Source organism: Roseospira marina (assembly GCF_014197855.1).
GTDB classification, from domain to species: domain Bacteria; phylum Pseudomonadota; class Alphaproteobacteria; order Rhodospirillales; family Rhodospirillaceae; genus Rhodospira; species Rhodospira marina.
Genome location: NZ_JACIGJ010000011.1, coordinates 56382 through 114052, shown reverse-complemented (window position 1 = coordinate 114052; position 57671 = coordinate 56382). Strand labels below are relative to the sequence as shown.

General features: G+C 67.7%; 48 protein-coding genes, 2 tRNA genes and 1 riboswitch (1 of these 51 only partly in view). Of the genes, 26 read left to right on the top strand and 24 right to left on the bottom strand.

From position 1 onward, the window contains the following. Nucleotides 1-21: 21 nt before the first annotated feature. Entirely contained in the window at nucleotides 22-486 is a 465-nt protein-coding gene (ptsN, locus tag GGD82_RS14475; RefSeq protein ID WP_150062875.1) for a PTS IIA-like nitrogen regulatory protein PtsN, read from the bottom strand. A 593-nt stretch (nucleotides 487-1079) separates the two neighbouring features. On the opposite strand from ptsN, the gene GGD82_RS14470 reads away from it, so the two are divergent. Next, complete coding sequence (locus GGD82_RS14470; RefSeq protein ID WP_150062876.1) at nucleotides 1080-1445, top strand: hypothetical protein; 366 nt, start codon at nucleotides 1080-1082, stop codon at nucleotides 1443-1445. A 30-nt stretch (nucleotides 1446-1475) separates the two neighbouring features. Here the strand turns inward: GGD82_RS14470 and GGD82_RS14465 are convergent, their stop codons facing one another. From GGD82_RS14465 to GGD82_RS14440, 6 genes are all read right to left on the bottom strand, one after another. Then, the gene (locus tag GGD82_RS14465) at nucleotides 1476-2012 is read right to left on the bottom strand and encodes a TspO/MBR family protein (RefSeq protein ID WP_150062877.1); all 537 of its coding nucleotides are present in this window, start codon (nucleotides 2010-2012) and stop codon (nucleotides 1476-1478) included. Beyond that, nucleotides 2009-3202 carry a geranylgeranyl diphosphate reductase gene (locus GGD82_RS14460; RefSeq protein WP_311731960.1) on the bottom strand — a complete coding sequence of 398 codons (1194 nt, stop codon included), beginning with the start codon at nucleotides 3200-3202 and terminating at the stop codon, nucleotides 2009-2011. The genes GGD82_RS14465 and GGD82_RS14460 overlap by 4 nt, the downstream gene beginning before the upstream one ends. A gap of 90 nt (nucleotides 3203-3292) precedes the next feature. Beyond that, complete coding sequence (locus tag GGD82_RS14455; RefSeq protein WP_150062879.1) at nucleotides 3293-4741, bottom strand: BCD family MFS transporter; 1449 nt, start codon at nucleotides 4739-4741, stop codon at nucleotides 3293-3295. Continuing rightward, nucleotides 4738-5655, bottom strand: coding sequence for a chlorophyll synthase ChlG (chlG, locus tag GGD82_RS14450; protein WP_246163929.1), 918 nt, complete (start codon nucleotides 5653-5655; stop codon nucleotides 4738-4740). The genes GGD82_RS14455 and chlG overlap by 4 nt, the downstream gene beginning before the upstream one ends. Before the next feature lie 116 nt (nucleotides 5656-5771). Further along, the gene (ppsR, locus tag GGD82_RS14445; protein ID WP_221240799.1) at nucleotides 5772-7211 is read right to left on the bottom strand and encodes a transcriptional regulator PpsR; all 1440 of its coding nucleotides are present in this window, start codon (nucleotides 7209-7211) and stop codon (nucleotides 5772-5774) included. 73 nt (nucleotides 7212-7284) lie between these two features. Continuing rightward, nucleotides 7285-8079, bottom strand: coding sequence for a cobalamin B12-binding domain-containing protein (locus GGD82_RS14440; RefSeq protein ID WP_170284330.1), 795 nt, complete (start codon nucleotides 8077-8079; stop codon nucleotides 7285-7287). Nucleotides 8080-8858: 779 nt separating this feature from the next. Here GGD82_RS14440 and bchF point away from each other — a divergent pair. The 13 genes from bchF to GGD82_RS14375 all read left to right on the top strand — a co-directional run bounded on the left by bchF (nucleotide 8859) and on the right by GGD82_RS14375 (nucleotide 26350). Then, entirely contained in the window at nucleotides 8859-9476 is a 618-nt protein-coding gene (bchF, locus tag GGD82_RS14435; protein ID WP_150062882.1) for a 2-vinyl bacteriochlorophyllide hydratase, read from the top strand. Between the two features lie 74 nt (nucleotides 9477-9550). After that, entirely contained in the window at nucleotides 9551-10810 is a 1260-nt protein-coding gene (locus GGD82_RS14430) for a ferredoxin:protochlorophyllide reductase (ATP-dependent) subunit N (protein ID WP_446430593.1), read from the top strand. A gap of 4 nt (nucleotides 10811-10814) precedes the next feature. Next, the gene (bchB, locus tag GGD82_RS14425) at nucleotides 10815-12458 is read left to right on the top strand and encodes a ferredoxin:protochlorophyllide reductase (ATP-dependent) subunit B (RefSeq protein ID WP_150062884.1); all 1644 of its coding nucleotides are present in this window, start codon (nucleotides 10815-10817) and stop codon (nucleotides 12456-12458) included. Further along, nucleotides 12433-16212 (top strand): magnesium chelatase subunit H, encoded by a 3780-nt coding sequence (locus GGD82_RS14420; RefSeq protein WP_150062885.1) that lies wholly within the window; start codon nucleotides 12433-12435, stop codon nucleotides 16210-16212. The genes bchB and GGD82_RS14420 overlap by 26 nt, the downstream gene beginning before the upstream one ends. A gap of 151 nt (nucleotides 16213-16363) precedes the next feature. Beyond that, nucleotides 16364-17194, top strand: coding sequence for a ferredoxin:protochlorophyllide reductase (ATP-dependent) iron-sulfur ATP-binding protein (gene bchL, locus GGD82_RS14415; RefSeq protein WP_150062967.1), 831 nt, complete (start codon nucleotides 16364-16366; stop codon nucleotides 17192-17194). A gap of 5 nt (nucleotides 17195-17199) precedes the next feature. Further along, the gene (gene bchM, locus GGD82_RS14410) at nucleotides 17200-17895 is read left to right on the top strand and encodes a magnesium protoporphyrin IX methyltransferase (protein ID WP_446430592.1); all 696 of its coding nucleotides are present in this window, start codon (nucleotides 17200-17202) and stop codon (nucleotides 17893-17895) included. Next, complete coding sequence (locus tag GGD82_RS14405; protein ID WP_311731959.1) at nucleotides 17892-19388, top strand: BCD family MFS transporter; 1497 nt, start codon at nucleotides 17892-17894, stop codon at nucleotides 19386-19388. The genes bchM and GGD82_RS14405 overlap by 4 nt, the downstream gene beginning before the upstream one ends. Nucleotides 19389-19413: 25 nt before the next feature. Continuing rightward, nucleotides 19414-20202, top strand: a complete 789-nt coding sequence (puhA, locus tag GGD82_RS14400; RefSeq protein ID WP_150062887.1) for a photosynthetic reaction center subunit H — start codon at nucleotides 19414-19416, stop codon at nucleotides 20200-20202. Between the two features lie 221 nt (nucleotides 20203-20423). Then, complete coding sequence (gene puhB, locus GGD82_RS14395) at nucleotides 20424-21098, top strand: photosynthetic complex putative assembly protein PuhB (protein ID WP_170284331.1); 675 nt, start codon at nucleotides 20424-20426, stop codon at nucleotides 21096-21098. Between the two features lie 191 nt (nucleotides 21099-21289). Continuing rightward, nucleotides 21290-21928, top strand: a complete 639-nt coding sequence (puhC, locus tag GGD82_RS14390) for a photosynthetic complex assembly protein PuhC (protein WP_150062889.1) — start codon at nucleotides 21290-21292, stop codon at nucleotides 21926-21928. A gap of 63 nt (nucleotides 21929-21991) precedes the next feature. Continuing rightward, nucleotides 21992-23929 carry a putative photosynthetic complex assembly protein PuhE gene (gene puhE / locus GGD82_RS14385; protein WP_150062890.1) on the top strand — a complete coding sequence of 646 codons (1938 nt, stop codon included), beginning with the start codon at nucleotides 21992-21994 and terminating at the stop codon, nucleotides 23927-23929. A 170-nt stretch (nucleotides 23930-24099) separates the two neighbouring features. After that, the gene (gene bchJ / locus GGD82_RS14380) at nucleotides 24100-24777 is read left to right on the top strand and encodes a bacteriochlorophyll 4-vinyl reductase (protein ID WP_150062891.1); all 678 of its coding nucleotides are present in this window, start codon (nucleotides 24100-24102) and stop codon (nucleotides 24775-24777) included. 55 nt (nucleotides 24778-24832) lie between these two features. Continuing rightward, entirely contained in the window at nucleotides 24833-26350 is a 1518-nt protein-coding gene (locus GGD82_RS14375; RefSeq protein WP_150062892.1) for a carboxypeptidase M32, read from the top strand. Between the two features lie 594 nt (nucleotides 26351-26944). Here the strand turns inward: GGD82_RS14375 and GGD82_RS14370 are convergent. The 4 genes from GGD82_RS14370 to GGD82_RS14355 form a co-directional block, all read right to left on the bottom strand. Then, nucleotides 26945-27397, bottom strand: a complete 453-nt coding sequence (locus GGD82_RS14370; RefSeq protein WP_150062893.1) for a c-type cytochrome — start codon at nucleotides 27395-27397, stop codon at nucleotides 26945-26947. Between the two features lie 305 nt (nucleotides 27398-27702). Next, nucleotides 27703-28761 (bottom strand): TRAP transporter substrate-binding protein, encoded by a 1059-nt coding sequence (locus GGD82_RS14365; RefSeq protein ID WP_150062894.1) that lies wholly within the window; start codon nucleotides 28759-28761, stop codon nucleotides 27703-27705. 97 nt (nucleotides 28762-28858) lie between these two features. Continuing rightward, entirely contained in the window at nucleotides 28859-30187 is a 1329-nt protein-coding gene (locus GGD82_RS14360; protein WP_246163930.1) for a TRAP transporter large permease, read from the bottom strand. Further along, nucleotides 30184-30720, bottom strand: coding sequence for a TRAP transporter small permease subunit (locus GGD82_RS14355; protein ID WP_150062895.1), 537 nt, complete (start codon nucleotides 30718-30720; stop codon nucleotides 30184-30186). The genes GGD82_RS14360 and GGD82_RS14355 overlap by 4 nt, the downstream gene beginning before the upstream one ends. Before the next feature lie 664 nt (nucleotides 30721-31384). Here GGD82_RS14355 and lpxC point away from each other — a divergent pair. From lpxC to GGD82_RS14335, 4 genes are all read left to right on the top strand, one after another. Next, complete coding sequence (gene lpxC / locus GGD82_RS14350; RefSeq protein WP_150062896.1) at nucleotides 31385-32404, top strand: UDP-3-O-acyl-N-acetylglucosamine deacetylase; 1020 nt, start codon at nucleotides 31385-31387, stop codon at nucleotides 32402-32404. A 222-nt stretch (nucleotides 32405-32626) separates the two neighbouring features. Continuing rightward, nucleotides 32627-33112: a YchJ family protein gene (locus GGD82_RS14345; RefSeq protein ID WP_150062897.1), complete on the top strand. Its 486-nt coding sequence runs from the start codon at nucleotides 32627-32629 to the stop codon at nucleotides 33110-33112. Nucleotides 33113-33118: 6 nt separating this feature from the next. Further along, entirely contained in the window at nucleotides 33119-33892 is a 774-nt protein-coding gene (locus GGD82_RS14340) for a YkgJ family cysteine cluster protein (RefSeq protein WP_150062898.1), read from the top strand. 184 nt (nucleotides 33893-34076) lie between these two features. Further along, nucleotides 34077-35504 (top strand): alanine/glycine:cation symporter family protein, encoded by a 1428-nt coding sequence (locus tag GGD82_RS14335; protein WP_150062899.1) that lies wholly within the window; start codon nucleotides 34077-34079, stop codon nucleotides 35502-35504. Nucleotides 35505-35529: 25 nt separating this feature from the next. Here GGD82_RS14335 and GGD82_RS14330 read toward each other — a convergent pair whose 3' ends face one another. From GGD82_RS14330 to GGD82_RS14305, 6 genes are all read right to left on the bottom strand, one after another. Further along, on the bottom strand, nucleotides 35530-36564 hold the full coding sequence (locus tag GGD82_RS14330; protein WP_150062900.1) for an oligopeptide/dipeptide ABC transporter ATP-binding protein: 1035 nt from the start codon (nucleotides 36562-36564) through the stop codon (nucleotides 35530-35532). After that, nucleotides 36561-37541, bottom strand: a complete 981-nt coding sequence (locus GGD82_RS14325) for an ABC transporter ATP-binding protein (protein ID WP_150062901.1) — start codon at nucleotides 37539-37541, stop codon at nucleotides 36561-36563. Before GGD82_RS14325 ends, GGD82_RS14330 begins: the two co-directional genes overlap by 4 nt. Nucleotides 37542-37544: 3 nt before the next feature. Continuing rightward, nucleotides 37545-38420 (bottom strand): ABC transporter permease, encoded by an 876-nt coding sequence (locus tag GGD82_RS14320; RefSeq protein ID WP_150062902.1) that lies wholly within the window; start codon nucleotides 38418-38420, stop codon nucleotides 37545-37547. Next, a complete protein-coding gene (locus tag GGD82_RS14315; RefSeq protein ID WP_150062903.1) occupies nucleotides 38413-39381 on the bottom strand; it encodes an ABC transporter permease in 969 nt (322 codons plus the stop codon). The genes GGD82_RS14320 and GGD82_RS14315 overlap by 8 nt, the downstream gene beginning before the upstream one ends. A gap of 64 nt (nucleotides 39382-39445) precedes the next feature. Continuing rightward, complete coding sequence (locus GGD82_RS14310; RefSeq protein WP_150062904.1) at nucleotides 39446-40972, bottom strand: ABC transporter substrate-binding protein; 1527 nt, start codon at nucleotides 40970-40972, stop codon at nucleotides 39446-39448. A gap of 88 nt (nucleotides 40973-41060) precedes the next feature. Next, complete coding sequence (locus tag GGD82_RS14305) at nucleotides 41061-42128, bottom strand: P1 family peptidase (RefSeq protein ID WP_150062905.1); 1068 nt, start codon at nucleotides 42126-42128, stop codon at nucleotides 41061-41063. A 374-nt stretch (nucleotides 42129-42502) separates the two neighbouring features. On the opposite strand from GGD82_RS14305, the gene GGD82_RS14300 reads away from it, so the two are divergent. Both GGD82_RS14300 and GGD82_RS14295 read left to right on the top strand, forming a co-directional pair. After that, on the top strand, nucleotides 42503-42706 hold the full coding sequence (locus GGD82_RS14300) for a hypothetical protein (protein ID WP_184013290.1): 204 nt from the start codon (nucleotides 42503-42505) through the stop codon (nucleotides 42704-42706). A 547-nt stretch (nucleotides 42707-43253) separates the two neighbouring features. Beyond that, on the top strand, nucleotides 43254-43730 hold the full coding sequence (locus GGD82_RS14295; RefSeq protein ID WP_150062906.1) for a helix-turn-helix domain-containing protein: 477 nt from the start codon (nucleotides 43254-43256) through the stop codon (nucleotides 43728-43730). A gap of 508 nt (nucleotides 43731-44238) precedes the next feature. On the opposite strand, the gene GGD82_RS14290 is transcribed toward GGD82_RS14295, so the two are convergent. From GGD82_RS14290 to GGD82_RS14280, 3 genes are all read right to left on the bottom strand, one after another. Then, nucleotides 44239-46395: a methyl-accepting chemotaxis protein gene (locus tag GGD82_RS14290; RefSeq protein ID WP_150062907.1), complete on the bottom strand. Its 2157-nt coding sequence runs from the start codon at nucleotides 46393-46395 to the stop codon at nucleotides 44239-44241. Nucleotides 46396-47085: 690 nt separating this feature from the next. Beyond that, a tRNA-Thr gene (locus GGD82_RS14285) sits at nucleotides 47086-47160 on the bottom strand. A 213-nt stretch (nucleotides 47161-47373) separates the two neighbouring features. After that, nucleotides 47374-47450: transfer RNA gene (locus GGD82_RS14280), tRNA-Asp, on the bottom strand. 504 nt (nucleotides 47451-47954) lie between these two features. Here GGD82_RS14280 and GGD82_RS14275 point away from each other — a divergent pair. The 5 genes from GGD82_RS14275 to GGD82_RS14255 all read left to right on the top strand — a co-directional run bounded on the left by GGD82_RS14275 (nucleotide 47955) and on the right by GGD82_RS14255 (nucleotide 53636). Then, a complete protein-coding gene (locus GGD82_RS14275) occupies nucleotides 47955-48977 on the top strand; it encodes an amino acid ABC transporter substrate-binding protein (RefSeq protein ID WP_150062908.1) in 1023 nt (340 codons plus the stop codon). A 292-nt stretch (nucleotides 48978-49269) separates the two neighbouring features. Then, a complete protein-coding gene (locus tag GGD82_RS14270; RefSeq protein WP_150062909.1) occupies nucleotides 49270-50292 on the top strand; it encodes an amino acid ABC transporter substrate-binding protein in 1023 nt (340 codons plus the stop codon). Between the two features lie 154 nt (nucleotides 50293-50446). Beyond that, nucleotides 50447-51625, top strand: a complete 1179-nt coding sequence (locus tag GGD82_RS14265; protein WP_150062910.1) for an amino acid ABC transporter permease — start codon at nucleotides 50447-50449, stop codon at nucleotides 51623-51625. A gap of 3 nt (nucleotides 51626-51628) precedes the next feature. Beyond that, entirely contained in the window at nucleotides 51629-52753 is a 1125-nt protein-coding gene (locus GGD82_RS14260) for an amino acid ABC transporter permease (RefSeq protein WP_150062911.1), read from the top strand. A 154-nt stretch (nucleotides 52754-52907) separates the two neighbouring features. Further along, nucleotides 52908-53636, top strand: coding sequence for an amino acid ABC transporter ATP-binding protein (locus GGD82_RS14255; RefSeq protein WP_150062970.1), 729 nt, complete (start codon nucleotides 52908-52910; stop codon nucleotides 53634-53636). Nucleotides 53637-53661: 25 nt separating this feature from the next. Here the strand turns inward: GGD82_RS14255 and GGD82_RS14250 are convergent, their stop codons facing one another. Both GGD82_RS14250 and GGD82_RS14245 read right to left on the bottom strand, forming a co-directional pair. Further along, nucleotides 53662-54225, bottom strand: a complete 564-nt coding sequence (locus GGD82_RS14250) for an AAA family ATPase (protein ID WP_150062912.1) — start codon at nucleotides 54223-54225, stop codon at nucleotides 53662-53664. 85 nt (nucleotides 54226-54310) lie between these two features. After that, nucleotides 54311-54895, bottom strand: a complete 585-nt coding sequence (locus tag GGD82_RS14245) for a manganese efflux pump MntP (RefSeq protein ID WP_150062913.1) — start codon at nucleotides 54893-54895, stop codon at nucleotides 54311-54313. Nucleotides 54896-54901: 6 nt separating this feature from the next. Continuing rightward, nucleotides 54902-55097: riboswitch (yybP-ykoY riboswitch) on the bottom strand. Between the two features lie 247 nt (nucleotides 55098-55344). Here GGD82_RS14245 and GGD82_RS14240 point away from each other — a divergent pair. Continuing rightward, entirely contained in the window at nucleotides 55345-55893 is a 549-nt protein-coding gene (locus GGD82_RS14240) for a cytochrome b (RefSeq protein ID WP_170284332.1), read from the top strand. A gap of 42 nt (nucleotides 55894-55935) precedes the next feature. Here GGD82_RS14240 and GGD82_RS14235 read toward each other — a convergent pair whose 3' ends face one another. Next, nucleotides 55936-57225, bottom strand: a complete 1290-nt coding sequence (locus tag GGD82_RS14235) for an HlyC/CorC family transporter (protein ID WP_150062915.1) — start codon at nucleotides 57223-57225, stop codon at nucleotides 55936-55938. A 135-nt stretch (nucleotides 57226-57360) separates the two neighbouring features. Then, nucleotides 57361-57671: the final stretch of a 3-dehydroquinate synthase gene (aroB, locus tag GGD82_RS14230; protein WP_170284333.1), read on the bottom strand. 811 nt of this gene lie beyond the right edge of the window; the window shows 311 of its 1122 coding nt (coding positions 812-1122); the start codon falls outside the window, past its right edge — the gene reads right to left on this strand; its stop codon occupies nucleotides 57361-57363.

Here is a 57671-nt window from a genome sequence, read left to right as displayed (position 1 = left end):
TTTCGTCGGTCCCTGGGGCGCTCAAGCCGCCTGACTGGCCCGGCCGGAGATCAGCAGGCCGTACAGGGCCTCGGGCGTCTCGGCCCCGCGCAGTTTCTCGCACATGCCCCGGTCGCGCAGCAGGCGCGACACACGGGCCAGGGCTTTCAGATGGTCCGCCCCCGCGCTTTCCGGCGCCAGCAGCAGGAAAATGAGGTCCACCGGCTGGTCATCGATGGCATCGAAGTTGATCGGCCGGGCTAGGCGCGCAAACACGCCATGCATCGAGGAAACAGAGGCCAGGCGCCCATGCGGGATGGCGATGCCATTGCCGACGCCGGTCGTGCCGAGCCGTTCGCGTTCCAGGAGCACATCAAACACGACCCGCTCGTTCAGGCCGGTCATCTCGGCAGCCCGCCGAGCCATGGCCTGGAGCGCCTGCTTCTTGCTGGTCACCTTGAGCGGCACCATCACGCCCTCGGGCGCAATCAGATCCGAAATATCCATCACTGACCTTTCGCAGACGACGCGTGAACAACGTTCAGGACCAGTCCTTCAGACTGGTGTGCAGAGGGGCACCGATGAGGGTGTGGCGACACGCGCCTGGGCCATGGTCGCGGCCCGGTACGACCCCGGGGCCGCCGAGAGGCTGCCGGGGGGCTGCCGGGGGCGCACACATGTGCCCGCCGTGACGCCAGGCGTCAAGTCCCTCGTTCCGGCGGCGCGGTGCCGCGCGGGTGTCCTCCCTTTTCGGCGCTGGTTTTGTATCGGTTGGAGGATAAATCTCCTTCCTCTGACGGGGGGCCTTCCACCGCACCGTGTGCGATGTGTGCGTCTAAAGGGGCCGTCAACCATTCCCTCAACCTGCGTCGGACGCGTCGTTCATGCAAGCAAAATCAGTACGGACTCAAACTGTTCGCAGGCGTACAAAGTGCGGTCGACGGCCCTTTTTTTGGGGGCTCACGTCGGATTTGCAGGCCTGCGGATGTCTTTGGCATCATAACAGATGCGATACAGGTCCCGGTGCCCCGGGGGGGGCGCGGCCGACTCGTTCCGGGTGAGTTCGAGCGATCGGCGCCATGCAAAGGAGTCACCGCGTCATGGCCCATGACCGCACTGCCGACGCCCCATCCTCGCCGGACCCCGCCTCTCCGGACCCCACATCCCCGGATTGGGTGATGGACGCCGTCCTGCGGCGCGAAGCCGCGCCGGTTCCCTGGCAGGATGCGCTGATCAAGGGCGATCTGGCGGAAACCTGGCTGGGTTCGGTGCGGATCGTGGTGGAGGTGCTGGCCGGCCCGTCGGAGGCTCCGGACCTGCCGGGGGGCTGGCGGGTCGTGCGGGCGTTTTCGACCTACTATCCGGAAGGGGAGGTCGGCACGGCGGCCGTGTCCGACCTGACCCAGCCCCTGGGCCGGGACGCGTTCGACGCGGCCGTGGGGGCGCTGCGAGGCGGGCGCGCCTGATGGCGGCGCCCGTCCGCAGATCCGTTGGTCTCAGCCAGCGGCGACGCCGGGGAAGGGCGCGTTCATCCACACGACGAACGCGTTCAGCGTGAACGCGAACGTCACCCAGCAGATGTACGGCGCCAGAAGCCACGCGCCCAGCCGGCTGCATCGATAGGTCACGACGATCAGCCAGACCACCGACGACCACAGGAACACGTTCTCGATCAGCGACCAGTCCGGCCGTTGCAACACGAAGAACAGATAGCTCCAGCCGATGTTGATGGCCGCGCTGATGAGGTGGACCGTCAACAGCCAGCCCTTGGCGCGCGCCGACGGCCCCCGCTGCCAGGCGATCACGCCGGAGGTGGCCGTGAACAGGTAGATCACGCTCCAGCCGATCGGGAACGCCCAGTCCGGCGGCTGGAACGCCGGTTCATTGAGCGACTGGTACCAGGGGCCGAGGATCGTGAACTGGTCGCCCACCCCGCCGACCACGCCGACGATCAGAAGGGCGACCACAATAGGTTTCCAGATCGGCCCCGGTTGGGGGCGACCTGGGTCGGAGACCGCAGTATCGGTTGTCATGTTGCTTTCACCAGTCCGAGCAGATGCGCCACGTCCTTCAGGAAGATGCGCACGTGTGCCAGCGGGCTCGTCCGGACCAGAGCCTTGTTCATGTACGCTTCCCAGGTCAACCGCTGGACATCGGGATCTTCGCACATGGACACGAAGCGCTCGCGGCGCTTGTCGTTCTTATACCAGAAATTCTGCATCATACCGAGAATCCAGAACACGCGGCCGTGCTCCTTCATGAAGCGCTTGCGGGCGTCCGCAAGATGCACCGCCTTTCCGGTGCGCAGCATGGCATCCACCGCCTCGCCGGCCAGACGGCCGCCGCACATGGCGTAGTAGATGCCTTCGCCCGAGGCCGGGGCCACCACGCCGGCAGCATCGCCGGCCAGCACCACGTCCTTGCCGTTGTCCCATTTCTTCATCGGCTTAAGCGGGATCGGTGCCCCTTCGTAACGCAGGGTCTCGACCTTGTCGAGGCCGGACCGGCGGCGCAGCTCCGCCGTCGCGGCGCGCAGGTCCACGCCCTTCTTCTCGGTGCCCATGCCGATGCTGACGGTGTCGCCGTGCGGGAAGATCCAGCCGTAGAAGTCGGGCGAGATGGTGCCGTCGTAGTACACGTCGCAGCGTTCCGGGTCGTAGCCCGGCGCGGTGCCCGGCTCCGGCGCCTTCACGATCTCGTGGTAGGCGACCACCATCGGCCGCTCTTCGCCGCCCGGAATTTCCTTGCTGGCGATGACGGAACGCGCCCCGTCGGCGCCGATCACGGCCCGGGTGCGGATGCGCTCGGGCGCGGCATCGGTGCCCTGGGGCCTGTAGACCACCACGGCGGTGCCGTCGGTGTCGCGCTCGATACGCTGGTAGGTGCCCACGCGACGGTCGGCACCGGCGGCGGCGGCGCGCTCGCGCAGCCAGGGATCAAACGACTTACGGTCCACCATGCCGACGTAGCCGCTCAGGATCGGCATGTCGATCATGCGCGCGGTCGGGGAGACGATACGCGCGCCCTTGACCGTGCAGACCAGCTTGGACTCGGGGATGGCGAAGTCCTTCATGGCGCGCGGCGGAATGGCGCCGCCACAGGGCTTGATGCGGCTTTCACGGTCCAGCAGAACGACCGAGCGTCCCTTTTGCGCCAGATCCCACGCCGCCGTGGCGCCCGCCGGGCCCCCGCCGACAACCACCACGTCCACGGTATCCACCACGACCAGTCCCCTTTCCGTTCGAATACGTTGTGCCGTTTTGATGCATGAAGCTTCCGCCATCCAGACCCCTAAGCCCGGGAGGCGGCAGGCTCAGGTTCCCAGTTGGTTTTCGGCGACGGAGGCCAGACCGGCGCGCGCGCCGGCGTCGTCCGTCCGGCTCGTTGCCGCGCCGCCGCTGGTGCCGACGCGGGCGGCCAGGACGGCCGCGACGAGGAACAGGACGGCCTCCATCAGGAACACGATACCGTAGGCGTCCGCCATGGCGTCGAAGATCAGGTGTGAGAGGTCGGCCACCAGGGTGCCAACGAAGCTGCCCAGGGCGAAGGCCACGGCCTGCGCTGCGCCCCAGACACCCATGCGGATGCCCTCGCGGTTGGCGGTGCCGGCCCCGGCCAGCCCCATCATGGAACTGACGGCCGCGACGGTGAAGCCGCCGGTCGCCAACCCCATCAGGATCACGTTGAGGCGGAACGGCCAGGTGCCCAGGAATTGGCCGGAGAGCGCCAACCCGCCGAGGGTGAGGGCGGAGGCGATACAGCCGCCGACGGTCCACCACTGCAGGGCCCGGCGGTGGCCGCCGCCCAGCGCGCGGCGGCTGGCCAGGAATCCGACCAGCAGCATGCCGGCCACGGCACCGCCGTGCTGGTTGGCCGTCAATTGCGTGGACTGGCCGACGGTGTAGTCGAAGGCGGCCCCGGCGAAGGGCTCCAGGATCAGGTCCTGCATATTGTAGGCGAACATGGAGACGAACACGAACAGCGCGAACCGGCGGGACTCGGGCTCGTGCCAGACGTCCGCCAGCGTCTCCAGAAAGCCGGGCGTGCCGGCCGAGGCGTCCGCGTCGGGGGCGCCGGTCGGTTCCGCCGTGGCGGCGGCCGTCGGCTTGGGTGTCGGGCGCCGCTCCACGCCCCACAGGGCCGCGACACACACCAGGAACGCCACCGCGCATACGCTGGCCGTCACCCAGACCAGGCGCTCGGGCGAATAGGTGTCGGCGTCGGCGGGCGCGCCGCTGGCCGGGCCCAGGTCGAGCACGGCACCCGCCGTGGCCGAAGCCACGATGAAGCCCACGAACATCATCAGCCACACGATCGTGACGGCCGGGGCGCGGCGCTCCGGTCCGACCTGCTTGGCCAGCAGGGCGAGGAGGTTGGTGCCGCCAGCCCCCACGCCGATGCCGATCACCACATAAGACGCGACGGCGGCGATCAGGCCCAGGGTCGGCTCGGTGCTGATCCAGGCCGTGGACAGGCCGGCGCCGGTGACGCCCAGGGCCAGCAGGCCCATGCCGCCGAGGATCCACGGTGTGCGCCGGCCTCCCACGTCGGAGCCGTGGCCCCAGCGTGGGCGCAGGAACTGAAGCCCCTCCCGCAGCGCGACCAGGGCGCCGGGCACCATCGCGGCCAGGCCCAACTCGACCACCATCACCCGGTTGAAGGTGGAGGTCGTCAGCACGACCATGGCCCCCAGGGCGGCCTGCACCAGCCCCAGCCGGGCGATGGACAGCCAGCTCATGCCCGGGCCGCGTTCGGATGTCATGACAGGGCGCTCGCGATCATGGGATCGAACCGCAGCGCAAAGGCGCTGATCATCATACCGGACACATAGAAGGGCACGCCGATGCCGCTGTAGCCGCGCGCGTTCTTCACCGGGTCCCTCAGGAACCACACCATGAGCAGGCCCTGCACCACCAGCAGGCCGACAATGGCCAGCGCGTGCCAGGGGTGTCCCCAGGACAGCAGGAGGCCGATGACCACCACCTGCGGAAGGGCCATGACCCAGCAGGCCACGCGCGCCGACCCGTCGGCGCCGAGCTGCACCGGCAGCGTCCGCACGCCGAGTTGGGTGTCGCCTTCGATGGCCTTGAAGTCGTTCAGGGTCATGATGCCGTGGGCGCCGATGCCGTACAGAACGGCCAGCGCGATAATGCCCCAGTGCGGTAGGCCCGCGGTCATGATGGCCGCCCCGGTGAACCATGGCAGGCTTTCATAGCACAGGCCCACGGCGCCGTTGCCCCACCAGCCGTTCAGCTTCAACCGGAACGGGGGCATGGAATAGGCCCAGGCCAGCGCGAGCCCGAACAGGCCGGCGTACAGCACCCAGATTCCCAGCACCCAGGCCAGCGCCAGCGACAGGCCGGTCATGATGAAAGACAGATACAGGCCCCAGCGTCCGGGAATCCGCCCGGAGGGGATCGGCCGGTCCGGCTCATTGATGGCGTCGACATGGCGGTCGAACCAGTCGTTGACCACCTGGCTGGTGCCGCAGACCAGGGGACCCGCGAGCAATACACCGCCCAGAATCACCAAAAGGTTGGGTGCGACGGGGTGTCCCGACGACACGATGCCGCAGGTGAAGGCCCACATGGGCGCGAACCACGTGACGGGATGCATCACCTCAAGGATCGCGGACGGCTGGATGCGTTGCATGGGCGGACAGTAGGTGGAGGCCATGGTTGCGTCAATCCAAACTGACACTCACGACTCGCGCCCCGGGACCCGTCGAAATGGGGTCCGAAGGGCCGCCCGAGCCGACTCGGGAGCGCGGGAAGGGGGCGGGGCGACTGCTCTCACGTTGAGTCGTGAGGAGAGAGGTCGCCAAGGTTGTAGCGCCGCAGCTTCACGTACAGACTTTGGCGGCTGAGACCAAGCATCTCGGCGGCGGAGGCGCGGTTGTCGCCGGTCAGCTCCAGGGCCGCCTGGATGCACAGCTTCTCGATCATGTCGTTGGTCTCGCGAATGATCTCCTTCAAAGAGACGCGGCCGACCAGTTCGGTAAGCTGCTCCACCGAGCGCGGCACGGTTACGGCGGCGACTCCGCTTTCCCCGACACCGTCACGCTGCGAGGCGGCGCGCACAATGAAGCCCAGGCATGGCCGGTCGGCGTGCGGGACGGCGACCGCCGAGATTTCCACCGGTGTGCTGGCGCCGACGTCGCCGTGCACCACGGTGGAGAACTGCCGCACCGTCTCCAGCTCCCGCAGGTTGGCGATCAGCGGGGGCATGTCAACGCCCTGGCGCCCAATAAAGCGGCCGAGTGGGCGGCCCCGCACCTGCGCCTCGGTGGCGACCTGCGCATAGTCCAGAAAGGCGGTGTTGGCCGACAGGATGACCCCGTCCAGGTCGGTGACCACGATGCCGTCAGGCGCGCTGTCCACAACGTCCAGCACGCGGGCGCGGGCGTTGGTGACCAGGGTGCCGTCGGTGCCCACGACCCGGGGCGCCAGCCGCACAAGAAACTGTACGGTGCGCTCGAACCGGAACAGCGCCGCCGAAACCATGACCTCGCGTTTGGCGGGCCCCAGCCGCACGATCACGTCCTCGCCGCGTCCAATGGCGCGGACGCTGGCGAGGAGGGTTTCGATGGCGTCGGCGTCCTCGGCCTCGATGCCGTGCGGGAACACCCGGCCGACGAGACTCCGGCCGGTGTCACCGAACACCTCGTGGGCGGTGGGATTCGCCTCAATGATGCGTCGCGAGGCCGAATCGACGAACAGCACCGCCTCCGACGACAGCTTGAACAGCAGCCGGTAGCGGGTTTCCAAGTGGCGTAGACGGTTGTAGTCGCGCTCGACGGTCTGCTGGGCGATCAGCAGCCGCTGCTGCATGGTCGCGACGGAGCGCAGGTCGCGCCCGATCGCCACGACCCGCGTGCCGCCAGATTGATCACCGGTCCCGACTCCCGTTCCGGAGCGCCCGGGCGCCGCGAGCCGGATGGCGGTGTACAGAACCGGGATATCGGCTCCTTCGCCGGCGGGATAGGTGATCTGGCGCCACGCCGTCGGGATGTCGGCCAGGGCGTCGTTGAGCAGAGCGGTCACCTTGGGTCGGCTGTCCTCGCTGACCGTTTCGGCCCAGGGGCGGCCCAGCCAAGCCCCCGCGCCGCCCGCCAGAAAGTCGGGCTTTCCGAACGCGACATCCCGAACAATGCCGGATTCGTCCAGGATCAGCGAGACATCGGCCGATGCCGTAATGACCTTGGCCGCCAAATCGGCGTCGAGGTCTCCCAAGGAGGTTCTTGGCGCGCTGAACTGGTGCACAAATCCCCTCGCCCATGCGGGAGCCCCGATCGGACCCGCATGCTCAGTCTTGCTCCAGGACGCCGACGAGCAGTTCCTCCGCCCGTTCGACCGCCTCCAGAGCGGTTTCAGCCACAGCGTCTGCACCCAAATGGGCGAGGCTTTCCGCCGGACCGCCGCAGGGCGGCCCGACCACGAGAATCCGCGAGCACGGGTTCATCGACGCCCGCCTCAATTGATCGATCAGCGCCGGTAGACCGGTCAGGTGGCATGGCCGCCCGACCCATAAAGCGATGACGGGATAGGCATCTTCGGCGACCAGGGACAGCAGCGTGGCCCGGGACTCGGGAACCAGCGCGTCCGTCACGTCCCAGCCGGCGCGATGAAACATCGCCGAAGCCAGCGACACCCCGAACGGGTGGCGTTCCTCCGGCACCGTCGCCAGCACCATGCGGTGCCCGACGCCATGCAGTTCCTCATCCGGCCCGACGTCCCGTTCCAACTCGTGCAAGATCCATTGCAAACGCCCGAGCGCGACGGTCAGGTCCGAAAAATCATAGGCATCGCTGACCCAGAAGGCCTCCAGCAGGGCGGCCGTCGGTTCCAGCAAGCCATCGCACAGGGCTTCGAAGGACACCCCACGCGCTTCCAGATCGCGCACCACGAGCAACGCCCGGTCCGGGTCGCCGCTCACGATACAGCGCGAGAACGCATCCACCGGCGTCCCGTCGGCGTTCGGCCCTACGCTGCGCCCCAGGTGATCCAGGACCCCGCGAACAATGGCCTGCCCGGCCGACGGGCCATGGCGGTGCGCCAAAACCAGTCGGGGAATGACATCCCCTTCGATGACGCTCGCCAAGGCGCTACCCTCCCGAGCTTGTAACGACCAACGTGGCGCTCCGGTATCGGCGGTGTCGTGGTCCGGACTCCCGGCCGCGCGCGGTCCCCAACCGCGACGCGCCTCCGCGTTTCGGTCATCGCCTGTTCGGTCGACGCCGCGCGGAGCCCAAAACTCCTCTGCCTGATGCCGCGGCCAAGGCCGGGTCAATCCCCGGGGCTCCAGATCGACGGGTAGATCCGCGGTCCAAAACCCCATGCGTATGCTTCGGCGCCCTATTCCGGTCATGACGACGCACCCCTCTCTTGGTCCGGTCCCCGTGTTGTTGGCCAAGCCGCCTATCTTAATCCCACCGTCACCACGATCCCTCCCAGGCTCATGTCCGAGCCCGCGATCGCTGTGCTCACTTTCGTGCATACGGGGGGTGGCGTTGTTCTCCTGGCATCTAACGGATCAATTGACCAAGAAATGCGCGCGCGTGCAACCGGCACGACATCGAACGCTACTCCACCTCAGCCCAGGTGCCGGTGTTTGTCAATAGGAATTGACGTCTTGTTTAGTTGACACGTTCGGCCCGTCCCCATAGAGTCACCGAGGATGGAACGAGAGGAGTCAGGGGGGGGCGCGTCGGCCGGGAGAGCCGGATCCGTGGCCCTAGGGATTTCGTGACGATCCCGTTCCCCGAATAAAAAGAACACGTCTGACGGCGCAGCAGTGCTGGACGCGGGTCTGCTGGACGCGGTTCGTCCATTGACCGCGCATCCGCGTCGGAGGCTCTCAGCAGGAGGGTTGAGACAACCATGTTCACGTTCAACATCGACCGTTTGATCGCAGCTGTGGATCGCTGCCCCTGGTCGGCCCACGCCGGCCTGACGGTGCCCAACAGCGAGAGCTTTCATATCGACACGCCGCGCACGGCAAAGGCGCTCTACACCGATGAAGAGCGCCGTCGCCGCGACGAATCGCCCTGGACCCTGGTGCAGGGGATTTTGGCGCCCGTTCAGTTTGCCGTGTTCCTGTTGAGCCTGTATCTGGTTCTCGACTATCTGGCCAGCGGCGATGGCTACGCCTGGGCGACCGGGTCGATCGTGGCCAAGACGATCGTGCTGTACATTATCATGGTTACTGGCGCGATCTGGGAAAAGGATGTGTTCGGCCGCTATTTGTTTGCGCCGGCGTTCTACTGGGAAGATGTGTTCAGCATGCTCGTGCTGGCGCTCCACACCGCCTACCTGGTGTCGCTGTTCCTGGACCTTCTGAATCCGACGGCGTTGATGGTGCTGGCCCTGTCGGCCTACGCCACCTATGTCATCAACGCCGGACAGTTCGTGCTGAAGTTGCGCGCCGCGCGGCTTCAGCAAAACGCCGCCGACGCCGCGCCCGCGCATGGCGCCAGCGTGGCGGGCGCCGTGAAATGACGTCATCCGCCGCGCATGCCAGCCTTGCCTGTCCGGCTCCCGAGTCGGACGGCGCCGTCCCGGCGGATATCCCAGTGGTTCGGGAGCAAGGTCAACGTGAGGTGTTCTGTGGCCTCACCGGCATCATCTGGCTTCACCGTAAAATCCAGGACGCCTTCTTTCTGATCGTCGGGTCGCGCACCTGCGCCCACCTGATGCAGTCGGCCGCCGGCGTTATGATCTTTGCCGAGCCCCGGTTCGCCACCGCGATCCTGGAGGAACGCGATCTGGCCGGGCTTGCCGACGCCAACGACGAGTTGGACCGAGAGGTGGCGCGCTTGCTGGAGCGCCGCCCGGACATCAAGCTGCTGTTCCTGGTCGGCTCCTGTCCGTCCGAGGTCATCAAGCTGGACCTGTCGCGTGCCGCCGAGCGGCTGTCGCGCGTTCACGCCGGCCGGACCCGGGTTTTGAGCTATTCGGGCAGCGGGCTCGACACCACCTTCACCCAGGGCGAGGACGCCGCGCTGGCCGCGTTGGTGCCCGACATGCCGACGCTTCCGCTCCAAGAGGGGGCCGCCGAGGGGGGCGCCGACTCCGCGACCGACCTGCTGGTCGTGGGGGCGCTGGCCGACGTCGTGGAAGACCAGCTTGGCCGTCTGTTCGCGGCGTTGGGCGTGACGCGCGTGCACTTCCTGCCGCCGCGCAAGGCCGGCGATCTGCCGCCGGTCGGCCCCGGAACCGTGATGCTTCTGGCGCAGCCGTTTCTCGGCGATACCGCGCGCCTGCTGGAAGCGCGCGGTGCCCGACGGCTGTCTGCGCCGTTTCCGTTGGGGGAAGAGGGCACGACCCTCTGGCTCAAGGCGGCGGCGGATGCGTTCGGTGTACCGGCAGACCGGTTCGACTCCGTGACGGAAGCGCCCCGTGCCCGCGCCTGCGCGGCCCTGGCCCGGTTCCGCGGGGAACTGGACGGTCGCCGCCTGTTCCTGTTTCCCGATTCACAGCTTGAGCCGGTGCTGGCCCGCGTGTTGTCGCGCGAGTTGGGCATGGTGCCGGTCGAGGTCGCCACGCCCTATCTGCACCGCGGCCTGATGGGGCCGGAACTCGCGCTGTTGCCGCCGGAGACCCGGCTGGTGGAGGGGCAGGACGTGGACGCCCAACTGGACCGCTGCCGTGCCGAACGGCCCGATCTGACGGTGTGCGGCTTGGGACTTGCGAATCCGCTGGAGGCCGAAGGGCTCACGACCAAGTGGGCGATCGAGCTTGTCTTTACGCCCATTCAGGGATACGAGCAGGCCGGTGATCTGGCCGAGCTTTTCGCCCGGCCGCTCCGGCGCGCCGGGCTGCTGAAGGTCTGAGATTATGCGTCTGTCCGTCTGGACATACGAAGGGCCGCCCCATGTGGGGGCCATTCGCGTCGCCACCGCGATGGAGGGCGTGCATTACGTTCTGCACGCGCCGCAGGGCGATACGTATGCCGATCTGCTGTTCACCATGATCGAACGCCGCCCGGCCCGGCCGGCGGTCAGCTACACGACGTTCCAGGCCCGCGATCTCGGGCGGGACACCGCCGATCTGTTCAAGTCCTCGGCCATCGCCGCTTACGAGCGGTTCCGGCCGGAGGCGCTGCTGGTCGGCTCCTCCTGTACCGCGGAGCTGCTGCAGGACGATCCCGGTGGCTTGGCAAAAACGCTCGGGCTGCCGATCCCGGTCGTGCCGCTCGATCTGCCGTCGTATCAGCGCAAGGAGACCTGGGGCGCGTCGGAGACGTTCTACCACCTGACGCGCGCCATGGCCGGACCGATGGCGCCGGCCGCCGGTGCGGACCGTCCGGCGCGTCCGGAGGGGCAGGCCCCGTCGTGCAACATCCTCGGGCCGGTGGCGCTGGGCTTTCGGCATCGCGATGATGTGTATGAGGTCCGCAGGCTGCTGGAGAGCCTGGGCGTCCAGATCAACGTCGTGGCGCCGATGGGCGCGCGACCGGCCGATTTGGCCCGCCTGGGCGAGGCCGACTTTAATGTCGTGCTGTACCCCGAAGTCGCGGATACCGCCGCCCGCTGGCTGGAGAAGACGTTCCGCCAGCCGCGCACCCACGCGGTGCCGATCGGCGTCGGCGCCACGCGGGACTTCGTGCGCGAGGTGGCCGAACTGGCGGGCCTCGATCCGGAGCCGACTCTGGCGTCTTTGACGCCCCGCTTGCCGTGGTATTCCCGCTCGGTCGACAGCACCTACCTTACCGGTAAGCGCGTCTTCGTGTTCGGGGACGCCACCCACGCCCTCGCCGCCGCGCGGGTGGCGACCGAGGAAATGGGTTTCGAGGTGGTCGGGCTCGGCACCTACGTGCGGGAGTTCGCGCGCGACATCCGCGCCGCCGCCAAGGCCTACGGCGTGGAGCCGGTGATCTCCGACGACTACCTGGAGGTCGAAAGCGCCATCGCCGACCTGCGCCCCGACCTGGTGCTCGGCACCCAGATGGAGCGCCATGTCGCCAAGCGTCTGGGCGTGCCCTGCGCCGTCATCTCGGCGCCCGTGCATGTGCAGGACTTTCCGGCCCGTCACGCCCCGCAGATGGGGGTGGAAGGGGCCAACGTGCTGTTCGACACCTGGGTCCATCCGCTGATGATGGGCTTGGAAGAGCACCTTCTGGGCATGTTCCGGGAGGATTTCGAGTTCCACGGTGACGCCGGGCCCTCCCACCTGGCGTCCGCCTCCGCCGCCCGACCGTCCGCGTCGGGCGCATCACCTGCCTCCGACTCTCCATCCACCGAGTCCGTGGCCGATTCATCCTCGACCGAGTCCGCCTCCATCCCCACCGCCGCCGACTCCGGCGTGGGCGTCGTGGACGCGCCTGTCTGGTCCGCCGACGCCGAGCGCGAACTGCACAAAATTCCGTTCTTCGTTCGGGGTAAGGCCCGCCGCAATACGGAGCGGTACGCCACCGAACGGGGTGTCCCCACGATCACCGTCGAGACCTTGTACGATGCCAAAGCACATTTCAGCCGCTGAGGACGCCCCCATCCGGGTCGTGATCGTCACTCTGGACGGTCACCTGTCTGGCGCGACGGAGCGAGCGGCGCGCACATTGCGCAAGGATCTGCCGGGGCTGCACCTGTCCCTGCACGCCGCCTCCGAATGGGGCGAGGACATGGACGCCCTGGGGCGGTGTTTGCACGACATCGAACGCGGCGACATCATCATCGTCACCATGCTGTTCATGGAGGACCACATCCAGGCGGTCCTGCCGGCGCTGAAGGCGCGGCGCGAACACTGTGACGCCATGATCGGCGCCATGTGCGGCGGCGAGGTCGTGAAGCTGACCAAGCTCGGCCCATTCCGCATGGACGCCAAGCAGGGCGGCGCCATGGCGCTGTTGAAGAAGCTGCGCGGTAGCCTGAAGAAGAAGGACGACAAGGCGTCCGATTCCGGCGCCGGCCAGATGGCCATGCTGCGGCGGATTCCGCAGATCCTGCGCTTCATCCCGGGCAAGGCCCAGGACCTGCGCGCCTATTTCGTGACGCTTCAGTATTGGCTGGCGGGCTCCGAGGAGAACGTGGCCAACATGGTCCGCTTCCTGGTGGACCGCTACGCCGACGGCGAGCGCAAGGCGCTGCGCGGGCAGACCAAGCCCGAGGCGCCGGCGGAATACCCCGAGGTCGGGCTGTACCACCCGCGCATGCCGGAGCGGATCGGCGACAACCCCGCGCACCTGCCGATGCCGGACGGGGCCGTCAAAGGCACCGTCGGCCTGCTGGTCATGCGCTCCTACATCCTGGCCGGCAACACCGCGCATTACGACGCCGTGATCGGCGCGCTCGAGGCCCGTGGCCTGCGGGTCATTCCGGCGTTCTCCAGCGGTTTGGACGCGCGGCCGGCGATCGACACGTTCTTCGTGAAGGGCGAGCGCCCGATCATCGACACCATGCTGTCGCTGACCGGCTTCTCCCTCGTCGGCGGCCCGGCGTATAACGACGCGCGCGCCGCCGAGGACCTGCTGGCGAAGCTCGACCTGCCTTACATGAACGCCCATGCGGTGGAGTTCCAGTCGCTCGACCAGTGGCGCACGTCGGACCGGGGCCTGCTGCCGGTCGAGTCCACCATGATGGTCGCGATTCCGGAGCTGGACGGCGCCACCGCGCCGATGCTGTTCGGCGGCCGCACCGACGATGCCGAGGGCGAGGCCGCCCGCGACATGTTCCCGGAGATGGAACGGGTCGAGGCGCTGGCCGCCCGCGTGGCGCGCACCGTCGCGTTGCGTCGCGCCGAGCGCGCCGAACGCCGGGTGGCCATCGTGCTGTTCAACTTCCCGCCGAACTCCGGCGCGGTGGGCACGGCGGCCTATCTGGCCGTCTTCGAATCGTTGTTCAACACGCTCAAGGCCATGGCGGCCGCCGGGTACCATGTGGAGGTCCCCGAGAGCGTGGACGATCTGCGCGACCGCCTGATCCACGGCAACGCCGCGCAGTACGGCGCCCAGGCCAACGTGTTGACTCGCATGTCCGTCGACGATCACGTCAAGGGCCAGCGTTGGCTGAGCGAGATCGAGGCGCAGTGGGGCCCGGCTCCGGGCCGTCAGCAGAGCGACGGCCAGAGCATCCATGTGCTCGGCGTGCAACTCGGCAACGTGGTCGTGGCGGTCCAGCCCGCCTTCGGGTACGAGGGCGACCCGATGCGGCTGCTGTTTGAAAAGGGCTTCACGCCCACGCACGCCTTCGCCGCGTTCTACCGCTGGATCAGCGCGACCTTTGGCGCGCACGCGGTCATTCACTTCGGCACCCATGGTGCGCTGGAGTTCATGCCCGGCAAGCAGACCGGCCTGTCCGGCAAGTGCTGGCCGGAGCGCCTGATCGGCGATCTGCCGAACTTCTATCTGTACGCGGGCAACAACCCGTCCGAGGGCGCGATCGCCAAGCGGCGGTCCTCGGCCACGCTCATCAGCTACATGACGCCGCCGATCTCGCAGGCCGGCCTGTACAAGGGCCTGGGCGAACTGAAGGGGTCGGTCGAACGCTGGCGCGCGCTGGCGCCGGATGATGCGGCCGAGCGCGCCCGGCTGATGCCGCTGATTCAGACCCAGGCGGCGGAACTCGACCTTGCGGACGAAGAGCCGGCGTGGTCGGAGACCCAGGACGACGCGGCGCTCGACGCCCGCATGGACAGCCTGCGCGTGGCGTTGCAGGAGCTGGAGGAAACCCTGATCCCGCACGGCCTGCACGTCATCGGGCGGACGCCATCAGTCGAGGAGCGGGTCGACCTGCTTCTGGCGCTGGCCGAGGCGACCCGCGACGTCGCGTTGGAGCGGGTGGCGGTCGAGCGGTTGGTGGAGACGGGCAACGCCAAGGAGGCCCTGACCCGGGCGCGCTACGCCGCCGGTCTGGTGGACGAGGACGCGGCCGCCAAGGTCGGCCTCGATATCGCCCTGTTCGAGGAACTGGCCCGGATCGACGGCCTGCTGACGACGGACGCGGAAATCCCCAGCCTGCTGCACGCCCTGGACGGCGGCTTCGTCCGACCGGCCCCGGGCGGTGACCTGCTGCGCACGCCGGCCGTGCTGCCCACCGGACGGAACCTGCACGGGTTCGACCCGTTCCGGCTGCCGTCGGCCTTCGCGGTCAAGGACGGTGCGATGCAGGCCAAGCTGGTGCTCGACCGTCATGTGGCCGAGGGCAACGCGCTGCCCGAGACCATCGCCATCGTGCTGTGGGGCACCGACAACCTGAAGACCGAGGGCGGGCCGATCGGCCAGGCCCTGGCGCTGATGGGTGCCCGCCCACGCTTCGACGGCTACGGCCGCCTGTGCGGGGCGGAGCTGATCCCGCTGCCGGAGCTGGGTCGGCCGCGCGTCGACGTCATCATGACGCTGTCGGGCATCTTCCGGGACCTGCTGCCGTTGCAGACCCGCCTGCTGGCCGAGGCCGCGTTCCTGGCCGCGTCCGCCGAGGACGAGCCGGTCGAGATGAACTTCATTCGCAAGCACGCGGTCGCCTATATGGCGGCGCACGGCTGCGATCTGGAGACGGCGGCGCTGCGGGTGTTCTCCAACGCCGACGGTGCCTATGGCTCCAACGTCAACATGTTGGTGGACTCCGGCGGCTGGACCGAGGAGGACGAACTCGCCGAGACCTACACCCGGCGCAAGTGCTTCGCCTACGGCCGCTCCGGCAGCCCGACCCAGCGGGCGGAGCAGTTGGGCGAAATCCTGTCGGGTGTCGATCTGGCCTATCAGAACCTCGAGTCGATGGAACTCGGCGTCACCACCGTGGACCACTACTTCGATACGCTGGGCGGCATCAGTCGGGCGGTGACCCGGGCCAGGGGCGATGGCGCCCCGGTGCCGGTCTACATCGGCGATCAGACGATGGGCGAAGGCAAGGTTCGCACGCTTGCCGAGCAGGTCGCGCTGGAGACCCGCACCCGCATGCTGAACCCGAAGTGGTATGAGGGTATGCTGGAGCATGGCTACGAAGGCGTGCGCCAGATTGAGGCTGCCATCACCAACACGCTCGGCTGGTCGGCGACCACCGGGCAGGTGGCGCCCTGGGTGTACGACCAGCTCACCGAGACCTTCATGCTCGATGAGGAGATGCGCAAGCGTCTGGCCGAGCTGAACCCGATGGCCTCCGCGCGGGTGGCGAACCGCCTGCTGGAGGCCCACGAGCGCAACTACTGGAGCCCCGACGAGTCCGTGCTTGAGACCCTGCGCAACGCGGGTGAGGAGCTGGAGGACCGTCTGGAAGGTGTGTCGGAGGGCGTCGCCGCCTGACCATGGTCGAAATGGGGTTCGGGGCCCGTGGCGCCGGACCGCGCGGTGTCCTCAAGGGGGTACGAAAGGGAGTGAGTCGGTGCTTGATACGTTGAACCCCGGGGGCGGTAGCCCTGGTCGCCTGGACGGTGAAGGCAGCACACAGGTTCACATGGACCCGTCGCTTCATATCGACGGGGCGAAGGTGTTTGCGATCTACGGCAAGGGCGGCATCGGCAAAAGCACGACGTCGTCGAACCTGTCGGTCGCGTTCGCGAAGCTGGGCAAGCGCGTGCTGCAGATCGGCTGCGATCCGAAGCATGACTCGACCTTCACCCTGACCAAGACGCTTCAGCCGACGGTCATCGACGTCCTGGAAGAGGTGAACTTCCACACCGAGGAGCTGCGGCCCGAGGACTACGTGACCGAGGGCTATGGCGGCGTGCTCTGCGTCGAGGCGGGCGGACCGCCGGCCGGCACCGGCTGCGGTGGTTACGTGGTCGGCCAGACCGTCAAGCTGCTGAAGGAGCACCACCTGCTGGAAGACACCGACGTGGTGCTGTTCGACGTGTTGGGCGATGTGGTCTGCGGCGGGTTCGCCGCGCCGCTGCAGCACGCGGAACGGGCCGTGGTGGTGACCGCCAACGACTTCGATTCCATCTTCGCCATGAACCGCATCATCGCGGCCATCCAGGCGAAGACGAAGAACTACGGCGTGCGGGTCGGCGGCTGCATCGTCAACCGCAGCGTCGACACCGACCAGGTGGATAAGTTCAACGCCGCCACCGGCATGCAGTCGCTGGCGCACATTCCGCTGCTGGACGATCTGCGCCGCAGCCGCCTGAAGAAATGCACCCTGTTCGAAATGGACCCGACGCCGGAGGTGGAGAAGGTCCAGAACGAGTACCTGCAACTTGCCGCGCGCCTGTACGCGGGGACGGAGGCGCTGGACGCCCACCCGCTGAAGGATCGCGACATCTTCGATCTGTTGGGGTTCGATTGATGGCCATGGGGTCGTATCAGGAACGGCGCGGCGAGATCGAAACCTACTTTGATCGGACCGCCGTGGAGGCCTGGAAGCGCCTCACCTCGGATGCCCCAGTCGGGCGCATCCGGGCCACCGTGCGCGCGGGTCGCGACAGCATGCGTGCCATTCTGCTGTCCTGGCTGCCGGCCGATTTGACGGGGCGGCGCGTGCTGGATGCCGGCTGCGGCACCGGCGCGCTGGCGGTCGAGGCGGCCCGACGCGGCGCCCATGTCACGGCCATCGATCTGTCGCCCACCCTCGTCGATCTGGCGCGGGAGCGCCTGCCGACCGACCTGGGGCCGGGCTCGGTCGAGTTCCGCTCCGGGGACATGCTCGACCCGGCGCTGGGCACGTTCGATCACGTCGTCTCGATGGACTCGCTGATCCACTACGAGATGCCGGACGCCATCGCGGTGCTGGAGGGGCTGGCGGCGCGGACCACGTCGTCGATCGTCATGACCTATGCGCCGCGCACGCCGATGCTCGCGACCATGCACGCGGTCGGCAAGATGTTTCCGCGCAGCGATCGGTCCCCGGCCATTGTGCCGCACGGCAAGCGCAGGTTCACCAAGCGCGTCAACGTGGCGCTCGGCCCGCAGGGGTGGGGGGCCGGCCGTACGGAGCGCGTGACCAACGGGTTCTATATTTCGCAGGCTTTGGAACTGACCAAACGATGAGCGCTCCTGATCCTCATAAGGCCGGTCCGGACGGCATGGGGTCGAGCGACGGGCCCGAGGCCCCGCCGCAACCGGTGACCTTTGCGCAGGTGTTTATGCGCATCGCACCGAAGTACCTTCCGTTCGCGGACGCGGCCACGGCCGAACTCCCACTGAGGCGCCTGCTGCGCCTTTCGCTGTTCCAGATCTCGGTCGGCATGGCCATGGTGCTGCTGACCGGAACCCTGAACCGCGTGATGATCGTCGAGATGGGCGTGCCGGCCTGGGTGGTTGCCGTCATGATCTCGCTGCCGGTGCTGTTCGCGCCGTTGCGCGTGCTGATCGGGTATCGGTCCGACAACCACCGCTCCGTCCTGGGCTGGCGCCGCGTGCCGTACATCTGGTTCGGCTCGCTGATGCAGTTTATGGGCTTGTCGTTCATGCCGTTCGCCCTGGTCCTGCTGGCCAAGGGGAACGGCGATGCCTTTATGGCCGGGCAGATCGGTGCGGCGCTGGCGTTCCTGCTGGTGGGGGCCGGCCTGCATACGACGCAGACGGCGGGGCTGGCGCTGGCCAACGATCTGGCGCCGGACGAGACGCGGCCGCGCGTGGTCGCGCTGCTGTATGTGATGCTGCTGGTCGGCATGGGCGTCAGCGCGCTGATGTTCGGCTGGCTGCTGGATGATTTCAGCAACGGCCGTCTGATCCGGGTCATTCAGGGCGCCGCCGTGCTGACCATGGTTCTGAACATCATCGCGCTGTGGAAGCAGGAGGCGCGCAACAAGCGCCTGACCGATCCCGGTCGCGAGCGGCCGTCGTTCAAGGATTCCTGGCGCGCGTTTGCCGGCGGGGGGCAGTACAGCCGCCTGCTGGTCGCGGTTGGCCTGGGGACCGCCGCGTTCACCATGCAGGACGTCCTGCTGGAACCGTACGGCGGTGAAGTTCTCGGTCTGTCGGTGTCGCAGACGACACTGCTGACCGCGTTGCTGGCCGGGGGCAACCTGGTCGGCTTTGCCCTGTCCGCGCGGTGGCTGTCGCGCGGGCTGGATCCGTGCCGCATGGCGGCGATCGGCCTGCTGGTCGGGCTGGTCGCCTTTCCGTGCGTGATCTTTTCCTCGCCCCTGGGGTCTCCGCTCCTGTTCCGGATCGGCGCGACCCTGATCGGTCTGGGGGCAGGACTGTTTGTCGTGGGGACCCTGACCGCCGCCATGGAATTGGCTGACTCGGACCATGGCGGTCTGGCGTTGGGGGCCTGGGGTGCCGTGCAGGCCACCGCGACAGGCGTTGCCATTGCCGCTGGCGGCGCCGTGCGCGATGTCGTCTCGTCGCTGTCCGAACAGGGCCTCCTGGGGGAGGTGCTGACCGGACCGAGCATCGGGTACGGGGTCGTGTATCACCTCGAGATCGGACTGCTGTTCACGACCTTGGTCGTGATCGGTCCGCTCGTCCGTCTGAGGAGGGAGAGTCGGTCGCGGCCCGACTCACGGTTCGGCCTGGCCGAATTCCCTGGATAGTGCTCTTGCCCGTGGAGGTTCCGCTATGCCTATTGGCGCTTTCACCAGCTACATGGACGTCGCGCAGGTCGTCCTGTGGGTCTTCTGGTTTTTCTTTTTTGGTCTGATTCTGTACCTTCGCCGCGAGGATCGCCGCGAGGGGTATCCGCTCGAAGCCGATACGACCGGCAAGCTTGAGAACGCTGGCTGGCTCTGGATCCCGCCGGCGAAGACCTTCAAGCTGTTCCATGGCGGCGAGGAAAAGGTCCCGAACTTCAAGCGTGACACGCGCCCGCTGAAGGCGAAGCGCGTCGCGCCCTGGTCCGGGTCCCCGTACGAGCCGACCGGTGCGAATCCGCTGCTGGACTGCATCGGCCCGTCGGCCTACGCCGAGCGGCTGGACCGTCCCGAGTTGGATCTCCACAACAAGCCGAAGATCGTGCCGATGCGCGCGGCCAAGGGCTTCACGATGGAGTCCAACAGCCCCGATCCGCGTGGCATGAAGGTCGTCGGCTCCGATGGCACGGCGGTCGGTCAGGTGGTCGATCTGTGGGTCGACACGCCGGAAATCATGGCGCGCTACTTCGAGGTCGAACTTGCGGGTGGTCCGGCGCCGAAGCCGGGCGAAGGTGCCCCGGCCGCGGCGAAGAAGCGTGTCCTTCTGCCGGTCAACTTCGCCCATGTCGCCAAGCGCAAGGGTGAGGTCCAGGTGGCCGCCATCCCGGGCAAGCTGTTCGCCCAGGTGCCGGTGACCAAGAAGCCGGATCAGGTGACCATGCTTGAGGAAGAGAAGATCTGCGCCTACTACGGCGGTGGGTTCCTGCTCGCCCAGTAAGGCCCGGGCCGATCCGGAACGGCCGGACCTCGTCCGGCGGACCGGACCCGGCACGGTGATCTGATCCGAGGAACAGCGGCATCGACCCGCGGAACGGTTCGTCGTTCCGCGGGCGCCGTGTGTTCCTGTCCCATCGGCCCAAGGGACGGCGCGGGGGCTGCCCTCCGTTTCTCCCTGGGACCCGGTGACCTGACGACGCGAACGACGCGAGGGTCCGTATCGTGCACGATGATTTCGCCTTCGAGCCCATTCCCGGTCTGCCCGAACTGCCGCCGGAGGGGGAGCGAATCCTGTGGCAGGGCAAACCGCGCTGGTTCAGCCTCGCCCGGCAGGCGTTCAAGCTGCCGTGGATCGCGGCCTATTTCGGCCTGCTGGCCCTGTGGGGTGGTGCCTCGGCGATCCATGACGGGGTCGGGCTGGAGACGGCCGCGCTTGGCGTCGTGCTGCCGCTTCTGATTGGGGCGGTGGTGGTCGCCCTGTTGTGCGCCGTGGGGTATTGGGCGCAGGGGACCACGATCTACACCATCACCAGCGAGCGGGTCATTATTCGCTACGGTCTCGCCTTTCAGATGACCATCAATCTGCCGTTCCGCGTGATCGAGGAAGCCCAGCTTCTGGTTCGTCGCGACGGCACCGGCAATATTCCCCTGATCCTGCAAAAGGATGAGCGGGTGTCCAACATCATGCTGTGGCCGCACGTGCGGCCGTGGCACTGGCGTCGGGCGCAGCCCATGCTCCGCGCCATCGCAGTGCCGGAGGCGGTGGCGCGCGTGCTGGCTGATGCGCTGGCGGACCACGCCCGCCGGACCGGGACGGAGGGCGAGGTGCCCCCGGAGACCGAGGCCATGGCCGCGGATACACCGCCCACGCCCCGTTTGGCCGGGGCGGAGACCTGACCGCCCAATCCCGGGGGCAGCGCCCTCCGAATGGCACGCGATGCCGGCGCCGCCGGCGCCCGTGCGCGGTGGCGGACCGCCGACCGGCGTCAGCCGGCGCGACCCGTCACCGGTTCTCTTGTTGATCTGGCGCCCGAAGTTTCCGGTCCCGGCATCCGGGCATCGGACGGCGCGCGACGGAGCCTGACACCGTGACCGACCGCGACCCCCATGACCTGAGCCCGCCGAAACCCCTTCTGTACGCCATCTTCGCCATGGTTCTGGTGACCATCGGCCTGGTGGGCGCGGTCCGAATCCTCGGCCTGGGGCCCGGGCAGGGTGAGCCGGCCACACCGCCTGTCTACGCGGACGTCCGCCTGATTGAAGTTTCGCCCATCCAGGAGGGGCCGGGGCCGCGCCACGTGGAAACGGCCGCGTCGGGTGAGGGGACCACGACCGACGATGGCACCGCACAGCGCGGGGCAGAGCCGGGCGCCGGTACGCCTAAGGAGGGCGAGGAGGCCTGGAACCGCTCGCTGGAGGGAGCCGGCACCGTAACCGTCGAGCGCGTTTCGGACGGGGCCGTTCTGACCGTGCTCTCGGAAGAGCACAGCGGCTTCATCCGGGGCATGATGCGCAGCCTTGGCCGCCTGCGCGAGGTGGCCGAGGTGCCGAAGGATGCGCCGTATCGCATTTCACAATGGCACGACGGGTCGCTCACCTTCGATGATCCCGCGACCGGCGAAAGTATCGCGGTGCGCGCCTTTGGCGCGGACAACCGCGATCAGGTCGCGGAGCTGCTGCGGCTCGCCCAGGAGACGCCGGACGCTGGCGCTGCGCGCGAAGAATAGGCAGAATAGATCCCCAACGCCCGCGCACGAGCGCGGATCCGTCGGAGGCAGGAGACCGCCGTTTTGGCCGAGTATGCCCTACCCATCCTTCACGCCGTGTTCGTCTGGTGGTTTGCCACCGGCGTGATCCTGTACCTGGACGGGCTGCCGACCAAGACGTTCAAGTGGTCGATGCTGGCCGCCACGGCGATCTTCGGCGTCTCGCTGTATGGGCTGTCCACCAGTGCGGCGGACGCTACGGTATCGGGCGCGTATGCCGCGTTTTCCTATGGGCTGCTGGCCTGGGGCTGGCAGGAAATCAGCTTCTACATGGGTTACGTCACGGGGCCGCGTCGCCACGCGTGCGCCGAGGACTGCCGCGGCTGGCGCCACTTCTGGCATGCCGTCCAGACCAGCCTGTACCACGAGATCTCGATCCTGCTCACGCTGGGCGTGATCCTGGTCCTGACCTGGAATCAGCCGAATCATGTGGGCCTGTGGACGTTCATCGCGCTGTGGTGGATGCATGAAAGTGCGCGCCTGAACGTGTTCCTCGGGGTGCGGAACCTGAACGAGGAATTCCTGCCTGACCACATGGAATTCCTGAAGAGTTTCTTCAACAACCGACGCCAGATGAACCTCTTGTTTCCGGTGTCGGTGACGCTGTCGACGATGGCGACCGTGGTGCTGGCGCAACGCGCCCTGGCGCCAGCCGCGACCGAGTTCGAGGTGGTGGCCTATACCTTCGTCGCCACCATGATGACGCTGGCCATTCTGGAGCACTGGTTCCTGGTGCTGCCGTTGCCGGCGGCGGCGCTGTGGAATTGGTCGCTGCGCTCGCGCATGCCGCAGACCCCCGCCGTGCAGGTCGAGATCCTGGCGGGCTTCATGGGGGCCGGCAAAACCACCGTGCTGCGCCGGCGGATGGGCGAAACGCCACAGGACGACACGCGCATCGTGGCCCTGGTCCATGATTGCACGGCGCTGGCCGAGGAGGGGACCCTGGTGCGGGGCCCCAACGGGGCCAAGGTGACGTTGCCCGATGGCCATGTGTGCTTCGGTCTGCGCGAAGACTTGGCCCACCAGTTCAAGGAGGTCCTGGCGGCGACGAAACCGGACCGGATGCTGATCGAACCCAGCGGGATCGCGGACATCAGCGTGCTGACCCATATGCTCAACCGCGCCGACATCCGCCCGTCGATCAAGGGCATCCGGTTCACCGTGGTGATCGACGCCAGCGCCTTCATGGCGGACTACGCGCGCCTACCGGACTTCCTGCGGGCCCAGGTGCAGGCCAGCGGCCGCGCCGAAAGCCGCCGCGCCGCGCCACCACAGACCACGTTCATCGTCAATAAGGCGGATCTCGTCTCTGCGCACGATCTGGCCGGGCTGACCGGTACGCTAAAGGCGCTCAATCCGTCCGCGCGCATCGTGACGGCCATCCATGGCGTGGAGGGTGAGGCGGTCACGGCGCCGGCCAACGACCGCCATTCGGCCGCGCGCGATGCGAACGGCGAGCCGGTGCGGGACGGCGTGGTCGCCTTGTCGCGGCCGGCGGCCGGCGTGGTGCCGCCCCAGGCGGGCTCACTTGTGCACCACCATCACCACCATCATCATCACTATCACGCCGGGGAGGGGGCGGAGGCGGCCGCCGAGCTGCGCGCGTTGGCGGATATCGGGGCGTTCGTGGATGCGGCCGACGCCGCGCCGCCGGGCGATATGGTGGTGCTCGACCTGCGAACCTGGGGCGGCGACACGGCCGGGCCGGTGGATCCGGACAGCCTGCGCGCCCTGCTCGATGACGTGGCGCAGGGCGCCTGGGGTGCCGTCGACTGGCTCAACGGGATCGCCCGCGTGGATGACGCCTGGGTGCGGTTCCGCATCGAGGATGGGCACGCCAGCGTTGTGGAGTGGGACCCGGCGCCGGGCAGTGATCCGGCAGCGCGGGTCGTGGCGCTCGGCCGGGCGCTGGACGGTGCCCGGCTGCGGCAGGCGTTTGAGGGCTGTGCCCGCCGCGCCTGATGCGCGCGCGTTCCTGCCCGCGCGGACTGTGGGGCTGGCGTCGCCCGGTGTGCTTGACCCGGCCTGCGCCGCAGCCCATGTCGACCTCTCGACCAACACGTCATCCATTCCGTTCGGGCCGCGCGCCAATCCATGCCGCAGGCTGCCGCATCGATCAGGATTCAGACCCCATGTGTGATGCCAAGACCCGTGCCGCCGGAGCCGCCGCCTGTCCCGACTGTGCCGCGCCGGACAGCGGTGGGGCGGGGGAGCCGACCGGCGACACGGTGCCCCGCATCGGGCCGAACAGCATCTTCCGCATGGGCGACGCCCTGCGTGCCCAGATCGGCGCGGAGGCGGCGGCCCGCCTGTTCGCCGCCGCCGGTTTGACGCATCATTGGGAGCACCCGCCGGAGTCCATGGTGCCGGCCGCCGATGTGACGGCGCTGCACAAGGCCCTGCGCGCCCATCTGGACACGCCGACCATGGTGGCGGTCAGCCGACGCGCCGGGGAGGCCACCGGCGACTACCTTCTGGCCCGCCGGATCCCCAAGCCGGCCCAGGTCGTGCTGAAGATGCTGCCGCCGGTGCCGGCCGCGCGCATCCTGATCCAGGCCATGGGCAAGCACGCCTGGACTTTCGCCGGCGCCGGCCGGTTCGAGGGCGAGGCCGGCCGACCGACCCGCTTGGTGATCGAGGGCGGGCCGATCCAGGCCGCCATGCCCGAGGCCGGCTACCCCCTGTGCGACTACTACACCGCCACCTTCGAGCGGCTGTTCCGGGTGCTGGTCGCCCGCAGGGCCACCGCGCGCGAGGTCGCCTGTCAGGCCGCCGGTGCCCGTGCCTGTACGTTCGAGATCACGTGGTAACGGCGCCGCCATCCCTCCCCCCTCCGTTCCCTTCCGTTTCCGGAGCCTCTGTCCCATGGATGCCCCTACCGCGTACGCCCGTCTGAAGACCCGCTTCGCCCGCCTGACTCATCTGGAGGATGCGGCCGGCATGCTGCATTGGGACCTGTCGACCGTGATGCCGGAGGGCGGGGCGGACGCCCGGGCGGCGCAACTCGCGACGCTGCGCGCCGTGAGCCATGACCTGCTGACCGCGCCCGAGGTCGGGGCCCTGCTGGACGGGGCGGAGCGGGATGAGGCGACGGCCCTGGATCCCTGGGACCGGGCCAATCTGGACGCCATGCGCCGGCAGTGGCGCCACGCCACCGTGCTGTCCGCCGATCTGGTGGAGGCGCACTCGCGCGCCTGCTCCGCCTGCGAGATGGCGTGGCGGGGGGCGCGCGCGGGCGATGACTTCGCCGCCGTGCGCGATAAGCTGGCCACGGTGCTGTCCCTGACTCGGGAGATTGCCGCCGCGAAGGCCGAGGCGCTCGGCCGCTCCCCTTACGACGCCTTGCTGGACCAGTATGAGCCGGACGGCCGCGAGGCCGAGATCGAGGCGGTGTTCGACGACCTCGCCGCGGATCTGCCGGGCCTGCTCGACGATGCCCTGGCGGCTCAGGGCCGGGAGCCGGCCCTGGTGCGGCCGGCCGGCCCGTTCCCGGTCGAGCGCCAGCGCGCCCTGGTGCGCCATCTGATGGAGCGTATCGGGTTCGACTTCCGGCACGGGCGCCTGGATGAAAGCCTGCATCCCTTCTGCGGCGGCGTGCCGGACGATGTGCGCATCACCACGCGCTACGACGAGGCGGATTTCTCCGGCGCCCTGATGGGGGTTCTGCACGAGACCGGCCATGCGCTGTACGAACGTGGCTTGCCTGCGGCTTGGCGCGACCAGCCGGTCGGCCGTGCCCTGGGCATGAGCGTGCACGAAAGCCAGAGCCTGCTGATGGAGATGCAGGCGTGCCGGTCGCGCGCGTTCCTGACCTTCGCGGCGCCGGTGATGGCGGATAAATTGGGGGCGGCACCCGATGCGCCCGGCTGGGACGCTGACAGCCTGTACCGGCTCAACACGCGGGTGGAGCCGGGGCTGATCCGGGTGGACGCGGACGAGGTCACCTATCCGGCCCATGTCATCCTGCGGTTCCGTCTGGAACGGGCGCTGCTGTCGGGTGATTTGGCGCTGGACGATCTGCCCGGCGCGTGGCGGGACGGCATGCGCGACCTGCTCGGTGTGGCGGTGCCGGACGATCGCACCGGCTGCCTCCAGGACATTCACTGGTACGACGGGGCGATCGGGTATTTCCCGACTTACACTCTTGGTGCCATGACGGCGGCGCAGCTCTTCCAGGCGGCCGTGACCGCGGTGCCGGACGTTCCCGAGGCCTTGGCGCGCGGGGATTTCGCGCCGCTGCTCGGGTGGCTGCGGACCCACGTGCATGGGCTTGGGCAGAGCGTCACGGCGCGGGAGATGCTGACGCGGGCCACCGGCCGGCCGTTGGATGCGGCCGTGTTTAAGGCGCACCTGCGGCGGCGTTACGTGGACCGCGCGGGGTGATCACCGGCTGCGACCGGATACCGGGGGCGCAATCGTCCCCAAAATACAAAATAGTAGACCCCTCCGGACGGTTGTCCGGAGGGGTCTTTCCAACGAGAGGCTGGGGGGCAGTCGGGGGGGTGCCTCCCGTCGGATCGCGGGATGGTGTCCTGTGGACGCGCACATCGCTGTCCGGTCCAGAACACCACTACGTGTCCAAAACAGGGGGCAGTTCCCGAAAAAGAAGATCTCGGGTTGCGATATTTATCGCCATCGCAAGTGTCTGCCCCAGGCGCTGACAATAAACACGAGATGAGGGGGCTCGCAATATTTTTATATTGCAGCAAACCTTATGCGCATTTTTAGAATATTTAATAGATATTGTATGTAAATGCCCCGTTTGGTTGAGTGCGGCGGGCCTGGACCATGAACCCTGACAGATTTTCCCGAAGCGGCGACCGGCCGAACCATGGCGATCCAGCCGGTCGGTCGTCATAAGGATGCAACGCCCACCGTTCTTGCAATCCGGTATCAGAGCCGGCGGGATCTGCCCTGGACTCTTGATATTGACGCCGATCGTCGTCGCGATCGGGTCCAGATCGCTGGGGATTTGCTTTAGTCGCGGAAGGTGTCGTGGCAGTCCTTGCAGGTGCCGCCCAGCGTGCGCATCAGCGGGCCCATGGCGGCCTTGTCGCCGTCGGCGGCGGCCACGGCCAGTTCATCGGCGGCGCGGCTCATCTCGGTCAGGCCGCCTTCGAAGGCCTCCCAGTCCTCCCAGACCTTCGGCAGGGCGTCGGTCTCGGCCATGGACTCGCGGGTGTCGACCTTGAACGCGTCGACGGCCAGCTCTCCGGAGAAGGCGATCGACTTGGCGGCCCGCGCCAGAACGGGGCCCTCCAGGGCGCATCCGCCCTGCATGAAGCACCCCAGCGCGCCCATGCTGGCGCCGGCCACGGTCATGACGTCCTTGCGGTACTGTACAGCGGCTTCGCCGTCATCGGCCATGGCTGGGGACGCGGCGATGGCGGCCATCATCAGCGCAGCGGCAGCGGTCAAACCCTTGGTCATGGAAGGTCACTCCGTTTTTCGTGCTTGGGCAGATGTGTGAGGCATGAGGTGGCCTGAAGTGGCGGTCCAGGACGGGACACCGGGACCACCGGCCCGGACGATCCCCGGCGGCGTGGGCGTACCTTCGCGTCGGGGTTCAATGCACTTACGTATGGAGGGGTTTTGTCGTGTCAAGGGGCGAGCGAGCGGCTCGCAAAACCCATGCGCGATGCCGGCCCGGGGGCGTTCCGGACGCCCTTCCCAAAGACAACGGGCGGGAGGCCGGCCGACGCCCCGCCCGTGACGTGTTTACGCCTGCGCTCGGGTCAGCCGCAGCGGTATGGCGTGCCGGCCTTGCGCATGGTCGCGTTATAGTCCTTCAGGATCTTGACCACGCGGGCGTTTCGGTCGCTTTCCGCCGCGATCTCGTCCCAGAACTTCATGGCCTCATCCTCGACCGTCTGCCATTCGGCGTCGGGGATAGAGGTCAGTTCCATGTCGGTGCCGTTGACGCGCAGGTCCGCCTCACCGCCCCAGTACCAGTACTGGCGATAGTAGTGGCTGCTGTCCATGCAGAGCTTGAACAGCTCCTTCAGGTTTTCCGGCAGCTCCGCCCAGCGTTCGGAGTTGGCGAAGTAGGACCCGCACCACGCGCCCGAGATGTTGTTGGTCAGGAAGTACGGCGTCACCTTCGACCAGCCTACGGTGTAGTCCTCGGTGATGCCGGACCACGCGATACCGTCCAACTCGCCGGTCTGGACCGCAACCTCGACGTCTTCCCAGGGCAGGGTGACCGGCACCACGCCGAAGCGCGACAGGAAGCGGCCGGCGGTGGGGAAGGTGAAGACGCGCAGGCCCTTCAGGTCGTCCAGGCTGCGGATCGGTTCCTTGGTGTTGAAGTGGCAGGGGTCCCAGGCACCGGCGGACAGCCAGGTCACGCCGTCGATCTCGCCGTAGGCCTCTTCCCAGATCTCGCGCAGGCCATAGCGGTTGAACAGCACCGGAACGTCCAGGCTGTAGCGCGTGGCGAACGGGAAATAGCCGCCGAACACCGAGATATCGACCGGGGCGGCGATGGAATCGTCATCGCTTTGCACCGCGTCGATGGTGCCGCGCTGCATGGCGCGGAACAGCTCGCCCGTCGGGACCAACTGGTCGGCGTAGTACAGCTCGATCTGCATCTGGTCGCCGGCCACCTTGTTGAAGGCGTCGATCGACGGCTTGATGACGTGCTCGGCCAGGGCCGGCCCGGCGTAGGTCTGCAGACGCCAGCGGATGGTGGACTGCGCGTGCACGGCCGGCGCGGCGAGGGTGGTCGCGCCGACGGCGGCTGCGCCCAGGCCGGCCGTCTTCAGAAAATCGCGGCGTTTGTTGGTGGTGGTCATACCGGACACTCCCTGTTGTCGGTTGCCAGTCCGCGGTCATGAGGCCGACCGCCTGCCGTACCAGTGTGGCCCGCCGCCCGAATGCCGGGGACGGCGGCTAGCGGGCGTACACCATCTGGGGAAGCCACAACGCGATCTGCGGGAAGGCCATGACCAGGGCCAGACCGACCGCCATGACGGCAACGAAGGGCACGATGGACCGGTAGATGTCGATCAGCGTGACCTCGGGCGGCGCCATCGCGCGCATCAGGAACAGGTTGTAGCCGAACGGCGGCGTCATATAGGCGATCTGGCAGGTGATCGTGTACAGCACCCCGTACCAGACCAGATCGAAGCCCAGATGCCCAACCAAGGGGACGTACAGCGGGGCCACGATGACCAGCATGGCGGTGTCGTCCAGGAACGTGCCCATCAGCAGGAACGAGAGCTGCATCAGGATCAGGATCTCCCACGGTCCCAGGCCGAGGCGGTCGACGAACAGAGTCTCGATCGCCCGCACCGCGCCCAGGCCGTCGAACACGGCGCCGAAGCACAGCGCGGCCAGGATGATCCACATGAACATGCAGGACACGCCCAGGGTCTTGCGCAACACCTCGCCCATGACCGCACGGGTGACGCGGCGCTTGACCAGGGCGGCCAGCGTCGCGGCCAGGGCGCCCACCGCCGAGCTTTCGACCAAAGACGTGTAGCCCAACACGAACAGGCCCATCATGCAGAAGAAGATCAGCAGCGGCAGCACGCCCGCGCGCAGCAGCAGCAGCTTCTCGGCCAGCGGGACGTCGCGTTCCTCCTTCGACAGGGTCGGCCCCAGGCTGGGCTGAAACCAGCAGCGCACCGCGATGTAGAGCACGAACAGCCCGGCCATCATCAGGCCGGGTGTCACGCCGGCCAGCCACAACTGGCCCACCGGCTGGCGCGCGATCATGCCGTAGAGCACCAGGACGACGCTGGGCGGCACCAGGATGCCGAGCGAACTGCCGGCCTGGATCACGCCGGTGACCATGATCTTGTCGTAGTTCCGGCGCAGCAGTTCGGGCAGGGCGATGGTGGCGCCGATGGCCATGCCGGCGACGCTCAGCCCGTTCATGGCCGAAATGGCGACCATCAGGCCGATGGTGCCGATCGCCAGGCCGCCGCGCACCGGCCCGAACCAGACATGGAACATCTTGTACAGGTCGTCGGCGATGCCGGATTCCGACAGCATGTAGCCCATGTAGATGAACAGGGGCAGCGTCAGCAGCGGATACCACTTCATCAGCTTCATGGCCGCGCTGAAGCCGATTTCCGACCCGCCGTCGCCCCACAGCAGCAACGCGGCGGCGACCGCCACGAACCCGATGGCTGCGAACACGCGCTGCCCGGTCAGCAGCATCAACATCATGGACGCGAACATGAGCAGAGCGATCATCTCATAGCTCAGGCTCATGACGCGCTCTCCGTCGGCAGGCCGATCTCCTCGCCGCGCAGGCGGGCAATGTCCTTGAACAACTCGGCGAACGCTTGCAGCAGGGTCAGGCCGATGCCGAGGCACATGATAATCTTGATCGGCGCCATGTATGGGCGCCACGCCGAGTAGCTGCGTTCGCCGTACTCCAGGGCGTAGGCGGTGGAGGACAGGCCGCCGTACAGCAGAACCCCGAGGTAGAAGATCAGGAACAGGATGGTGACGACATCCACCCAGGTCTTGGTGCGCCGCGACCACATGCCATAAAGAAGGTCCATGCGGACGTGGGATTCATGCATCAGGGCATAGGATCCGCCGATGAGGAAGTACGTCACCATCAGGAACTGGGCGACCTCCAGCGTCCATAGCGAGGGCAACAGGCCCGGTGTGTTCTTGGAAATCGCGGACCAAAACAGCACCGCCATCATCGCGAAGATGAGCAGCATGGTCGCGCGGCCGATGGCGCGGCTGGCGCGATCCATCGTCCGAACGTAAAGCCTGATTGCGTGTGGCATGAAACCGTCCCGATGCGGTCGGCTGGGATGGGAGGCGATGGGGAGGCCCGCGACCTCTGGTGGCGACGTCATCCGTTTGTAGGCTCATAAGGTCCCCGGGTCCGTCGAACGTGTCAAGAATCAACCGCCCGCCCGCGTTTGCTGAAAAAATAGGCGCCACCACACGGCGCGCGCGCAGGAGGCGGTTCGCACCCGATCTCCGGCTCTTGCTCGCGCCGGCGTTTCACGACACAAAGGCTGGGTGTGAGCGGTGGTGGTGGGCACCCGCTCGGGTGGATCGGCCCCGGCACGGGGAGGGGCGGCAGACCTTCGGCCGTGCCGCGCATCTTTGCCGGAACATGAGCCGCAGCAACAATTTGGTAAAGTCGGCTGAGAGTCGCGGTGGCCGGGGGCGCCCGGGCCGCCGTGCCGGCTTCGCGTCTCCGTATGATCCAATAAACGTTTGTTTCTGAACTCTTTTTTGCCACAGAGCGGCCGCAACAATCTGAAACAATGATTGATTTGCGCGGACTCGGGTGGGTGGCTAAATCTAGCGTATCAGAAAGGTTGACTCGCAGACCCGGATACGGGCGCGGATCTCCCCCGGGGCCGGTCCACAGGCCCCGGTGCGTGGAGAGACCGGGGTCATCCACTCGCCAGAGACCGGTTTTGGGGGCGCACGATCATGAAGGATGCCACTCTCGACGACAGCACGCTCGCCGCGGCGGTCGAGCCCGCCGGGACCGCCCCGTCCCATCGGGCGTGGCCTCTCGCGGCCAGCGCGCGCCGGACCGTGGCCGGCCCGGTATGTGTCCAGGGGATCGGTTTGCACTCCGGTGCGACGGTGACCCTGACCCTGCGACCCGCCGCAGCCGACAACGGCTTGTGGATCCGCCGCACCGATATCACCGACCGCGACCCGATGATCCCGGCGCGCTGGGATCATGTCGTGGACACGCGCCTGTGCACCGCGCTCGGCAATGCCGCCGGCGTCACGGTCTCGACCGTCGAGCACCTGATGGCCGCGCTGGCCGCGCTGGGTGTGGACAACGCCGAAATCCTGGTCGATGGGCCGGAACTGCCCGTCATGGACGGGTCGTCCGCCGCGTTCGTGGCGGAGATCGAGGCCGTCGGCACCGTGGCCCAGGCCGCGCCTCGCCATGCCATTCGTCTCGTGGACACCGTGTCGGTGACCGAGGGGGACAGCACGGTCTCCCTGCGGCCCGCGCCGCGCGGCCTGACCATCGACGCCGAAATCGATTTCGAGAACCCGGTGATCGGGCGGCAGCGCCGCGTCGTCCTGGTGTCGGCGCGGAGCTTCCGGGAGGAACTGGCGGACGCCCGCACCTTCGGCTTCCGGCATGAGGTGGACGGCCTGCGCGCCATGGGCCTCGCCCGGGGCGGCTCGCTCGACAACGCCGTGGTCGTCGATGGCGACACCATCCTGAATCCGGAGGGGCTGCGCTACGCCGACGAGTTCGTGCGCCACAAGGCGTTGGACGCCCTCGGGGACCTGTATTTGGCGGGCCATCCCCTCATCGGCGTCTATCAGGGCCTCCGCCCGAGCCATCGGATCAACAACCTGTTGCTGCGTGCCCTGTTCGATCAGCCGGAGGCCTGGCGGTTCGAGCCGGCCCTGCTGAGTGGGGGCTATGGAGCCGGCCGGGGCCGGTTCGATCCGGCCAGCGATCGCCGCCGCGCCTGAGGCGCGCAAAAGAGACCGCGCCTGAGGCGCGCAAAAGAGACCGCAGCCGTCCTCCCGTTTTTTCGTTCGGCACGTCGCGCCCCGCCGCCAGACATTGGCGCGCGGGGCGTTTGATGTGGGGGGGTGTTCTGGGCGAACGGGTTTGCCCGCGCGGACGGCGCGCGGTACAAGGGCGAGAGACAGTGTGTCCCCACCCCCCGTTTGCATCCGTGAGGCTGTGTTATGGATTCCTGCCCTTGTGGCTCCGGGCTGACCCTTGACGCCTGTTGCGCCCCGGTGATCGCCGGTACGACCCCGGCGCCGACCGCCGAGGCGCTGATGCGGTCGCGCTACACCGCCTATGGGCAGGGCAACATCGATTATCTCATGGCTACGCTGGCCACGGACTCGCGCGCTGACTTCGACCCGATCGAGGCTAAGGGCGTGGCCGCCGAGTCCGTTTGGACTGGGCTTGAGATTCGCGCCGTGTCCGCCGGCGGCGAGGGCGACGACGAGGGCACGGTCGAGTACGTGGCGCGGCTGAAGTACAAGGGCCGGGCGCGCATGCATCACGAGCGCGCGACCTTCCGCCGCGAGGACGGCCAGTGGCGCTGCACCGGGGGCGAGGTCAACCCCAAGGGACCGCCCCGGCGTGTGGTCTCGGTGGGGCGTAACGAGCCGTGCCCCTGCGGGTCCGGCAAGAAATACAAAAAGTGCTGCGGGGCGTAGCCGACCATGGCGCGGCGGTTCGCCTGCACCCTGTGCGGCAAATGCTGCGTCGGCCTGCTACCGCTGACGATCGAGGAGGCGGTGGCTCGCGCCGACCGCTTCCCGCTGGCGCTGGTGTGGACCCCCGTGCGCAAGGGCGCGCCAGCCTACGCCACCATCAAGCGGCTCGGCCTTGAGGTCACCCTGGGGAAGGGGCGCACGGTCGCCGTGCTGGTCTCCCCTATGGTCTACCTGCCGCCCGCCTTTCCCTGCCCGGATCTGACGCACGACGGCCTGTGCGCGGTCCATGACACCGAGACCAAGCCGCTCCGCTGCCGGGCGATGCCGTTCAACCCCCGCCGGCCGCAAAGCGATCAGGCGGCGCTATTGCTGCCCCGGCCGGGCTGGACCTGCGATATCTCCGCCGCCGCGCCGGAGGTGTACCAGGACGAGGCCATTATCGAGCCCGGGGCGCTGGCGGCCTACACGGCGGAGCGCGAGGCGCTGCGGGCACAGGCTCCAATCCTGCGGGCCTACGCCGAAAGCCGCCTGTCCCTTTCGCCGTCGGTGATGGCGGAACTGAACCGCATCGACCGGCAGAAGGGCAGCACCGGCACCATTGCGCTCAGCTTCACGGCCCTGCTGCCCCGCCTGCCCGAGGTCGACGCGGAGGCCTTCGTGCGCGGCCAGCGGGCGGTGCTGGCGGACTACCGCGACCGCACGGCGCCCAAGGGCGACGAGGGGCCGTTCCACCGCTACTATGGCGAGGTCCTAGACACGCTCGGCCCGGCGTCCGGCTGATTCGGCCGGGATAGAGCCGGCATTGCAGTCATACATAGTAAGGCCGTCATGCACGTGCGCCTATTTTCAGTGACGCCGTGACAGTTTTCTTGCCTCGCGTTCCATCCAATGCTCTGGTGAATCCCACATGTCCGGCACACACGGCCCGGACGTATTGGTCGGAGTAAGGGGGGGAGGGGTACCCATGGAGTTTATCGAGGGCGTATTCGCGGGGATTGGCGATCTGACGTGGGGGTGGTCGCTGATCCCGTTTCTTGTCGTCCTGGGCGTTTTCTTTACCTTGATGTCGAAGCTCGTGCAGTTCGAGTTCTTCGGCCGAATGTTCCGGGTCCTCTACGCGCCGAAGGCGGACGGCACCGGTCGCCGCGTCAGCTCGCGCGAGGCCCTTCTGGTCAGTGTCGGCGGACGGGTCGGCGGCGGCAACATCGCGGGCGTCGCGGTGGCGATCACCCTGGGGGGGCCGGGGGCCGTGTTCTGGATGTGGGCCATTGCCCTGGTCGGCATGGCGACCAGCCTGTTCGAGTGTTCGCTGGCGCAGCTTTACAAGCGGACGGAGCCGGACGGCACCTTTCGCGGCGGTCCGGCCAGCTACATTCTGCACGGACTGGGGGAGCAGTACCGGTGGTTGGCGGTTCTGTATGCCATTTGCCTGATTGCTGCCTTCGGGTTCGGCTTCAACGCCTTTCAGGGCAACACCGTGGCCGGCGCGGCCAACGACAGTCTCGGCATTGACCGGCTGTACACCGGTGTTTTCCTAGCGGGCGTCACGGCCCTGGTGGTCTACGGCGGCATTCGGCGCATTGCCAAGGTGGCGGACGTCGTGATCCCGATCATGGCCGTGACCTACATTGCCATGGCGCTGCTGATCATCATCATGAACCTGACGTCCCTGCCGGGCGTGATCTATGACATCGTTGCCAATGCGTTTGGCATCGAGACGGCGGTGAGCGGCGGCATCGGCGCGGCGGTGGCGCAGGGCCTGCGGCGCGGTCTGTTTTCCAACGAGGCCGGCCTGGGCTCCGCCCCGAACGTGGCGGCGGTGGCCTACGTCAAGCATCCGATCAGCCAGGGCATCGTGCAGTCGCTGTCGGTGTTCATCGACACAATCATCATCTGCTCGTGCACGGCGTTCGTCATTCTGCTCGGCGATGTGTATGTGCCGGGCGCGCAGGACATCAACGGCGTGGCCCTGACCCAGCAGTCGCTGGCCAGTCATATCGGCGACTGGTCGACGTACTTCATGACGTTCTCGGTCCTGCTGTTCGCGTTCAGCTCCATCATCTACAACTATTATCTGGGTGAGAACGCGCTCAACGTGTTCACGAAGAGCCGTGTCATGCTGCATGGGATGCGTATCGCCATCGTGGGCATCGTGTTCCTGGGCGCGACCGCGCCGGGGGCGACGGCGGTGTTCTTCTTCTCCGATCCGCTGATGGGCGTGTTGGCGCTGGTCAACCTGCTGGCGCTGACCATGCTGTTCCCGACCGGCCTGCGGCTGCTGAAGGACTACCGCGAGCAGGTCGCCGCCGGTAAGGAGCATCCGGAACTGAAGGTCGAGGACTACGCCGATCTCGACATCGATCCGACCGCGTGGTCGGAGGCGAAGGCGTAACACCGGGCGCCCCTCCCCATGCTGTTCAAGCGCGGGGAGCCGCTGGCGCCGCCGCCATGACCTCCGTCGCTCGGAAACAGGCGGCGGTCCGGTCCGATCCGACCGGCCTCAGCGCGGGCGCGGTGGCGGCGCAGGCCTCCACCGCCCAGGGGCAGCGGGCGCGATAGACGCAGCCGGGGCCGGAGTCCACCCGGCGCGGCGAGGCCGGGCCGCCGGTCGGACCACGCCGGGTGTGGGTCTGTCCGGCCGCCTCGATCCGGGGCACCGCCGCCAGCAAAGCGGCCGTATGCGGGTGCGCCGGGCGATCGAGAACGTCCCGCGTCGGGCCGCTCTCCACCACATGGCCCTGAACCATCACCATCACGCGCTCGGTCACATGGCGCACGACATCCAGGTCGTGGCTGATGAACAGCAACGCCAGTCCGTGCCGGTGCCGTAGCGCCAGGAACAGGTTCAGGACCTGCGCCTGCACCGAGACGTCGAGCGCCGACACCGGCTCGTCCGCCACCACCACATCCGGATGGGTGACCAACGCCCGGGCGATGGCGATGCGCTGGCGCTGTCCGCCGGAGAACTGGTGCGGGTAGCGGTCGAGCGCCTCCGCCCCCAGGCCCACGGCCGCCAGCGCGTCCGCCGCGTGGGCGCGGCGGTCGGCGCGCGGGATCTCCGGGGCCAGCCCGGCCAGCGGCTCGGCGATCACCCGGGCGATGGTCCAGCGCGGGTCCAGCGAGCCCATCGGGTCCTGAAACACCATCTGGATGCGCCGCCGCAGCCGGCGCAACGTCGCTTTGGGCAGGGCGTGCGGGTCGGCGCCCGCGATCCGCACCGTGCCGCGATCCGGCGGTTCCAGTGCGGTGACGAGGCGGGCGAGGGTGGACTTGCCGCAACCGCTTTCCCCCACCACGCCCAGGCTTTCGCCGCGCGCCAGAGTCAGGGAGACGTCCGCGACCGCTGGGATGAAGACGCGCGGCGCCAGGGGATGCGCCCGGGGCCGGGGGTAGGTCCGCGCCACGTCCCGGACCTCCAGCAGGGGCGCTGTTTCCGTTGGGGGTGGCGTCATGGGGACGCCTCCAACGGATGATGGCAGGCGACGGAATGGCGGTGGTCCGGTCCCGTCCCCAGCGGAGGCCGCGTCCGGCACCCGGTGTCGGCCCGCGCGCAGCGATCCGCGAACGGGCAGCCGGGCGGGCGGGCGTCCGGCGGCGGCACGGCACCCGGAATCGCCGGCAGCGGCGCGCCCGGTTGGCCGGCGCGCTGCGGTCGCGCCGCCATCAATCCGCTGGTGTAAGGATGGCGCGGCCCGGCCAGAACGCGGGCGGTGGGGCCAGCCTCCACCACCTGACCGGCGTACATCACCGCCATGTCCCGGGCCGTTTCGGCGATCACGCCCAGGTCGTGGGAAATCATCAGCAACGCCATGCCCTCGCCCTGCACCAGATCGCGCACGAGGTCGAGAATGCGCGCCTGCGTGGCCACGTCCAGCGCGGTCGTCGGCTCGTCGGCGACCAGCAACGCCGGTCCGCAGGCCACCGCGATGGCGATCACGACCCGCTGGCGCTGACCGCCGGACAGGGCGTGCGGATACTGGTCCGGCGAGACCCGCGACGGATCCAGCCCGACCCGGTGCAGCACCGCGCGGGCGTGCTCCCGCGCCGCGCGCCGGGACAGGCGCAAGTGCCGGCGCGGGCCTTCCGCCACCTGATCCACGATGGTGCGCACCGGGTTCAGGGCGGTCATGGGCTCCTGAAAGATCATCGCAACCCGCCGCCCGCGCAGGGCGCACAGGCGCCGTTCCCCCGCCGTAAGCAGGTCCTCGCCGTCCAGCCGGATCGCCCCCTCCGCCCGCAGGCCATCGGGCAGCAGGCCCAGGATCGCGAGCGCGGTCAGCGACTTGCCGCAGCCGCTTTCCCCCACGAGCCCGAGCGTGCCGCCCGAGGCCAGCGTCAGCGAGACTCCATCCAGCAGCCGCACCGGCGGGGCGTACCGGGTTGATCCGGGGATGGTGACGGTCAGATCCTGGATGTCCAGCAGCGCCATCGGTCAGATCCGGTCGACGTGGGAATTCGGGCGCGGGGCGCCACGCGCGTGCAGGCGCGGATCCAGGCGGTCGCGCAGCCCGTCGCCGAGCAGGTTGAGCCCGAGGACCGTGACCACGATGGCCATCCCCGGCAGGATCGCCAGCCGGGCGTCGAGGAACAGGAACGTCTGGGCCTCGTTCAGCATGCGGCCCCAACTCACCTCCGGGGGCTGGCTGCCGAGGCCGAGGTAGCTCAGGCCCGCCTCGGCCAGAATGGCCATGGCGAACTGGATCGTCGCCTGCACGATCAGGCTTCCCGCGATGTTGGGCAGGATGTGGTCCACGGAAATACGGGCGCGCCCGCGCCCCGCCAGCCGTGCGGCCTGGATGAACGGTCGTTTCCAGATCGCCAGCGCCGCCCCCCGGGTGACGCGCGCGAACACGGGGATAGTGAAGACGCCGATGGCGAGAATGGCGTTGATGGCGCCGGGACCCAGCAGGGCGGTCAGCAGCACGGCGGTCAGCAGGGCCGGGAAGGCGAACGCGAGGTCGTTGAAACGCATCACCGCCTCGTCCAGCCAACCCCGGCGGGCGGCGGCCAGCAGCCCCAGGGGCACGCCGAGTCCGGCGCCCAGTCCGACCGCGACCAGCGAGACGGCGATGGAGACGCGCGCGCCGGCCATGAGCTGGGACAGCGTGTCGCGGCCGAAGTGGTCGGTGCCGAGCGGGTGGGTGGCGCTGGGATCCGCCAGCCGGTGGGCGATGTCCATGGCCGTGGGGTCGTGCGGCGTCCAGACCAGAGAGAGGAGCGCGGTGCCCAGGACGACGGCGCTGATGCCGCCGCCGACCCAGCCGGCCGGGCTGAGGCGGGACCGATTCAGGTGGGGCGACCTAATCATCGGGTCGGGCTCCGTCCGCGCCATGGCGCAGGCGTGGGTCCAACGCCGCATAGGACAGGTCCACCAGGGCGTTGACCACCCCGACCGTGCCGGCCAGCAGCACGACGAGGTCGCGCACCACCACCAGATCGCGCTGGCTGATGGCCTGGAAGATCAGGCGGCCGACCCCCGGCAGGTTGAACACGTTCTCGATGATGATGGTGCCCGCCAGAAGAAAGGAGAACTGAAGCCCCAGAATGGTCACGACCGGGATCATGGCGTTGCGCAAGCCGTGATGCCACAGGGCGGCGGCGCGGCTCAGGCCCTTGGCGCGGGCGGTGCGCATGTAGTCCTCGCCCAGCACCTCCAGCACGGCGGAGCGGGTCACGCGGGTGAGAATCGCCGCCTGCGGCAGGGCCAGCGCGACCGCCGGCAGGATGAGGGCCGCCAGCCCCGGGCCGACGCCCGCCTCCCACCCCGGAAAGCCGCCCGCCGGCAGCCAGTGCAGGGTGACAGCGAACAGCAGCACCAGCAGGATCCCCAGCCAGAAGTTCGGCACGGCCACCCCAAGCTGACCCAGGGCCAGGATGGCGGTGTCCGTGGCGCGCCCGCGCCGGGCGGCGGCCAGCACCCCCAGCGGCAGCGCCAGCGCCACCGCCAAACTCAACGACAGGGCGGCGAGCGGCAGGCTGACCGCGAGACGCGGTGCCAGCAACTCATCCACGGGCACGCCGTAGGTCAGGCTGTTCTGAAAGTGCCCCTGGAGCAGGCCGCCGATCCAGGTCAGGTAGCGCCAGACCGCCGGCTGATCCAGGCCCATGGTGGCGCGCAGGGCGGCCAGGGTGTCCTCGCGCGCGTTGACGCCCAGGATCAGCAGCGCGGGGTCGCCCGGCAGCACCTCCAGCACCACGAACACGAGGATCGAGGCCGCCAGCAAGGTCAGGGCCAGGGCGACCGCGCGTTGGGCGAGGATCCAGGCCATATATAAGGTGCCCTCTGGGTGTCAGCCGTGGCGTGCGCCGGATGGGCGGGGGTGCCCGGCCCCCTTACTCGGACCAGGACACGCCGGTCAGGTCGTTGGCCTGCACCGGGCTGTTGTGCCACAGGCCATGCAGCCGGGCGTCCCATACCCCTTGTTTCGGCAACTGGAACAGGAAGCCGTTCACGGCGTCCTCCGCCAGCCGGGTCTGGGCCTGCCGGTACAACTCGGCGCGTTTCACGGGGTCCGTGGTTTCGTCCAGCGTGGCTATCAGGCCGTTGAAGGTCGGGTTTTTGTAGCCGAAGTAATAGCCGTCGCGGGCGTAGACATCGATGTCCAGCGGTTCGGTGTGGGCCACGATGGTCATGTCGAAGTCATGGCCCCGGAACACCTGCTCCAGCCACTGCGCCCATTCGACCGGAATGATCTCGGTCTGGATGCCCACGGCGGCGAGCTGGGCCGCGATGATCTCCCCACTGCGCCGCGCGTAGGAGGGCGGCGGCAGATGCAGCCGCAGCGACAGGGCGCCCGGCGTGATGCCGGCCTCCGCCAGCAGAGCTTTCGCCGCCTCGGGATCGTACGGAGACAGTCCGGTCAGGTCGACATAAGCGGGATGATGCGGGGCGAAGTGGCTGCCGATGGGCGTGCCGTGGCCGAACATGGCGCCGTCGATCAGGGCCTGCCGGTCGATGGCGTGGCCGATGGCCCGGCGCACGCGCACATCGTCCAGCGGCGGATTTCGATGGTTGAGCGCCAGGATGGTCTCGCCCTCGGTCGTGCCGATCACGACGGAGAAGCGCGGGTCCGTCTCCAGCGCGATCAGCCCTTCCGGCGCCGGGAAGTTGGCGAAAGCGTCGACGTCCCCGGCCATGATGCCGGCCAGGGCGGCCGCCGGATCGGCGATGAAGCGGAAGGTGGCCCGCGTCAGCGCCGGGGCCTCGCCCCAATAGTCGGGATAGGCCTCCAACTCGACCCGGTCGCCCTGTACCCAGCGGGTGAGCCGGAACGGGCCGGTGCCGACCGGGGCGGTCTTGTTGGTGTCGGCGCTCTCCGGGGCCACCATCACCGCGTCGCCCCAGCCCAGATTGAACAGGAACCGCCCCTGCGGCCGGCTCAGATGGACCACCAGGGTGTAGGGATCGGGGGCCGCCACGGTGTCGATGGCCTCGAACAAGCCCTTCTGCGCGTTGACGCTGGCGTCGGCGCGGGCGCGGTCCAGGGTGAACACGGCATCCTCAGCGGTGAAGGCGGAGCCGTCGTGGAAGGTCACGCCCTCCCGCAGGCGGAAGGTATAGGTGAGGCCGTCGTCGCTGACGTTCCAGCGTTCGGCCAAGCCGGGCCGCACCGCGCCGTCCGGGCCGATGCGGGTCAGGCCCTCGAACACATTGGCGTAGACCACCTCGTCGATGGCGCCGGCCGCGCCGGCGGTGGGGTCCAGGTGCGGCGGCTCCAGCACCATGCCCATGACCAGGGAGTCCGGGGGCGCGGCCCGCGCCGTCAGCGGCCACGACGAAATGGCGGCGGCCAGCACAGCGGCCAGCACTGGGAACGCGGCGACGGCACGGGCCGGGCCACGGGCGAACGACAGCGGCATGAACGTGTCCCCTTTGTTGGACCGGGCTCTTCTTTGGTCCGGGGTCGGCCCGGGTCTGGATGGGCGGGACTTTAGGGAGGGGCCGGCCCTACCGCAACCGAAAGCGGTCGCGATAACTGGTTCCGTCCCCCACCGAGTCGGCTTCGTACACGCCGCGCGCGATGGCCCGCGCCGCGCAGTCGGCGGCGGCCATGCCGCAGCGGGCGAGGGCCACCAGCGGTTCGGGCCCCAATGGAACACGGCCGGTGGCCAGGGCGAACACCGTATCGCCGTCCAAAGGGGAATGGACCGGCCGCAGCGCCCGGGCGAGGCCGTCCTGCGCCATGATGGCGACGCGTCCGGCCTGCGCCTTGGTCAGGGCGAGGTCGGTGGCGACCACCACCAGCGTCGTGTTGGCGCGGGCGGGAGCGGCGAAGGCAAAGTCGGTGGGGCCCGGCGTGGGATCGTCCGGAGCCGGGCGGGCGCGCGGCCCCAACTCGTCGCCGACCGCCCAGGGCCATGCCCAGAAGGCTGGCGTATCGCCGAGGGTCGCCTGGCCCAGGCTGTTGACGGCGGCGAGGGCGCCGACGGTGAAGGGCGGCCCGGCGGCGGTTGGGTTGACGGGCAGGACGAGGGAGGCGCTGCCCAGCCCCCCTTTCAGGTCGCCGGCCGTGGCGCCGTACGCCGCCCCGACGGTGCCGAGCGCGAACGCGCCATCCGCGTTCCGGGCGGTCTCGACAGCCTGACGGCCGAGGGCGGCGTAAGGCGGCGCCGGACCCCAGGCCTTGTCGCCCCCATTCAGCAGGTCGAACAGGATGGCGGAGGGCACAATGGGAACGAGGGCCTCGCCCACCGCGAAGCCGACACCCCGCCCCGCCAGCCACGTGGTGACGGCGCCGGCCGCCTCCAGCCCGAACGCCGAGCCCCCCGATAGGACCAAGGCGTGCACGGCCTCGACCGTGTTGACCGGGTCGAGCAGATCGGTCTCCCGTGTGCCCGGCCCGCCGCCCCGCTGGTCCACGGCGGCGGTGGCGGGCGCGTCGGGCAGGATCACCGTCACGCCGGTGCGGACGTGGGCGTCGTGGGCATGTCCGACCCGCAGCCCCGGCACGTCGGTCAGCCGGTTGAGTGGGCCGGGACGCGGCGCCGGACGAGAGGCAGGGGCGGGCGAAACCATGCGGCGACTCCGATCATGGGGGCGCGGACCGTGAGTCCGTCGGCGCGGCATTCTGGCACAGTCCGGCCAGACGGCCACACCGGACGCGGACGCCTTCCAAGGCCAGGGAACAAAGGCCAGGGAACATATGCGGTGTTTTTTGGCCGGGGAATGCGCCAAGGGTCCCATAACTCCGTTCGTCGCTAGGCTGCGGGATGTGGCGAAACAAACCATTTGGGATGGCAGCCCGGATAGGTGTACAGTACCCGAAGCGCGTCACTCTGCTATGGCGCGCAAGTGTGGGGGCGAGGAGGGGTTTTGTCACCCGGCGGGCACGATCGATGGTGTGGTATGCCAAAAGGCAGCATTCCATACCCGGGGAGGAGGACATGTCCGTGCGGAATGACGATCGAATTGACATGCGGAATGCATCGGGCCGGCTCGTGAACGGCGACCCGCGCTCCCGAACCTACGAAGCCGCGGTGTGCCAAGCGGCGGATGTGCTTCGAACCAGTGCGTCGGCGGACGGTGTTCGCGGCGCCGAGAAGCACCGCCTGAACCGCATCGCCGCTTTCCTGGATTCTTTGTCGAAACAATAGCATGGCACTGGTCGCGCCCATTAATGGGCGCGGCGTGCGCCGAACGGACCCTCATCCGGATGGTGGACATTCGGGTCAGGACGTGGTCCTGACGGGTCCGGTCGGCGATACGCCTTTCGCGAAAGGCGGCGCCCGCATCATTGGCATGCCGTGTGCAAACCTTAGTGTCGAGGCTGGGGCCCGCGCGCCATATGGCGGCGATCGTCTCTGGTCCGTGGGCAACCACGACGAACGGCATGCGCGCGTGCGTATGGCCGATGGCTGGTCGCGTCACGACGCCGAAGGGTGTATGGAGGCCCCGTGGACAACGGATCCGAACAACAGGAGAAGTTCGAAGCGTAAATACCAGGAAAACATGAAACCACAGGGTTGCATCTTGGGCGATCCCAGATCACCCCCAAATCGTGCGAGACGGCACTTGCCTTAATCTCCACGAAGTTAACTCTTGCGACTGACTGTCGCATTAGGCTTTAAATGGTGCTTGGTATCGAACCCGCGATCGGCGCGGGCTACGGCCAAACACATGTAAATAGAGGACACTCGAATCATGATCCTATCCGAAGAGGTTCGCGATGGTCGTCGGCGCCGTGCCGCTTCGATCGACGGTCCCGACCCGATCGACATACACGTCGGGCAGCGGATGCGACTGCGTCGCACTATGCTTGGTAAAAGTCAGGACCAGATGGCCCGCGCATTGGGCGTGAGCTTCCAGCAGGTCCAGAAGTATGAACGTGGGACGAACCGGATCAGTGCCAGCCGTCTGTTTGACGTCTCGCGCTTTCTGAACGTGCCTGTGGGCTACTTCTTTGAAGATTTGACACGGGATGCCGTCCAGGCTCGCGACGAGGAAGTGAAGGTTCACTTCGCGGTCGTCGACGAAGCCGACCTGGGCGACGAGGACGATCCGATGAAGCGGACGGAATCGCTTGAGCTGGTCCAGACCTACTGGCGCCTGCCGACCGAAGTCGTGCGTGCCCGGGTGCTGGAAATGCTCAAGAGCCTCGTCCGTAGCTCGCCTGAGTAAGTGTGCCCTGCGCGATGCAATGGGTACGTATATTTCCTGCCGTCCTCGGGCGTGCCGGCGCTGATCGGTAAGCCCTGACACTCCCGTCCGTGAAATGACCGCCGGGGACCTCGGTGGGGCGTGGTCGTTTCACGGCCGGCGGATGTGTGTCGTGATCCTACGTGTGTCGTGACCGGAACTGTGCGGATGGGATGCCCGCTGCGGGGTATGCTCGTGCCTCGCGCGCAACGCGATCCGCGATCGGTGCGACACCCTGTGTGCCAGTCACCTGTGTGCCAGTCACCTGTGTCCCTGCCTCGTGGGGGCGTTCGCCTCAGGGCGGGCGTTCGGGGCCATGTTGCCCGAAAACGACGGCATTCGATGCGGGCCTTCAAAGCCTTTATGCCGACGACGCATGCCGCCTGTTCGGTCGTCGTCAGGTCTTGCCGTCGATCGGAAACCTCGAAAAACCGCCGTCGACCGGGCGCGGGACGCGAGCCCCGGATGGGAGCGTGCGGACTGGTCGGGCTCAGGCCGCGCGTACGTCGGCCAGGAACCGTTCCACCATGTCCCTTAGGTGCGCCGCTTGTCGATTGAGATCGGCAACGGCCGTCAGGACGTTCTCGGCCGCAGCCCCCGATTCATGGGCGGACTCGGTCACACCGGTGATGGTTGCCGACACCTCGCTGGTGCCCTGGCTGGCCTGTTGGACGTTGCGGGCGATTTCCTCGGTGGCCGCATTCTGCTGCTCCATGGCGGCGGCGATGGCCGTGGTGGCATCATTGATGCGTTGGATGATGTCGGAGACGCCCTGAATCGCCGTGACGGCGGTTGTTGTTTCCGCCTGTACCGAGCCGATCTGCTGGCCGATCTCCTCGGTGGCCTTGGCCGTCTGAGTGGCTAGGGCCTTGACCTCGTTGGCCACCACCGCAAACCCTTTCCCGGCGTCGCCGGCACGTGCCGCCTCGATGGTCGCGTTCAAGGCGAGCAGGTTGGTCTGATCGGCGATGTCACTGATCAGATTCACGACCTCGCCGATACGCTCGGACGTGGCCGCGAGTCCGGCCACCATGCGATTGGTGCGTTCGACCTCCTCCGTGGCTTGGCCGGTGATATCGCTGGACTGCTGGACCTGCCGGCCGATTTCGCGGATCGACGACGACAGCTCTTCGGCGGCCGCCGCGACGGTTTGCACGTTGGTGGACGCTTCTTCCGAGGCGGCGGCCACGGTCACGGCCTGATTGCGGGTTTCCTCGGCGATCGAGGCCATGCTTTCGGCCGTGGCCTGAAGCTCCGTGGTCGCGGCCGACACGGCCGCCAGGACGTCGCTCACGCCCTTGTCGAAGGCCCCGTTCAAGGCCGCGATCCGCTCGGCTCGGGCTTCGCGCTGACGGACCTGCTCCGCCTGCTCGGCGGCGAGTTCTTCCGCCCGCACCAGTCCGTCATGGAAGACGTGCAGCGACCGGGCCATGTCGCCCACCTCATCGCGGCGGGTCGTCGCCGGGATGGTCACGTTGAGGTCGCCGCCGGCCATATGGGCCATCGTGTCGGTAATGGCCGAGATGGGGCGCGTGATGGTGCGCGCGAACAGCGCGCCCAGGATCGCCATCCCCGCGATCACCGCGAGCCCCGCGAGGCCGATGAACCAGCGCATCCGGTAAACCGGCGCGAGCACCTCGGCCCGATCGACCTCGGCCAGCAGCGCCATGGTCACACCTTGGAAAGTGATGGGGCTGTACGCTTGCACCACCGCCTGACCGCGATAGTCCTTCCCCTGGGCGACCCCGGCTTTGCCGGCCAGGGCGGCGCGGGCGGCGGGTGTATCGACGCGGCGCGAGAGGATGGTGCCATCGGTCGAAAACCGAGAGTCGCTGCGCATCCGCAAATCCGGCCCAACCAGGTAGGTCTCGCCGGTTTCGCCCATGCCGGCCTGCAACTGCATGATGGCATTGACTTCGCCGATGGGCATCTGAAAGGCGAGCACCCCGAGGAAGGCACCGTCCTCTGCGAACACGGCATGACCTATGAAGCTGGCCGGGGCATCGTTTGAGGGGGCGTAGGGTGCGAAGTCCGTGAACACGGTCCCCGCCCCTTCGGGGTTGGCGGCGATGCGCTGGTAGACCTGCCCGAGACCGCTTTCGGCCCAGGGACCGGTTCGCAGGTTGGTGGCGAAGTCGGTTTCCTTGAACACCGTATAAAACACGGTCCCGTCGGCGCCGATCAAGAAGACGTCATAGTATCCGCGGTCCTGTTGCAGGGTGAGGAACCAGTCGTGATATTTCGCGTGTGCCTGATCGTACGGCGAATCTCCGGCGGACTCGAGCCGGTACTTTTTACCTAGTGGGTTGGGGTTCTGGTCGATGTAGGCCTGTTGCAGGATTGCCCTGGCGTCGCTGTCGGGCGAGGTCGTGCCGAGGGCGCTGTATGTGCGCGCGAAGTCGTGCAAGGCTTCCAGCGCGGTCCGACTTTTGGCGGTAATGCGCAAGTCGTCCTGGATGCTCTCCAGATAGGCGGAGAGCGTGGCGGCGCGGCTTTCCCGCAACGCCACCAGCTTGGCCTCGGCTTCGGTGTTCAGGTCGCGCGCCGCGCGCCAGTAGGCAAGGCTTCCCGTCACCACGACCGCCGTCAAAGCGATGAGACAGATCAAGACAGGAAGCAAGACGGCGATCTTCGAAGCCTTCAGCATAACATTTCTCCACGTCGACCACCGCCTATAGGGCGTCGCCCTAATACATCATGTGGCTGCGCAACCTAAAAATGTGCCCATCGGTAGGACGGGGGTGTCGGCTCGGAAGCCGCGCCCACGGTCGCATGCGTCTACGGTCACATACGCATTGCAGGCTGAATTTTCAGTATACGGTCGGATGCTTGAACGGAGGTTTCTGCTCTTTAATGGAGAAGCATAGCCACTTAAGGTTATCATAAGAGGTGTTTGTCTGCGTGCCCGGATGCCAGCCTGCGGTGTGGCCCGCTCACCGCAGGCTGGCAAGGCCGACCGGCCGCCGCGCTGCGTGGCGTGAAAAACGCCGTCGCGTCTCGCGGCACGAAAAAAACAAGGCGGCGAAGGGTCGGACACATCGCCGTCTGGTATGAGAGGCGTTCAATCCGCATCCGGGCGGGGTCTTCGTGTGCAGGCACGGCCGTCCGGTCGTACCGAGCGATAGATAAGCGCCTCGGTTCGTCCGTTCAGGATTGGCTCTCGGCGCATCCAAGGCGCCAGGGGTTAAGACGCTAGTGGGTGGGGTAAGGCGTCCTGAACGGCACGCGAACACCACCCCCCAATCACGGGCCGCGTTCGCCATGCGTTCGCGTTTTCGGTCGGTCTTTAGAAGACCCCGAAACCACACATAAAGCATTGATATTCTAAGGAGAAAAATGGTGCCGCCGGGGTGAATTGAACACCCGACCCCACCCTTACCAAGGGTGTGCTCTACCCCTGAGCTACGGCGGCACATGCGCTTGTATATCCGGCGGCGAGACCTGCGGACCCGGGCCAGCGGCGCGGGGCGAGTTCTAGCCGGAGGTTCCGGGCCATGCAAGCTCTTTTTCCAGGCCGTCGCGGGCCGATCGCAACCGGTCCATCCGACCTGAACCCCGGCGCTTGGCGCCGGGTCCGGGTCAAAAAAACGAACGGCCCCGCAGGGCCGTGCCGTCCTTCGAAAAGTGGCGCGAGTGACCGGACTTGAACCGGCGACCTCTGGCGTGACAGGCCAGCGCTCTAACCAACTGAGCTACACCCGCATCGGGTCCGCTGTGCAGCGGAGGCCGGGTATGTATCAGCCTGCCGGGGGGTGTGCAAGGGCTTTTTTCGCTCGTTTTTTGTTGCGAATGCGGATTTTGGGGTTAGGGGCCCAGTCCGGCCGCTTCGGGCACTTGCTCAATTCGGTGTCATGTTGCCCCCAAATACAGCAATCCCCGTGGGGCGACGCAACGACACGGCGTACCGGCAAGCGTCGGCAAAGATTGCTTTTCGGACCGCCTCGGGGCCGCTAAGGTGCCTATCCAGTGCATGGCACGTCTGTTGCTGATGAGGGGCTTAGTGGCGCGGGGCGGGTCATTGACGTCGTGCTCCGGCCTCTCCGCACGCCGCCGGTCGTTTCGAGGGGTCCCCCTCCGGAGCGGCCGACCGGGCGCCCCCTGCACGCCGTCTCGGTGGCGCGAAGGGCGGCCCGGACCGATCCGAGTCTCCATTCAGTCTGGTGACCCCGTCCGTTTCACATCGACAACACAGACGAAGAGGCCCTCATGATGCGTTTTGCTGCCGCCCTTGTGGCTGGCGCCGCCACCGTCGCTCTGTCCACCAGCGCCGCGTTTGCGGCCGAAACCTTGGACGCCGTGAAGGAACGCGGCGAAGTGGTCTGCGGTGTCTCGACCGGTCTGCCCGGCTTCTCCAACCCCGATGAGTCCGGGCAGTGGTCCGGCATCGATGTCGACGTGTGCCGGGCGGTGGGCGCCGCCGTGCTGGGCGACGCCGACAAGGTGAAGTTCGTGCCATTGACGGCCAAGGAGCGGTTCACCGCTCTGCAATCCGGCGAGATCGATATCCTTTCGCGCAACACCACCTGGACGCTGACCCGCGATTCCTCGCTCGGCCTGAACTTCGCGGGCGTGAACTACTACGACGGCCAGGGCTTCCTGGTGAAGAAGGACCTGGGCGTGTCCAGCGCGACCGAGCTGGACGGCGCGTCGGTGTGCATCCAGGCCGGCACGACCACCGAGCTGAACCTGGCGGACTACTTCCGCTTCAAGGGCATGGAATATAGCCCGGTCGTGTTCGACACCTCCGACCAGACCGTGCAGGGCTTCTCGGCAGGTCGCTGCGACGTTCTGACATCCGACCAGTCGCAGCTCTACGCTCTGCGGACCAAGCTGGACGATCCCGACAGCGCGATGGTGCTGCCCGAGGTCATCTCCAAGGAGCCCCTGGGGCCGGTCGTGCGCCAGGGGGACGATCAGTGGTTCAACATCGTGAAGTGGACCCTGTTCGCGCAGCTCAACGCCGAGGAACTGGGCGTGACCATGGACAACGTCGAGGACATGAAGAGCTCCGACAACCCGTCCATCAAGCGTCTGATCGGCACCGACGGGGACATGGGCGAAAAGCTGGGCTTGGCCGCCGACTGGGCGGCCAATGTCGTGGCGCAGGTCGGCAACTACGGCGAGATGTTCGAGCGCAACGTCGGCATGGACACCCCGCTTCAGATCGCGCGCGGGCTGAACGCGCTGTGGACCGCCGGCGGCATCCAATACGCCCCGCCGATCCGCTGATTTTCGCCCGCTGACCCTTACCCGGCCCTGGGCCGTGGCGGGGGCGGTTCGGGACGGTTCGTGAGACCGCTCCGGCGCCGCTCCCGCCCTCGGGGGCCGGTTCGCAAGGCTGCCGGCCCTGCGAGGGCTGGTTCCAAAGCCGGCCTTCCGAAGGTTGGTTCCAAAGTCGGCCTTCCGAAGGCTGGTTCCAAAGCCGGCCTTCCGAAGGTTGGTTCCAAAGTCGGCCTTCCGAAGGCTGGTTCCAAAGCCGGCCTTCCGAAGGCTGGTTCCAAAGACTGTGTTGAGGTTTCTCATGACGCGTTTTGCTGCCGCCCTTGTGGTCGGCGCCGCCACCGTCGCCCTGTCCGCCGGCGCGGCGATCGCCGGGCCGACCCTGGACGCCGTGAAGGATCGCGGCGAGGTCGCCTGCGGTGTCTCCACGGGCCTGTCCGGGTTCTCGATCCCGGACAGCACCGGCACCTGGAGTGGGCTGGATGTCGACTTTTGCCGCGCCGTCGCCGCCGCCGTGCTGGGCGATGCCGACAAGGTGAAGTTCGTCCCATTGACGGCCAAAGAGCGCTTCACCGCCCTGCAATCGGGCGAGATCGACGTGCTGTCGCGCGTCACCACCTGGACACTTACCCGCGACGTGTCCCTGGGCCTGAACTTCACCGGTGTGACGTTCTATGACGGTCAGGGCTTCATGATCCGCAAGGATCTGGGGGTGACCAGCGCGACCGAGCTGGATGGCGCGTCCGTCTGCGTGGCGGCCGGCACCACGACGGAGCTGAACCTGGCGGACTACTTCCGGCTCAAGGGCATGGAGTACAACCCGGTCGTGTTCTCCGCCATCAGCGAAACCGCGCAGGGCTTCGATTCCGGTCGTTGCGACGTGCTGACCTCCGACCAGTCGCAGCTCTACTCGCTGCGCACCAAGCTGGACGATCCGGAGAGCGCGATGGTGCTGCCCGAGGTCATCTCCAAGGAACCCCTGGGCCCGGCCGTGCGCCAGGGCGATGACCAGTGGTTCAACATCGTCAAGTGGACGCTGTTCGCGCAGCTCAATGCCGAGGAGCTGGGCGTGACCATGGACAACGTCGAAGACATGAAGAACGCCGACAACCCGTCCATCAAGCGTCTGGTCGGCACCGACGGCGACATGGGCGAGAAGCTGGGTCTGTCCGCGGACTGGGCGGCCAACGTCGTGGCGCAGGTCGGCAACTACGGCGAGATGTTCGAGCGCAACGTCGGCATGGACACGCCGCTGGAGATCGCGCGCGGGCTGAACGCGCTGTGGACCGCCGGCGGCATCCAGTACGCCCCGCCGATCCGCTAAACCCGGCCACCGACCGGGCCGCCCTCTTCATGGGGCCGGCCCGGATTCGGGCGCCACCCCGGCGCTCGCCCTGTCTCGTGCGCCCCTTCCTGCCGTCTCTCCTCTCCCCGTCATCGTTTCCCTCCCCTGTTTCCCTCGTCAGGAGGTGTCGTCCATGGCCGAACCGGCCGCGCCCCGAACTCCCGCACCCTGGAACAACCCACGCATCCGCGCGCTGGTGTTTCAGGGGCTCGCCTTGGTGCTGGTGCTGTGGTTCTTCTGGACCATCTTTCAGAACACACTCACCAATATGGAAAGCCGGGGGATCACGACCGGATTCGGGTTCCTGGACAACACGGCCGGGTTCGGGATTCTGTTCTCGCTGATCCCCTATGACGAGGCCGACACCTACGGCCGCACCTTCATCGTCGGCATTCTGAACACCCTGCTGGTCTCGGGCCTGGGGATCGTCTTCGCCACCGTGATCGGGTTCGTGCTGGGCGTGGCGCGACTGTCGAACAACTGGCTGATCGCCAAAATCGCGTTGGTCTATATCGAGATCACGCGCAACATCCCGCCGCTGCTGATGATCTTCTTCTGGTACTTCGCGGTGCTGCGCACGCTGCCCAGCCCGCGCGGTAGCCTGGAATTTCCCGGCGCGATGTTCCTGAACAACCGGGGTCTGTACATCCCCTGGCCGCATCCCGAGCCGGGGTTCTGGGTTGTTGGGGTGACGCTCATCGCGGTGCTCGTGGGCGCGGCGCTGCTGCTGCGCTGGTCCAAGAAACGCCAGGACGAGACCGGGGTCCGCTTCCCGGCGTGGCCGGTGTCTGTGCTGCTGGTGATCGGGCTGCCGACCCTCGTATTCCTGCTGATGGGGTCGCCGGTCACCTTGGACCGGCCGGAGCTGAAGGGCTTCAACTTCCGGGGCGGTGTGCAGTTGATCCCTGAGCTGATCTCGCTGTGGCTGGCGCTGACCATCTATACGGCCGCGTTCATCGGTGAGATCGTCCGCTCCGGTATCGAGTCGGTCAGCCACGGCCAGACGGAAGCGTCCCAGGCCCTGGGGCTGAGCCGGGGCAAAACGCTGCGACTGATCATCATTCCGCAGGCGATGCGGGTCATCATCCCGCCGCTGACCAGTGAGTACCTGAACCTCACCAAGAACTCCTCGCTGGCGACGGCCATCGGCTATCCCGATCTGGTGGCGGTGTTCATGGGGACGACCCTGAACCAGACGGGGCAGGCCGTGGAGATCGTCGCGATGACCATGGCGGTCTATCTGTCCATCAGCCTGATCATCTCGCTGCTCATGAATCTGTACAACCGGGCCGTGGCCCTGAAGGAGCGGTAGGCCATGAGCTCTCGCGACTCCGAATCGCAGGTGTTCACCCCCCGGCCGGCGCTGCCGCCACCGCCCCGGACGGTCGGCCTGGCCGGCTGGGCGCGCCAGAACCTGTTCTCCTCGATCCCGAACACCCTGTTGACGCTGCTATCGGCGTATCTGGTGTGGGTGCTGGTTCCGCCGGTGATCGACTGGGCCATTCTCAGCGCGAACTTCTTCGGGGACTCCAACGACGCCTGCACCGGCGAGGGCGCGTGCTGGGTGTTCATCGGGCAGCGGCTGAACTTCTTCATCTACGGCTTCTACCCGGACCCGGAACGCTGGCGGGTCAACACGGTTTTCATCCTGTTGGCCCTCGCGCTGGTGCCGCAGTTCTTTCCGATGGTCCCGGCGAAGGTGCGGACTTGGCTGGGAGTCTTCGCCCTGACCCTGTATCCGGTCCTCGCGGCGGTGCTGCTGATGGGGGGGCTGTTCGGCCTGCCGTTCATCGAAACCAGCAAGTGGGGCGGCCTGATGCTGACCCTGGTGCTGTCCTACGTGGGCATCGTCGTGTCCCTGCCGGTGGGCACCCTGTTGGCGCTGGGCCGGCGCTCCGGCATGCCGATCATCCGCACCATCTGCGTGCTGTTCATCGAGCTGTGGCGCGGCGTGCCGCTGATTTCCGTGCTGTTCATGGCCTCGGTGATGCTGCCGCTGTTCCTGCCCGATGGGGTGAACTTCGACAAGCTGCTGCGCGCCTTGATCGGGATTTCGATGTTTTGGTCGGCCTATATGGCGGAGGTCGTCCGGGGCGGCCTGCAAGGCATTCCCAAGGGCCAGTACGAGGCCGCCGCCGCCCTGGGGTTGGGATACTGGAAGGCGACCCTGCTCGTGACCCTGCCGCAGGCGCTCAAGCTGGTGATCCCGGGCATCGTCAACACCTTCATCGCGCTGTTCAAGGACACCACGCTGGTGCTGATCATCGGCCTGTTCGACATCCTGGGCGCGGTGCAGTCGGCCATCGTGGACCCGGCCTGGGGCCATGTGGCGATCGAGGGCTATGTGTTCGCGGCCCTGTGCTTCTGGGTGTTCTGCTTCGGCATGTCCCAGTACAGCCAGGGCCTGGAGCGCAAGCTGCACACGGGACACAAGCGATGACGCCCCGCCCGAACCCGCGTCCTCCCGCCTTTCCGACCTCGTTTCTTCCGTTGACCCGCAAGGACGGACACCCATGAGCATCAGCATCGATAAGCAGGACCCGAGTGGGCGGACGGACGGCCAACGCATCGGCCACGAGGTCGGCGCCGAAGCGATGATCCAGATCACCGACATGAACAAGTGGTACGGCAGTTTCCATGTCCTGAGGGACATCAACCTGACCGTCCACAAGGGCGAGCGCATCGTTGTGTGCGGCCCGTCGGGGTCCGGCAAGTCCACCATGATCCGCTGCGTCAACCGGCTGGAGGAGCACCAGACCGGCACCGTCGTCGTGGACGGCATCGAACTGACCGAGGATATCAAGAAGATCGACGCGATCCGCCGCGAGGTCGGGATGGTGTTCCAGCACTTCAATCTGTTCCCGCATCTGACGGTGCTGGAGAACTGCGTGCTGTCGCCGATCTGGGTGCGCAAGGAGCCGCGTCGGCAGGCCGAGGAGCGCGCCATGTCCCTGCTGGAGCGGGTGAAGATCCCCGAGCAGGCCAAGAAATATCCCGGCCAGTTGTCGGGCGGTCAGCAGCAGCGCGTGGCCATTGCCCGGGCGCTGTGCATGAACCCGAAGCTGATGCTGTTCGATGAGCCGACCTCCGCCCTCGATCCCGAGATGATCAAGGAGGTGCTGGACGTCATGGTGCAGTTGGCCGAGTCCGGCATGACCATGGTCTGCGTTACCCACGAAATGGGCTTCGCCAAGACGGTGGCGGACCGGGTCGTGTTCATGGACAGCGGGCAGGTGGTCGAGCAGGCGGCCCCATCGGAGTTCTTCAGCAACCCGAAGAGCGACCGCACCCGGCTGTTCCTGAGCCAGATCCTGAAGCACTGACGGGGCGCGGCGCTTTCGGCCGCCCTCAGGCCGGGGCGGGGAGCCGCGCCAGAACCGCCTCGACGATCCGGGGCAGGTCGCCGTCGCGGTCGGTCACCGTCCACACGGCATCGCCGCTGACCTCGGCCAGGAGAGCCTGGACCCGCTGGTCGGCGGCCTGCGCCTCCTCCCACGATTCGAGGCGGCCATAGGTGTCGTAGGCGACCGGCGGCCGCTCCAGTCGCAGGTCGAGGCGGCGCGGCCGCGCGTGGCACCACCGCACCAGCTCGTGGAAACACGGCGGGTCGTCGGGCGACGCATACACGCTCGCCAGCAGCACCGGCCCGTCGCAGACCACCACATCCACTTTGCCCAGCCGGATCTCGATCCGGCCCCACTGGTCGCCCAGGATGGTGACCTTGTTATGGATGGCGTGCGGGCGGCCCTCCCAAATGCGGTCCTTCGGCACCTCGGTGACCAGTTCGACGCAGACGTGGTGGCGTTTCAGGGCCGCGAACAGGGTGGCGGCGAAGGTGGATTTGCCGACTCCGGGCCCGCCGAACACGTTGACCACCAGGGTGTCGCGTGTATCGGGGGGCTGGGGCGCCATGGTCTTTCTCTCCGGTGTTCGCGGGGGATGCCGGCCGGCATACCCCGGCGGCGGCGTGTGCACAACGCAGAGACGGGGAGGGACCTTACTCCAGAATGTGCGAGGCCAGGATGTGGCTGCCCAGGCCGATCAGCACGACACCGCCGAGGATTTCGGCCTTGCGCCCGAACCGGGTGCCCAACAGGCGGCCGGTCAGCATGCCGGTCGTCGCCATGACGGTCGTCGAGCAGCCGATGGCCACGGCGATGAGCAGGATGTTGACGTTTAGGAAGGCCAGCGAGACCCCGACGGCCATCGAGTCGATCGAGGTGCCGACGGCGGTCACGACCAGCATCAGCAGGCCGGCGTGCAGGGGGGCGCGGCTGGGCTGGTCGGCGTCGCCACAGTCCGTGTCGGCGCGCCGCAGGCCGCTCGCGACCATGCGGCCCCCCACGATGCCCAGCAGCACGAAGGCGATCCAGTGATCGACGCGGGCGACATACGCGCTGGCGCCGATGCCGATGGCCCATCCGATGAGCGGGCTGACGGCTTCCACCAGCCCGAACACCAAGCCGGTGCGCAACGCCGCCAGGAACCCCGGACGCGACCCGCAGGCGCCACGTCCGATCGCCGCAACCAGGGCGTCAATGGACATGCCGAGCGCGAGAATACCGATGGCGAGAGGGGACATGGGGATGGTCCTTTACGACGCGTGGCCACACCAAGCAACACACAGCCTGTGTTGGCGGCCGTGTGCTTGTGCCACGGTCTCGCGAAACCACGCGTAGTCGTCCCCAAGGGGCCGACTTCGCGAAGGCCGAGCGTGCCACGCGGATGTGCCGCGAGTATGTTGACACGCTCCCGCCAATGGGCGGTCGCTACTCCCCGTTCGGACTACCCAATGCCGAGCCTAGGTCGAAAAGTCAACGATTATAAATCGTTATGATTTTAAGAAGCGATATCAAAATCGTGCGAGCCCGTTGAGATCTATGGGGGATGCGCAGGCTTGCGCTGGAAACGTTCATTACGCGTTTGTTTTGGCAGGGCGCGATCTGATTCTCGTCAATGCAGTGCGCAGCGGAAGGGCGTACCTCTGCGGACACACGCCATCCGGCGCTAACTCGGGACGGGAGTCACGCCATGTCCATTCGCGACAGCAAGGAGCGCTTCGGCGCCATCTCCATCTTCAATCACTGGACCCTGGTTGCCGTTGTGCTGGGGCTCCTGATCACCGGCCTTTTGTTGGCCGAGGTGCTGCCGGAGTCGGCACGGCCCTACTTGATTCCGCTGCACAAGCAGGTCGGAATCGTCGCCGCCGTCCTTTTGGTCTGGATGGTGATCTGGCGGTGGATGCAGGCCACGCGCCCCGGTCCGATCGCCGGCACGTCCGCGCCCGAAGCCCTGGCGCGCGCTGGTATGCATCTCCTGCTTCTGGTCGGTGCGGCCGTGCTGGCCGTGTCCGGCGTGATGATGTCGGTCCTGAGCGGCCACGAGGTCAATGTCCTCGGGCTGTTCACCATCCCCGCGATCGGTGACGACCCGGCTCAGGCTGCACTGCCCCACATGGTCCATGAATACGTCGGCTGGGCGATGGTCATCGCGGTCGGCCTGCACGCCGCCGTCGGCGTGAAGCATCATGTGCTTAACAAGGACGAAACCCTGACCCGCATGCTGGGCCGCGGCGCCTGAGGTAACGCGGCGGGCGGGGGTGCGCCCGCCCGCCAAACGCCCTTACTCCGACGGATCCGGGGCCTTCGGAATGACCTTGATCGAGGTGATGCGGTTGCGCATGCGCTTCAGCACCTCAAACCGAAAGCCGTGAAACAGGAAGGTCTGGCCGGGGTCGGGGATGCGCCGGGCCTCGTGCAGCACCAAGCCGGCGAGGGTGTTGGCCACGTCGTCCGGCAGGTCCCACTCGAATTCCCGGTTCAGGTCGCGGATCGTGACGTCGCCGTTGACCAGATAGGACCCGTCCGCCTGCGGCCGCACGCCGGCGACCTGCACGTCGTGCTCGTCGGTGATGTCGCCGACGATCTCTTCCAGGATGTCCTCCAGCGTCACCACGCCCATGATGGTCCCGTACTCGTCGACGACCATGGCGAAGTGCTCCCGCCGCTCGCGGAAGGCTTGGAGCTGGTGCAGCAGCGTCGTGGTGTCCGGGATGAACCACGTGGGCGAGGCCAGACCCACCACGTCCATTTCATCCAGATTGCCGGTGTAGGCTTGCACCGCGCGCAGCAGCGCCTTGACGTGCAGCACGCCGACGATGTTGTCCATGCGGTCGCGCCACAGCGGGATGCGCGTATAGGGGCTGTTCAGCACCTGCTCGACGATTTCAGAGGCCGGCAGGTCGGCGTCGATCATCACCAGCTTGGAGCGGTGCACCATGATCTCCCCGACCTCGACGTCGGCGAGGTCCAGCACGCTTTTCAGCATGGCCCGCTCGCGGCGCACCGTGCGGCCGGCCGGCCCGTCGCCGTCGGCCTCGGCGGTGTGCAGCTCAATGGCGCCGCGCAGTTCCGCCAGCGCGTGGGGGGCGGTCTTCTCCTGCCCGGCGTCGGCCTTGAACATCTTCAGCATCACCTGGACCAGCCCCTGGATGACCCGGGTCACGGGCCAGAACACCCAGGTCAGCACCCGCATGATCGGGGCCACCGCCAGCGCCGCCGTGTTGGTGTGCGTCAGGGCGTAGGTCTTGGGTAGGATCTCCGCAAAGATCAGCACCAGCACCGTCATGGCGGCGGTGGCGTAGACCACGCCCGTCTCGCCGAACGCGGCGATCATCACGCTGGTGGCCAGCGACGAGGCCAGGATGTTGACCAGGTTGTTGCCGAGAAGAATGGTGCCGATAAGCTGCTCGCGGGTTTTCAGAAGCTGGTTGACGAGGCTGGCGCGACGGTTTCCGCCCTTTTCCAGCTCCATCATCAACGGACGCGAGGCGGCCGTGAGCGCGGTTTCCGAGCCCGAGAACAGGCCCGACAGTACGAGCAGCAGCACGATGGCGAGGATGGATTCGATCATGGGTCCGGGGCTTCTGGTGGCCGGGGCTGGTGGAACGGTAAGCCCCCGCGATGCCGTCCCGGCGCGGGCCGGTGGCGGGGGGATGGGGAGCCGTGCGGTGTGTGCCGGTGCGATCCGGCGGCGCGGGGCGCTGTTTTACCCCACGACCGCCGCCAGGGTGTTCCGCACCGTCTCCATGGGAACGTCGCGCTTCACATGGGCGTGACCGATGCCGTCCGCCACCACGAAGGTGACGCGGCCGTCCTCGACCTTCTTGTCCTTGGCCATATGCGCCAGCAACCGGTCGATATTCCACGCCCGGCTTGGGTCGGGGCGCACCGGCAGGCCGACGGCCTCGAAATGGCGGCGCACCCGCTCCACGTCGGGACCGGCGCACAGGCCCAGCCGGTGCGACAGGTCGAACGCCATCACCATGCCGATGCTGACACCCTCGCCGTGCAGCAGGT

Coding starts and splice junctions, on each gene's coding strand:
- ptsN (WP_150062875.1), bottom strand. CDS start 486: ATGGATATTTCGGATCTGATTGCGCCCGAGGGCGTGATGGTGCCGCTC.
- GGD82_RS14470 (WP_150062876.1), top strand. CDS start 1,080: ATGGCCCATGACCGCACTGCCGACGCCCCATCCTCGCCGGACCCCGCC.
- GGD82_RS14465 (WP_150062877.1), bottom strand. CDS start 2,012: ATGACAACCGATACTGCGGTCTCCGACCCAGGTCGCCCCCAACCGGGG.
- GGD82_RS14455 (WP_150062879.1), bottom strand. CDS start 4,741: ATGACATCCGAACGCGGCCCGGGCATGAGCTGGCTGTCCATCGCCCGG.
- chlG (WP_246163929.1), bottom strand. CDS start 5,655: ATGGCCTCCACCTACTGTCCGCCCATGCAACGCATCCAGCCGTCCGCG.
- bchF (WP_150062882.1), top strand. CDS start 8,859: ATGTTCACGTTCAACATCGACCGTTTGATCGCAGCTGTGGATCGCTGC.
- bchB (WP_150062884.1), top strand. CDS start 10,815: ATGCGTCTGTCCGTCTGGACATACGAAGGGCCGCCCCATGTGGGGGCC.
- GGD82_RS14420 (WP_150062885.1), top strand. CDS start 12,433: ATGCCAAAGCACATTTCAGCCGCTGAGGACGCCCCCATCCGGGTCGTG.
- bchL (WP_150062967.1), top strand. CDS start 16,364: ATGGACCCGTCGCTTCATATCGACGGGGCGAAGGTGTTTGCGATCTAC.
- bchM (WP_446430592.1), top strand. CDS start 17,200: ATGGGGTCGTATCAGGAACGGCGCGGCGAGATCGAAACCTACTTTGAT.
- GGD82_RS14405 (WP_311731959.1), top strand. CDS start 17,892: ATGAGCGCTCCTGATCCTCATAAGGCCGGTCCGGACGGCATGGGGTCG.
- puhA (WP_150062887.1), top strand. CDS start 19,414: ATGCCTATTGGCGCTTTCACCAGCTACATGGACGTCGCGCAGGTCGTC.
- bchJ (WP_150062891.1), top strand. CDS start 24,100: ATGTGTGATGCCAAGACCCGTGCCGCCGGAGCCGCCGCCTGTCCCGAC.
- GGD82_RS14375 (WP_150062892.1), top strand. CDS start 24,833: ATGGATGCCCCTACCGCGTACGCCCGTCTGAAGACCCGCTTCGCCCGC.
- GGD82_RS14370 (WP_150062893.1), bottom strand. CDS start 27,397: ATGACCAAGGGTTTGACCGCTGCCGCTGCGCTGATGATGGCCGCCATC.
- GGD82_RS14365 (WP_150062894.1), bottom strand. CDS start 28,761: ATGACCACCACCAACAAACGCCGCGATTTTCTGAAGACGGCCGGCCTG.
- GGD82_RS14360 (WP_246163930.1), bottom strand. CDS start 30,187: ATGAGCCTGAGCTATGAGATGATCGCTCTGCTCATGTTCGCGTCCATG.
- GGD82_RS14355 (WP_150062895.1), bottom strand. CDS start 30,720: ATGCCACACGCAATCAGGCTTTACGTTCGGACGATGGATCGCGCCAGC.
- lpxC (WP_150062896.1), top strand. CDS start 31,385: ATGAAGGATGCCACTCTCGACGACAGCACGCTCGCCGCGGCGGTCGAG.
- GGD82_RS14345 (WP_150062897.1), top strand. CDS start 32,627: ATGGATTCCTGCCCTTGTGGCTCCGGGCTGACCCTTGACGCCTGTTGC.
- GGD82_RS14340 (WP_150062898.1), top strand. CDS start 33,119: ATGGCGCGGCGGTTCGCCTGCACCCTGTGCGGCAAATGCTGCGTCGGC.
- GGD82_RS14335 (WP_150062899.1), top strand. CDS start 34,077: ATGGAGTTTATCGAGGGCGTATTCGCGGGGATTGGCGATCTGACGTGG.
- GGD82_RS14330 (WP_150062900.1), bottom strand. CDS start 36,564: ATGACGCCACCCCCAACGGAAACAGCGCCCCTGCTGGAGGTCCGGGAC.
- GGD82_RS14325 (WP_150062901.1), bottom strand. CDS start 37,541: ATGGCGCTGCTGGACATCCAGGATCTGACCGTCACCATCCCCGGATCA.
- GGD82_RS14320 (WP_150062902.1), bottom strand. CDS start 38,420: ATGATTAGGTCGCCCCACCTGAATCGGTCCCGCCTCAGCCCGGCCGGC.
- GGD82_RS14315 (WP_150062903.1), bottom strand. CDS start 39,381: ATGGCCTGGATCCTCGCCCAACGCGCGGTCGCCCTGGCCCTGACCTTG.
- GGD82_RS14310 (WP_150062904.1), bottom strand. CDS start 40,972: ATGCCGCTGTCGTTCGCCCGTGGCCCGGCCCGTGCCGTCGCCGCGTTC.
- GGD82_RS14305 (WP_150062905.1), bottom strand. CDS start 42,128: ATGGTTTCGCCCGCCCCTGCCTCTCGTCCGGCGCCGCGTCCCGGCCCA.
- GGD82_RS14295 (WP_150062906.1), top strand. CDS start 43,254: ATGATCCTATCCGAAGAGGTTCGCGATGGTCGTCGGCGCCGTGCCGCT.
- GGD82_RS14290 (WP_150062907.1), bottom strand. CDS start 46,395: ATGCTGAAGGCTTCGAAGATCGCCGTCTTGCTTCCTGTCTTGATCTGT.
- GGD82_RS14275 (WP_150062908.1), top strand. CDS start 47,955: ATGATGCGTTTTGCTGCCGCCCTTGTGGCTGGCGCCGCCACCGTCGCT.
- GGD82_RS14270 (WP_150062909.1), top strand. CDS start 49,270: ATGACGCGTTTTGCTGCCGCCCTTGTGGTCGGCGCCGCCACCGTCGCC.
- GGD82_RS14265 (WP_150062910.1), top strand. CDS start 50,447: ATGGCCGAACCGGCCGCGCCCCGAACTCCCGCACCCTGGAACAACCCA.
- GGD82_RS14260 (WP_150062911.1), top strand. CDS start 51,629: ATGAGCTCTCGCGACTCCGAATCGCAGGTGTTCACCCCCCGGCCGGCG.
- GGD82_RS14255 (WP_150062970.1), top strand. CDS start 52,908: ATGATCCAGATCACCGACATGAACAAGTGGTACGGCAGTTTCCATGTC.
- GGD82_RS14250 (WP_150062912.1), bottom strand. CDS start 54,225: ATGGCGCCCCAGCCCCCCGATACACGCGACACCCTGGTGGTCAACGTG.
- GGD82_RS14245 (WP_150062913.1), bottom strand. CDS start 54,895: ATGTCCCCTCTCGCCATCGGTATTCTCGCGCTCGGCATGTCCATTGAC.
- GGD82_RS14240 (WP_170284332.1), top strand. CDS start 55,345: ATGTCCATTCGCGACAGCAAGGAGCGCTTCGGCGCCATCTCCATCTTC.
- GGD82_RS14235 (WP_150062915.1), bottom strand. CDS start 57,225: ATGATCGAATCCATCCTCGCCATCGTGCTGCTGCTCGTACTGTCGGGC.